Annotated in this window: 53 protein-coding genes and 1 tRNA gene (2 of these 54 cut by a window edge); 41 read left to right on the forward strand and 13 right to left on the reverse strand. The window is 70.7% G+C overall.

The features are described from left to right. Positions 1-456: the final stretch of a cystathionine gamma-synthase gene (locus QE412_RS15920; protein ID WP_307486115.1), read on the forward strand. The gene continues 705 nt to the left of window position 1, outside the view; the window shows 456 of its 1,161 coding nt (coding positions 706-1,161); the start codon falls outside the window, past its left edge; its stop codon occupies positions 454-456. Between the two features lie 113 nt (positions 457-569). Here the strand turns inward: QE412_RS15920 and QE412_RS15925 are convergent, their stop codons facing one another. Beyond that, complete coding sequence (locus tag QE412_RS15925) at positions 570-1,205, reverse strand: NADPH-dependent F420 reductase (protein ID WP_307486119.1); 636 nt, start codon at positions 1,203-1,205, stop codon at positions 570-572. Between the two features lie 282 nt (positions 1,206-1,487). Here QE412_RS15925 and QE412_RS15930 point away from each other — a divergent pair, with 282 nt between their 5' ends. Genes QE412_RS15930 through QE412_RS15945 form a run of 4 tightly spaced genes read left to right on the forward strand, consistent with a single transcriptional unit; the run spans position 1,488 to position 4,320 of the window. After that, a complete protein-coding gene (locus QE412_RS15930) occupies positions 1,488-2,285 on the forward strand; it encodes a sulfite exporter TauE/SafE family protein (protein WP_307486124.1) in 798 nt (265 codons plus the stop codon). A gap of 48 nt (positions 2,286-2,333) precedes the next feature. After that, entirely contained in the window at positions 2,334-2,783 is a 450-nt protein-coding gene (locus tag QE412_RS15935) for an FAS1-like dehydratase domain-containing protein (protein WP_307486127.1), read from the forward strand. Continuing rightward, the gene (locus tag QE412_RS15940; RefSeq protein WP_307486131.1) at positions 2,780-3,184 is read left to right on the forward strand and encodes a MaoC/PaaZ C-terminal domain-containing protein; all 405 of its coding nucleotides are present in this window, start codon (positions 2,780-2,782) and stop codon (positions 3,182-3,184) included. The genes QE412_RS15935 and QE412_RS15940 overlap by 4 nt, the downstream gene beginning before the upstream one ends. Then, positions 3,184-4,320 (forward strand): UDP-N-acetylmuramate dehydrogenase, encoded by a 1,137-nt coding sequence (locus QE412_RS15945; RefSeq protein WP_307486135.1) that lies wholly within the window; start codon positions 3,184-3,186, stop codon positions 4,318-4,320. Before QE412_RS15940 ends, QE412_RS15945 begins: the two co-directional genes overlap by 1 nt. A gap of 287 nt (positions 4,321-4,607) precedes the next feature. Here QE412_RS15945 and QE412_RS15950 read toward each other — a convergent pair whose 3' ends face one another. Continuing rightward, positions 4,608-5,741: a pyridoxal phosphate-dependent aminotransferase gene (locus QE412_RS15950; protein WP_373426555.1), complete on the reverse strand. Its 1,134-nt coding sequence runs from the start codon at positions 5,739-5,741 to the stop codon at positions 4,608-4,610. Positions 5,742-5,897: 156 nt separating this feature from the next. Here QE412_RS15950 and QE412_RS15955 point away from each other — a divergent pair, with 156 nt between their 5' ends. Beyond that, on the forward strand, positions 5,898-7,193 hold the full coding sequence (locus QE412_RS15955; protein WP_307486139.1) for a chloride channel protein: 1,296 nt from the start codon (positions 5,898-5,900) through the stop codon (positions 7,191-7,193). A gap of 59 nt (positions 7,194-7,252) precedes the next feature. Here QE412_RS15955 and aceB read toward each other — a convergent pair whose 3' ends face one another. Both aceB and aceA read right to left on the reverse strand, forming a co-directional pair. Next, positions 7,253-8,920 (reverse strand): malate synthase A, encoded by a 1,668-nt coding sequence (aceB, locus tag QE412_RS15960; RefSeq protein ID WP_307486141.1) that lies wholly within the window; start codon positions 8,918-8,920, stop codon positions 7,253-7,255. Between the two features lie 148 nt (positions 8,921-9,068). Further along, positions 9,069-10,367, reverse strand: coding sequence for an isocitrate lyase (gene aceA, locus QE412_RS15965; protein ID WP_307486144.1), 1,299 nt, complete (start codon positions 10,365-10,367; stop codon positions 9,069-9,071). Between the two features lie 128 nt (positions 10,368-10,495). Between aceA and QE412_RS15970 the strand changes: the two genes are divergently transcribed. Beyond that, positions 10,496-11,974: a helix-turn-helix transcriptional regulator gene (locus QE412_RS15970; protein ID WP_307486147.1), complete on the forward strand. Its 1,479-nt coding sequence runs from the start codon at positions 10,496-10,498 to the stop codon at positions 11,972-11,974. A gap of 9 nt (positions 11,975-11,983) precedes the next feature. On the opposite strand, the gene QE412_RS15975 is transcribed toward QE412_RS15970, so the two are convergent. Further along, positions 11,984-12,961 (reverse strand): helix-turn-helix domain-containing protein, encoded by a 978-nt coding sequence (locus QE412_RS15975; protein WP_307486152.1) that lies wholly within the window; start codon positions 12,959-12,961, stop codon positions 11,984-11,986. A 226-nt stretch (positions 12,962-13,187) separates the two neighbouring features. Between QE412_RS15975 and QE412_RS15980 the strand changes: the two genes are divergently transcribed. The 10 genes from QE412_RS15980 (at position 13,188) to QE412_RS16025 (ending at position 25,604) form a co-directional block, all read left to right on the forward strand. Continuing rightward, on the forward strand, positions 13,188-13,727 hold the full coding sequence (locus QE412_RS15980; protein ID WP_307486154.1) for a flavin reductase family protein: 540 nt from the start codon (positions 13,188-13,190) through the stop codon (positions 13,725-13,727). A 21-nt stretch (positions 13,728-13,748) separates the two neighbouring features. Then, positions 13,749-15,158: an LLM class flavin-dependent oxidoreductase gene (locus tag QE412_RS15985; RefSeq protein ID WP_307486157.1), complete on the forward strand. Its 1,410-nt coding sequence runs from the start codon at positions 13,749-13,751 to the stop codon at positions 15,156-15,158. 190 nt (positions 15,159-15,348) lie between these two features. Then, positions 15,349-16,689, forward strand: coding sequence for a purine-cytosine permease family protein (locus tag QE412_RS15990; protein ID WP_307486159.1), 1,341 nt, complete (start codon positions 15,349-15,351; stop codon positions 16,687-16,689). Between the two features lie 27 nt (positions 16,690-16,716). After that, the gene (locus QE412_RS15995; protein ID WP_307486162.1) at positions 16,717-18,270 is read left to right on the forward strand and encodes a hydantoinase/oxoprolinase family protein; all 1,554 of its coding nucleotides are present in this window, start codon (positions 16,717-16,719) and stop codon (positions 18,268-18,270) included. Beyond that, on the forward strand, positions 18,267-19,355 hold the full coding sequence (locus QE412_RS16000; protein ID WP_307486166.1) for a DUF917 domain-containing protein: 1,089 nt from the start codon (positions 18,267-18,269) through the stop codon (positions 19,353-19,355). Before QE412_RS15995 ends, QE412_RS16000 begins: the two co-directional genes overlap by 4 nt. Next, positions 19,352-20,479, forward strand: a complete 1,128-nt coding sequence (locus QE412_RS16005; RefSeq protein WP_307486168.1) for a DUF917 domain-containing protein — start codon at positions 19,352-19,354, stop codon at positions 20,477-20,479. Before QE412_RS16000 ends, QE412_RS16005 begins: the two co-directional genes overlap by 4 nt. Positions 20,480-20,481: 2 nt before the next feature. After that, the gene (locus tag QE412_RS16010) at positions 20,482-21,489 is read left to right on the forward strand and encodes an S-methyl thiohydantoin desulfurase domain-containing protein (protein ID WP_307486170.1); all 1,008 of its coding nucleotides are present in this window, start codon (positions 20,482-20,484) and stop codon (positions 21,487-21,489) included. A gap of 31 nt (positions 21,490-21,520) precedes the next feature. Next, on the forward strand, positions 21,521-23,029 hold the full coding sequence (locus QE412_RS16015; RefSeq protein WP_307486172.1) for a helix-turn-helix domain-containing protein: 1,509 nt from the start codon (positions 21,521-21,523) through the stop codon (positions 23,027-23,029). A gap of 291 nt (positions 23,030-23,320) precedes the next feature. Beyond that, positions 23,321-24,922 carry a glucoamylase family protein gene (locus QE412_RS16020; protein WP_307487266.1) on the forward strand — a complete coding sequence of 534 codons (1,602 nt, stop codon included), beginning with the start codon at positions 23,321-23,323 and terminating at the stop codon, positions 24,920-24,922. Positions 24,923-24,998: 76 nt separating this feature from the next. Then, positions 24,999-25,604 (forward strand): TetR/AcrR family transcriptional regulator, encoded by a 606-nt coding sequence (locus QE412_RS16025; protein ID WP_307486175.1) that lies wholly within the window; start codon positions 24,999-25,001, stop codon positions 25,602-25,604. Positions 25,605-25,870: 266 nt separating this feature from the next. Here QE412_RS16025 and QE412_RS16030 read toward each other — a convergent pair whose 3' ends face one another. Continuing rightward, complete coding sequence (locus QE412_RS16030; RefSeq protein ID WP_307486179.1) at positions 25,871-26,692, reverse strand: endonuclease domain-containing protein; 822 nt, start codon at positions 26,690-26,692, stop codon at positions 25,871-25,873. Positions 26,693-27,347: 655 nt separating this feature from the next. Between QE412_RS16030 and QE412_RS16035 the strand changes: the two genes are divergently transcribed. The 5 genes from QE412_RS16035 (at position 27,348) to QE412_RS16055 (ending at position 33,555) form a co-directional block, all read left to right on the forward strand. Then, positions 27,348-28,610, forward strand: coding sequence for an extracellular solute-binding protein (locus QE412_RS16035; protein ID WP_307486182.1), 1,263 nt, complete (start codon positions 27,348-27,350; stop codon positions 28,608-28,610). Between the two features lie 4 nt (positions 28,611-28,614). After that, positions 28,615-29,562, forward strand: coding sequence for a carbohydrate ABC transporter permease (locus tag QE412_RS16040; RefSeq protein ID WP_307486184.1), 948 nt, complete (start codon positions 28,615-28,617; stop codon positions 29,560-29,562). A gap of 11 nt (positions 29,563-29,573) precedes the next feature. After that, the gene (locus QE412_RS16045; RefSeq protein ID WP_307486189.1) at positions 29,574-30,473 is read left to right on the forward strand and encodes a carbohydrate ABC transporter permease; all 900 of its coding nucleotides are present in this window, start codon (positions 29,574-29,576) and stop codon (positions 30,471-30,473) included. Between the two features lie 86 nt (positions 30,474-30,559). Then, positions 30,560-32,419, forward strand: a complete 1,860-nt coding sequence (locus QE412_RS16050) for a glycoside hydrolase family 3 protein (RefSeq protein ID WP_307486191.1) — start codon at positions 30,560-30,562, stop codon at positions 32,417-32,419. Between the two features lie 8 nt (positions 32,420-32,427). Further along, complete coding sequence (locus tag QE412_RS16055; protein ID WP_307486195.1) at positions 32,428-33,555, forward strand: LacI family DNA-binding transcriptional regulator; 1,128 nt, start codon at positions 32,428-32,430, stop codon at positions 33,553-33,555. 288 nt (positions 33,556-33,843) lie between these two features. Here QE412_RS16055 and QE412_RS16060 read toward each other — a convergent pair whose 3' ends face one another. Next, positions 33,844-34,458, reverse strand: a complete 615-nt coding sequence (locus QE412_RS16060; RefSeq protein ID WP_307486198.1) for an amino acid deaminase — start codon at positions 34,456-34,458, stop codon at positions 33,844-33,846. A gap of 115 nt (positions 34,459-34,573) precedes the next feature. Between QE412_RS16060 and QE412_RS16065 the strand changes: the two genes are divergently transcribed. From QE412_RS16065 to QE412_RS16090, 6 genes are read left to right on the forward strand one after another with little or no spacing between them, the layout of a single operon-like run. Further along, positions 34,574-35,302, forward strand: a complete 729-nt coding sequence (locus QE412_RS16065; protein WP_307486201.1) for an HAD family hydrolase — start codon at positions 34,574-34,576, stop codon at positions 35,300-35,302. Positions 35,303-35,359: 57 nt separating this feature from the next. After that, positions 35,360-36,322 (forward strand): phosphate/phosphite/phosphonate ABC transporter substrate-binding protein, encoded by a 963-nt coding sequence (locus QE412_RS16070; protein ID WP_307487268.1) that lies wholly within the window; start codon positions 35,360-35,362, stop codon positions 36,320-36,322. Beyond that, positions 36,319-37,137 (forward strand): phosphonate ABC transporter ATP-binding protein, encoded by an 819-nt coding sequence (gene phnC, locus QE412_RS16075; RefSeq protein WP_307486204.1) that lies wholly within the window; start codon positions 36,319-36,321, stop codon positions 37,135-37,137. Before QE412_RS16070 ends, phnC begins: the two co-directional genes overlap by 4 nt. Next, complete coding sequence (gene phnE / locus QE412_RS16080) at positions 37,134-37,928, forward strand: phosphonate ABC transporter, permease protein PhnE (RefSeq protein WP_307486207.1); 795 nt, start codon at positions 37,134-37,136, stop codon at positions 37,926-37,928. Before phnC ends, phnE (QE412_RS16080) begins: the two co-directional genes overlap by 4 nt. After that, positions 37,925-38,749 carry a phosphonate ABC transporter, permease protein PhnE gene (gene phnE, locus QE412_RS16085; protein ID WP_307486211.1) on the forward strand — a complete coding sequence of 275 codons (825 nt, stop codon included), beginning with the start codon at positions 37,925-37,927 and terminating at the stop codon, positions 38,747-38,749. Before phnE (QE412_RS16080) ends, phnE (QE412_RS16085) begins: the two co-directional genes overlap by 4 nt. Next, complete coding sequence (locus tag QE412_RS16090) at positions 38,739-39,590, forward strand: MurR/RpiR family transcriptional regulator (protein ID WP_307486214.1); 852 nt, start codon at positions 38,739-38,741, stop codon at positions 39,588-39,590. Before phnE (QE412_RS16085) ends, QE412_RS16090 begins: the two co-directional genes overlap by 11 nt. Before the next feature lie 263 nt (positions 39,591-39,853). On the opposite strand, the gene QE412_RS16095 is transcribed toward QE412_RS16090, so the two are convergent. Further along, positions 39,854-41,383, reverse strand: coding sequence for a PucR family transcriptional regulator (locus QE412_RS16095; RefSeq protein WP_307486217.1), 1,530 nt, complete (start codon positions 41,381-41,383; stop codon positions 39,854-39,856). A 92-nt stretch (positions 41,384-41,475) separates the two neighbouring features. Here QE412_RS16095 and gabT point away from each other — a divergent pair, with 92 nt between their 5' ends. The 6 genes from gabT to nusG all read left to right on the forward strand — a co-directional run bounded on the left by gabT (position 41,476) and on the right by nusG (position 47,629). Next, positions 41,476-42,825 carry a 4-aminobutyrate--2-oxoglutarate transaminase gene (gabT, locus tag QE412_RS16100; protein ID WP_307486220.1) on the forward strand — a complete coding sequence of 450 codons (1,350 nt, stop codon included), beginning with the start codon at positions 41,476-41,478 and terminating at the stop codon, positions 42,823-42,825. An 86-nt stretch (positions 42,826-42,911) separates the two neighbouring features. Next, positions 42,912-44,372: a flavin monoamine oxidase family protein gene (locus QE412_RS16105; RefSeq protein WP_307486223.1), complete on the forward strand. Its 1,461-nt coding sequence runs from the start codon at positions 42,912-42,914 to the stop codon at positions 44,370-44,372. An 81-nt stretch (positions 44,373-44,453) separates the two neighbouring features. Further along, positions 44,454-45,815, forward strand: a complete 1,362-nt coding sequence (locus tag QE412_RS16110) for an NAD-dependent succinate-semialdehyde dehydrogenase (RefSeq protein WP_307486226.1) — start codon at positions 44,454-44,456, stop codon at positions 45,813-45,815. 227 nt (positions 45,816-46,042) lie between these two features. Then, positions 46,043-46,115 (forward strand) — tRNA-Trp (locus QE412_RS16115). Positions 46,116-46,162: 47 nt separating this feature from the next. Further along, positions 46,163-46,438 carry a preprotein translocase subunit SecE gene (gene secE, locus QE412_RS16120; RefSeq protein WP_307486228.1) on the forward strand — a complete coding sequence of 92 codons (276 nt, stop codon included), beginning with the start codon at positions 46,163-46,165 and terminating at the stop codon, positions 46,436-46,438. A gap of 60 nt (positions 46,439-46,498) precedes the next feature. Continuing rightward, positions 46,499-47,629, forward strand: coding sequence for a transcription termination/antitermination protein NusG (gene nusG / locus QE412_RS16125; RefSeq protein ID WP_307486230.1), 1,131 nt, complete (start codon positions 46,499-46,501; stop codon positions 47,627-47,629). 303 nt (positions 47,630-47,932) lie between these two features. Here the strand turns inward: nusG and QE412_RS16130 are convergent, their stop codons facing one another. Further along, positions 47,933-48,892, reverse strand: coding sequence for a hypothetical protein (locus QE412_RS16130; RefSeq protein WP_307486233.1), 960 nt, complete (start codon positions 48,890-48,892; stop codon positions 47,933-47,935). Positions 48,893-49,258: 366 nt separating this feature from the next. On the opposite strand from QE412_RS16130, the gene rplK reads away from it, so the two are divergent. The 6 genes from rplK to QE412_RS16160 all read left to right on the forward strand — a co-directional run bounded on the left by rplK (position 49,259) and on the right by QE412_RS16160 (position 53,984). Then, on the forward strand, positions 49,259-49,690 hold the full coding sequence (gene rplK / locus QE412_RS16135) for a 50S ribosomal protein L11 (protein ID WP_307450386.1): 432 nt from the start codon (positions 49,259-49,261) through the stop codon (positions 49,688-49,690). An 11-nt stretch (positions 49,691-49,701) separates the two neighbouring features. Continuing rightward, on the forward strand, positions 49,702-50,394 hold the full coding sequence (rplA, locus tag QE412_RS16140) for a 50S ribosomal protein L1 (RefSeq protein ID WP_136586815.1): 693 nt from the start codon (positions 49,702-49,704) through the stop codon (positions 50,392-50,394). Positions 50,395-50,571: 177 nt separating this feature from the next. After that, entirely contained in the window at positions 50,572-51,378 is an 807-nt protein-coding gene (locus tag QE412_RS16145) for an amino acid ABC transporter substrate-binding protein (RefSeq protein ID WP_307486241.1), read from the forward strand. Between the two features lie 102 nt (positions 51,379-51,480). Further along, positions 51,481-52,146 (forward strand): amino acid ABC transporter permease, encoded by a 666-nt coding sequence (locus QE412_RS16150; protein WP_307486244.1) that lies wholly within the window; start codon positions 51,481-51,483, stop codon positions 52,144-52,146. Next, positions 52,133-52,918: an amino acid ABC transporter ATP-binding protein gene (locus tag QE412_RS16155; RefSeq protein WP_307486247.1), complete on the forward strand. Its 786-nt coding sequence runs from the start codon at positions 52,133-52,135 to the stop codon at positions 52,916-52,918. The genes QE412_RS16150 and QE412_RS16155 overlap by 14 nt, the downstream gene beginning before the upstream one ends. A gap of 25 nt (positions 52,919-52,943) precedes the next feature. Continuing rightward, a complete protein-coding gene (locus QE412_RS16160; protein ID WP_307486252.1) occupies positions 52,944-53,984 on the forward strand; it encodes an NAD(P)H-dependent flavin oxidoreductase in 1,041 nt (346 codons plus the stop codon). Positions 53,985-54,021: 37 nt separating this feature from the next. On the opposite strand, the gene QE412_RS16165 is transcribed toward QE412_RS16160, so the two are convergent. Beyond that, positions 54,022-54,297 (reverse strand): acylphosphatase, encoded by a 276-nt coding sequence (locus QE412_RS16165; protein WP_307486256.1) that lies wholly within the window; start codon positions 54,295-54,297, stop codon positions 54,022-54,024. Between the two features lie 85 nt (positions 54,298-54,382). Continuing rightward, positions 54,383-55,048: a LysE/ArgO family amino acid transporter gene (locus tag QE412_RS16170; protein ID WP_307486259.1), complete on the reverse strand. Its 666-nt coding sequence runs from the start codon at positions 55,046-55,048 to the stop codon at positions 54,383-54,385. A gap of 69 nt (positions 55,049-55,117) precedes the next feature. On the opposite strand from QE412_RS16170, the gene QE412_RS16175 reads away from it, so the two are divergent. Further along, entirely contained in the window at positions 55,118-56,005 is an 888-nt protein-coding gene (locus QE412_RS16175) for a LysR family transcriptional regulator ArgP (protein WP_307486263.1), read from the forward strand. Between the two features lie 2 nt (positions 56,006-56,007). Here QE412_RS16175 and QE412_RS16180 read toward each other — a convergent pair whose 3' ends face one another. Beyond that, positions 56,008-57,027, reverse strand: a complete 1,020-nt coding sequence (locus QE412_RS16180; protein WP_307486266.1) for an NADP-dependent oxidoreductase — start codon at positions 57,025-57,027, stop codon at positions 56,008-56,010. 125 nt (positions 57,028-57,152) lie between these two features. Further along, positions 57,153-57,184, reverse strand: partial view of a MarR family winged helix-turn-helix transcriptional regulator gene (locus QE412_RS16185; RefSeq protein WP_373426556.1) — the 3' end only. 433 nt of this gene lie beyond the right edge of the window; only the last 32 of its 465 coding nucleotides appear in the window; its start codon lies off the right edge, out of view; its stop codon occupies positions 57,153-57,155.

Genomic DNA, 57,184 nt, shown 5'->3' on the forward strand with positions numbered 1-57,184 from the left:
GCCGGGGCGGTGTCGGGCCCGTTCGACGCGTACCTGACCACGCGCGGCATCAAGACCCTCGGCATCCGCATGGAACGCCACAGCGCGAACGCGCAGGCAATCGCCGAGTACCTCGCCGGGCACGACCGTGTCGCGAAGGTCTACTACCCGGGCCTCTCGACGCACCCCGGCCACGAGCTCGCCGCGTCGCAGATGAGCGGCTTCGGCGGCATCGTCTCGCTCGAGCTCGCCGACGGTGCCACCGCCCGCCGGTTCGCGGAGTCGACGCGCCTGTTCACCCTCGCGGAGTCGCTCGGCGGTGTCGAATCGCTCGTGAACTACCCGGATGCCATGACCCACGCGTCGGTGCGCGGCACCGAGCTCGCGGTGCCCGACACGATCGTGCGACTGTCGGTCGGTATCGAGTCGGTCGACGACCTCGTCGCCGACGTCGACCGGGCGCTCGCCGCGCTCTGACCCGGGCGCGCGCCGCGCTCTGACGGGCGCGCGCCGCGCCCTGACCCGGGGCGCCGCGTCCTGACCCGCGGCCACCGCCACTGCACGCGTTGGCTCGCGCCGCGCCGCCGCGGTCACCGCGCCGCGCGGGCGAGGTTGCGCTCGAGCTCGTCGCGGTTCTGGCGCACGACGTAGGCGGGCTGGTCGCGCTCGACGCGCCAGCTCTCCGACAGGGGGCCGATGTTGACCGTGTCGAACCCGAACTCGTCATAGATGCGCGTCACGAGGGCGGCGGCGGCGTCGGAGTCGCTGGAGGTAGCGAGCGCGCGACGGTTCTCGGTGCCGGCGGGGGAGCCGTCGGTGAGGATATCGGCGGCCATGATGTGATTGAACGCCTTCACGACGGTCGACTGCGGCAGGTGCTCCTGCAGCATCTGGGACGTGGTCGTCTGCTTGTCATCGAGGGCGATGATGTGGCCGTCGCGCTCGAAGTAGTAGTTGTTCGTGTCGAGCACGGTCTTGCCGGCCAGCGGCTCCACGGGCACGTCGCGGTAGGCCTTGAGCGGCACCGTCACGACGGCGATGTCCGCCGCCTCGGCCGCCTCGGCGGCGGTGGCTGCTCGCGCTCGATCTCCCACCGATGCGACGAGGGCAGTGAGGGTCTCGGGCCCGCGCGAGTTCGCGATCACGACGTCGTAGCCGTTCTTCGCGAAGCCCTTCGCGAGGGCCGAGCCGATGTGTCCTGCTCCGATGATTCCTACGGTTGTCATGCGAACCGGCAACCGTGTCGGGGACACGGACATTCCCGGTCGCCCCGCCGAGACATCACCGGCGTAAATAATTAGCAGCTTGAGATATTCATGTCAACCGCCCTTCCCGCGCGGCGCGCACGCCTTAACGTCTTACCTGTCGCACCCTCGCGCGAGTGGTCGCCGGCCGGTGTTCGGGTCACCGTCCTGCTGGACCTGTGAGGGCGACGGCCCCCGGTGGACGCGGCTTCGGACCACCGGGGGCCGCTTTCTTTCCCCGGCCCGAATGCGAGACTGGTCGTCGTGCACGTCACAACCCGCCCACCCCGCACCGCTCGCTTCTTTCTCGTGTGCGTGGCTGTCGGGCTGCTCGCGGGTCTGATGTCGGGCCTGTTCGGTGTCGGCGGCGGAACGGTGATCGTGCCGCTGCTGGTGCTCGTCCTCGGCTTCGACCAGCGTCTCGCCGCGGGGACCTCGCTCGCCGCGATCGTGCCGATCGCCTCGGTGGGCGTGATCACTTACGCCGTCGAGGGCCACGTCGCGTGGCTTCCCGCCCTGATCCTCGCCGCGGGCGCCGTCGGCGGTGCGCAGATCGGCACCTGGCTGCTGCCGAAGCTGTCGCAGACCGCCCTGCGCTGGTCTTTCGTCGCGTTCCTGCTCGTCGTGATCGTGAGCCTGTACTTCGTCATCCCCTCCCGTGACGCCGAGCTGGAACTCACCTGGATCACGGGACCGGGGCTCGCGGTGCTCGGTGTGGTCACCGGCATCCTGGCGGGTCTGCTGGGCGTGGGCGGGGGCATCATCGTGGTCCCGGCGTTGCTCTTGCTGTTCGGTGCGAGCGACCTGATCGCGAAGGGCACCTCGTTGCTCATGATGATCCCGACGGCTCTGTCGGGCACCGCGGGTAATTTGCGTCGTCGCAACGTCGACCTCGCGGGTGCGGCGTGCGTGGGCGTCGCCGCGTGCGCGACCACCGCGCTCGGCGCGCAGATCGCCATGGCCGTCGATCCGTTCGTGGCGAACGTGCTCTTCTCGGTCTTCCTCGTCTTCATCGCCGGGCAGATCGCGGTGAAAGCGGTGCGCGGCCGTCATCAGCGCTGACGCGGCCGACCGCCGGTCACGATCCGGACCCCGCCGTAGACTGGTCAGGTGCCCGTGAATCCTGATCTGGTCGGTCGTGCCTTCCCGCCGACCGTGCCCTACCTGGTCGGCCGCGAGAAGGTGCGCGAGTTCGCCCGCGCCGTCTTCGCCGACGCCCCGCAGCACTCCGACCCCGACGCCGCGCGCGCGCTCGGGTACGCCGACGTCGTCGCTCCGCCGACGTTCGCGATGGTGGTGCAGGACCTCACCCTGCAGCAGCTGCTCGGCGACCCCGACTCGGGCATCGAACTGTCGCGCCTGGTGCACGCGGAGCAGCGCTTCCGCTACACCCGCCCCATCGTCGCGGGCGACGAGCTCGTCGCGACCCTGTCGGTCACCGGCATCCGTTCGATGGGCGGCAACGCGATGATCACCAGCGAGGCCGAGATCGTGGATGCCGACGGCGCCCACGTCGTGACCACGACCAGTGTTCTGCTGGCGGGGGAGGCGGGTGCATGAGCGGGTTCATCGTGGGCGAGGTCATCGCCGAGCGCTCCGTGCATCTGACCCGCGAGTCGCTCGTGCGCTATGCGGGGGCATCCGGCGATTTCAACCCCATCCACTACCGCGACGACGTCGCCGCAGCCGTCGGTCTTCCGGGGGTGCTCGCGCACGGCATGCTCACGATGGGCATCGCGGTGGGTACGCTCGCGGATGCGCTGGGTGACTCCGGCCGCATCGCCGAGTACGGTGTCCGGTTCACGCGACCCGTCGTCGTCGACCCCGAGACCGGCGCCGACCTGCACGTGAGCGCGAAGGTGGGTGCGGTCGACGACGAGATAGCCCGCATCGACCTCACCGTCACGTTCGCCGAGACCACCGTGCTCGGCAAGGCGCAGGTGCGGGTGCGGCTGCCCTGATGCCCGAGGTCCCTCCGATCCCGCTCTCGCAGCTGACCACTCTGCGTACCGGTGGCACGCCCGCCCGCATCGTCGAGGCGCGCACCGCCGCCGAGCTCGTCGCCGCGCTCCGCGAGGTGTGGGCCGAGGGTGAGCCGTGGTTCGTGCTCGGCGGCGGATCGAACCTCTTCGCCGGCGACGAGCCCTTCGAGGGCACCGTCGTGCTCGTGCGCACCGCGGGGATCGAGGAGCTCCCGGGGTCGCGCCCCGGAACCGTACGCCTGCGCGTCCAGGCAGGTCACGACTGGGACGCTCTGGTGGCGGAGACCGTCGAGCGGGGGCTCGCCGGGATCGAGGCGATGTCGGGCATTCCGGGTACCGTCGGTGCCGCCCCCGTGCAGAACGTCGGCGCGTACGGCCAGGAGATCGTGCAGACCCTCGTCGAGGTGGAGCTGATCGACGAGTCGACGGGCGAGGTCTCGGTCGTTCCCGCGGTCGAACTCGGCCTGGGCTTTCGTACCTCAGTGCTCAAGCAGCATTACGGCTCGATCCCCGATCGTTCGGCGGTGATCCTCTCGGTCACCCTCGAGCTCGAGCGCATTGGCGACGGTGCCCGACCCATCGTGGGGGAGCAGTTGCGGGGGGCACTGGGCCTGGATGCCGATGAGGCGGTGTCGCTGCGCTGGATCCGCGATCACGTGCTGGCGACGCGCGCCCGCAAGGGGATGGTGCTCGACGCGCAGGACCCGGACACCTGGAGTGCCGGTTCGTTCTTCCAGAACGCCATCGTCTCGGAGGCGTTCGCCCGGACTCTGCCCGACGCGTGCCCGAAGTGGCCGATGGCGCCGGTGCTCGACCCGGTGACGGTGATCCCGCTCGCCGCGTTCGATGGCATCCTTCCGCCGCCCGTGGTGGAGCGGCACGAGGTCAAGGTCAGCGCCGCGTGGCTCATCGAGAACGCGGGATTGCGCCGCGGCTTCCGCTTGCCGCGCTCGCGCGCGGGGCTGTCGACCAAGCACACCCTCGCCCTGACCAACCGCGGCGAGGCGACGGCGGCCGAGATCGCCGAACTCGCCCGCTTCGTCCAGAGCCGGGTGCACGCGGAGTTCGGTCTGCTGCTGCAGCCCGAGCCGGTGCTGGTCAACGTCGAGTTGTAGCCCGCCCGCGCAGCGCGGCCGGTGTGCCGTCGGGCGGAGGCAGTGGTCGGACGTGCCGGGTGGGGATGCCGGTGGGTCGGTGTGTCGGTTCTGGTTTCCGTCTGACGGTTCGGCGGGGGAGGTCCTGCTGCAGGCCGGTGCCGTCGTTGTGGCAGTACCGTCCCGCGGGGTCTTCGTCGACACGCCGCCCTACGGGGGCACCGACGCGGCGTGTCGACCACGGACTCCGCAGGACGGTTACGCGGCGCCATGCCGCGGGCGGCGACCGACCCCGCCTCCTCCCGGCGTCAGGAGAACAGGCGCTGGAGGCGCTGCACGCCCTCGAGGAGCTGCTCGTCGCCGAGGGCGTAGGACAGGCGCAGGTAGCCGCTGGGGCCGAAGGCCTCGCCGGGGACCACGGCCACTTCGGCCTTCTCGAGGATGAGGTCGGCGAGCTCGAGCGAGGTGGTGGGCGTGACGCCGTCCCAGGAACGGTTCAGCAGTCCCTGCACGTCGGGGTAGACGTAGAACGCGCCGAGGGGGTTCGGCACCTCGACACCGTCGATCTTGGCCAGTTCCGACACGATCAGCTGACGGCGGCGGTCGAAGGCGAGACGGAACTGCTCCGCCTCGTCCTGCGGGCCGTTGAGGGCTGCGGCCGCGGCGATCTGAGCGACGTTGTTGACGTTGCTCGTCAGGTGCGACTGCAGGTTGCCGGCGAGCTTCATGGCATCCGCCGGTCCCACCATCCAGCCCACGCGCCACCCGGTCATGGCGTAGGTCTTCGCGACGCCGTTGACGAGGATCGTCTGCTCGGCGAGCTCGGGAACGGCCTCGACGATCGACACCGCGCGGGTGCCTTCGTAGGTGAGGTTCTGATAGATCTCGTCGGTGATGACCCAGATGCCGTGCTCGAGCGCCCAGCGGCCGATCTCGGCGGTCTCTTCGGGGGTGTAGACCGAGCCGGTCGGGTTCGAGGGCGAGACGAAGACGAGCACGGTCGTCTTGTCGGTGCGGGCGGCCTCGAGCTGCGCGACGGTGACCTTGTAGTCCTGGTCGGCACCGGCGAACACCTCGACGGGGGTACCGTCGGCGAGGGCGATCGCCTCGGGGTAAGTGGTCCAGTACGGCGCGGGCAGCAGAACCTCGTCGCCGGGGTTCACCACGGTCTGGAAGGCCTGGTACACCGACTGCTTGCCGCCGTTGGTGACGATGACCTGCGACGGCGCCACCTCGAGGCGCGGAGTCGCGCAGCGTCTTGGCCGCGATCGCTTCGCGCAGCACCGGGAGCCCTGCGGCGGGGGTGTAGCGGTAGTTCTTGGGGTTCTGCAGCGCCTCGGCGGCGGCATCCACGATGAACGAGGGTGTGGCGAAGTCGGGCTCGCCCGCGGCGTAGGAGATGACCGGTCGGCCGGCGGCCTGGAGGGCCTTCGCCTTGGCATCGACCTTCAGGGTCGCGGACTCGGCGATGGCGGACAGCTTGCGGGAGAGCGGGGCGCGGGAAGTCACGGGGAAAGCCTACTGTTTGCGCCCTCGCGCGGAGAGGGTGTGACGCCGCGCGGTCTGGGGCGGGCGCACGGCTCCGATAGCGTGGCGGGGTGACAGCAGAACCCCTCGCACCCCCGCGTACCCACCGTCGTGCGATCGGATTCCTGCTCAAACTGGGCGTGGCCAGCATCATCGTCGGCATCGCGACCGGTCTCGCGGTGCTGCTGCTGGTCTGGATCGTGCACTCGATCGAGCACCTGATCTGGGGCCACGAAGAGGGTCCGTTCCTCGACGGACTCCCGATGCCGTCGCCGTGGTGGCTGCCGATCGTCACGGTGGGGGGTGCGGGTGTCATCGCCGCCGTCGGGTGGTACCTGATCCGCCGTTTCGGCCGTAAGCTCGCCACCGTCGAGCAGGGCGTCGACGGCGCGCACATGCCCTGGTGGGAGACGCTCGTCGACACGGTGCTGCAGGTGACCTCGGTCGCCCTCGGCGCCTCGATCGGCAAAGAGGTCGCGCCGCGCGAGCTCTCCGCGATGGCGGGCTCGAAGATCGTGCGCTGGTTCGGCCTCAACGCCCGGTGGTGCCGCATCCTCATCGCCTCCGCCGCCGGCGCGGGTCTCGCCGCGGTCTACAACGTGCCGCTGGGCGGCGCGCTGTTCGCGATCGAGATCCTGCTCGCCCAGTTCAGCGTGGGTGCTGCGGTCGTCGCCCTGTCGGTCAGCGCGATCGCCACCTTCGTCGCGCGTCCGCTGGTGGGGGAGGAGTCGCTGTACCAGGTGGCATCCCTCGAGGTGAACGCCTCGCTCGTGGTCGCCGCCCTGCTGATCGGTCCGCTCATGGGCTGGGGGGCGACGAGCTTCGCGACCGTGACGAAGGCGCTCGGCCGGTTCCGCCCGACGGGCTGGAAGCTGCTCGTCGTTCTGCCCCTGACCTTCACCGCGGTCGGTGTGCTGGGGGCGTTCTTCCCGCTCATCCTCGGCAACGGCCGTGCTCTGGCCACCGCGGGCTTCGACCTCTCGCAGCCGGCGCTACTGCTGCTCCTGCTCGCGCTGCTGAAGTACGTCGCCACCACCGTCTCGCTCGGGTCGGGTGCCATCGGCGGCACCCTGCAGCCCTCGGTCGCGATCGGCGCGGCGCTCGGCGCCGCCGCCGCGGCGGGATGGGCGTTCATCTGGCCGGGCGCCGATGCCACAGCCCTCGCCATCGTCGCGGCGGCGGCGTTCCTGGCATCCAACATGCGCGCCCCGTTCACGGCGATCGCCCTGGTGATCGAGTTCACCGACACCGGGTTCACGCTGCTGCTGCCGATCTTCCTGGCCGTGGCCGGGTCGCTCGCGGCCTCGCGGCTGTCGTCGCGCGCGGGCCTGCGGAAGTTCGCGCCGATCGACCCGGGCCGGGAGTAGGCCGCCGAGTCGCGTGACGAGGGGCCGGGGCTCGTGGCCCCGACCCCTCGGCATCCGGCTCAGTCCAGGTATTTCGCGTACGCCGGAAGCGTCAGGAACGCCGGGAACTCCGGGCGCAGCGCCACCTCGCGGAACACCTCGGCGGCGTCGTCGAAGCGGTCGCCGTCGGACCGCGGTGCCTCGGCGAGCACGCCCTTCACGAGTCCCTCGACGAAGGCGCGGGTGATGGCATCCCCCTCCGCCGTGACGCGGTCCTGGTGGATCCACTGCCAGATCTGCGAGCGCGAGATCTCGGCGGTCGCGGCATCTTCCATGAGGTCGTCGATCGCCACGGCGCCGAGGCCCCGCAGCCACGCCTCGAGGTAGCGGATCGCCACAGACACGTTGCCGCGCACGCCGGCCCTGGTGATGGGCAGGCCGATCCGCAGATCGAGCAGGTCGGCGGGGTCGATCGACACCTCGTCGCGCGTGCGCCCGAGCTGGTTCGGCTCGTCGCCCAGCACCGCGTCGAACTCCGCGCGCGCCACCGGGATGAGATCGGGGTGGGCAACCCAGGTGCCGTCGAAGCCGTCTCCGGCCTCGCGCCGCTTGTCGGCGGCGACCTTCTCGAACGCCGCTGCGGTCACCTCGGGCTTGCGGCGGTTGGGGATGAACGCGCTCATGCCGCCGATCGCGTACGCGCCCCGCTTGTGGCAGGTCTGCACGAGCAGCTCGGTGTAGGCCCGCATGAACGGCACCGTCATCGTGACCTCGCTGCGGTCCGGCAGCACGAATCGCGCCCCGCGACCGCGGTAGGTCTTGATGATCGAGAAGATGTAGTCCCAGCGGCCGGCGTTCAGGCCCGCGCAGTGGTCGCGCAGGGCGAAGAGGATCTCCTCCATCTCGAACGCCGCGGGCAGCGTCTCGATGAGCACCGTCGCGCGGATCGTGCCGTGCGCGAGGCCCAGCCGCTCCTCGGTGAACGAGAAGACGTCATCCCACAGGCGCGCCTCCTCGGCCGACTCGATCTTCGCCAGGTAGAAGTACGGCCCCCGGCCCGCCGCGATCAGCGCGTGCGCGTTGTGGAACACGTACAGCCCGTAATCGACGAGGGATCCGGATGCCGGCAGCTCACGGCCGGAGCGATCGACGAACGTCACGTGCTTCTCGGGCAGGTGCCAGCCGCGCGGGCGCATCACGATCGTCGGCGTCCGCTCGGCGGTGACCTCGTAGCGCTTGCCCTCGGCGTTCGTGAACGACAGCTGCCCGCGGATCGCGTCGAACAGCGAGAGCTGCCCGCCGATGACGTTCCGCCAGGTCGGGCTCGTGGCATCCTCCTGATCGGCCAGCCACACCCGCGCACCGGAGTTCAGTGCGTTGATGGTCATCTTCGGGTCGGTGGGGCCGGTGATCTCGACGCGGCGGTCCTCCAGGCCCGGGCCAGCGCCGGCCACGCGCCACGACGGGTCGTCGCGGATGTGCGCGGTGTCGGCGCGGAAGTGCGGGTCGTCGCCCGTGCCGATCTCGAAGCGCCGGCGCTCGCGTGCGGCGAGCCGGTCGTGCCGGCGCCGGGCGAAGCGGTCGTGCAGCTCCGTGAGGAACGCGATCGCCGCGGGCGTGAGGATCTCGGCATCCCGGCCTTCGAGGGGGCGTTCGAGGCGCAGGTGGGGGACGGATGCCGCGGCCTGCGGCGTCGCGCCGGCCGGTGTCGTGGTGGTCGGGGGCGGGGGAGAGGTGATGAGGGTCATGGCCGTGACTTTCCGTATTTTCGGCGCCCCCCGTCCTGCATGTTGAGTGTCCAGAACACGCCGTACGACACGAGGCCGAAACGGCGTGTCCTGGACACTCAACGGAAGGGGGGCGAGGGGGGGGAGGGGGGAGAGAGGGGGGAGGGGGTTAGTGGAACTGGGCGGTCTCCGTCGAACCCGCGAGAGCCAGGGTGGCGCTGTCGGGGTTGAGCGCGGTCGAGACGACGTCGAAGTAGCCGGTGCCCGCCTCGCGCTGGTGGCGCGTGGCGGTGTAGCCGTTGGCTTCGGCGGCGAACTCGGCCTCCTGCAGCTCGACGTACGCGCTCATGGCGCGTTCGGCGTAGCCGCGGGCGAGGTCGAACATCGAGTGGTTGACGGCGTGGAAGCCGGCCAGGGTGATGAACTGGAACGCGTAGCCCATCGCCGCCAGCTCCGCCTGGAACGTCGCGATCTGGGCGTCGTCGAGGTGGCGCTTCCAGTTGAAGCTGGGCGAGCAGTTGTACGCGAGCTTCTTGCCCGGGAAACGGGCGTGGATCGCCTCGGCGAAACGGCGCGCGAGCTCGATGTCGGGCTCGCCCGTCTCGACCCACAGCAGGTCGGCGTAGGGCGCGAAGGCCAGGCCGCGGGCGATGACGGCAGGAAGGCCCGGACGCACCCGGTAGAACCCCTCCGTCGTGCGCTCGCCGGTGAGGAACTCCCGGTCGCGCTCGTCGACGTCGCTGGTCAGCAGGTCGGCGGCCAGGGCGTCGGTGCGCGCGATGATCACCGTCGGCACCCCGGCGACGTCGGCCGCCAGGCGCGAGGCGTTGAGCGTGCGGATGTGCTGCTGGATCGGCACGAGCACCTTGCCGCCGAGGTGGCCGCACTTCTTCTCGCTCGCGAGCTGGTCCTCCCAGTGGATGCCGGCGGCCCCCGCCTGGATGAGCGACTGCGCGAGCTCGTAGGCGTTGAGCGGACCGCCGAAGCCGGCCTCGGCGTCGGCGACGATCGGCGCGAGCCAGTCCTGAGTCACTTCTCCCTCGGCTCGTTCGATCTGGTCCTGGCGCAGCAGGGCGTTGTTGATGCGGCGGACGACGGCGGGCACCGAGTTGGCCGGGTACAGGCTCTGGTCGGGGTAGGTCTGTCCCGCGAGGTTGCCGTCGGCGGCGACCTGCCAGCCGCTGAGGTAGATGGCCTTGAGCCCGGCGCGCACCTGCTGCACGGCCTGGCCGCCGGTGTACGCGCCGAGCGCACGGACGTACTCCTCGGTGTGGATGAGGTTCCAGAGGTTCTCGGCCCCGCGGCGGGCGAGCGTCGCCTCTTCGCGGACGGTGCCCCGGAGGCGGACGACATCGTCGGCCGAGAACGTGCGCTCGATGCCGTCCCACCGGGGGTCGGCGTCCCACGAGGCACGGAGCTCGGCGGCGGTTTCGGTCTGGTCGCCGGGACGCAGCGGGTTGATCGTCATGAGCTTCTCCTTCGGATGCCGGGGCGTCGGTGCCCCGTGACGACCACTGTGCGCGAAGATCGACGCCCTGAAACCGCATCCGCGTTGTGAAGATTGCCCGATCTTCTGCGGCTGTGAGACTCTGGCGTATGGACACCGGCGTCTCGATTTCTTCGGCATCCCTTCCGCTCGACGATGAAGAGGTGGACACCCTCACCATCGGCCGACGCATCCGTCAGCTGCGCACCGCGCGCGGCCTGACCCTCGACGACCTCGCCACCGCGGTCGGCCGCGCTCCGAGTCAGATGTCGATGATCGAGAACGGTCGCCGAGAGGCCAAGCTCACCCTCCTCCAGGCGATCGCCCGCGCGCTGGAGTGCAGGCTCGACCAGATCCTGGATGCCGAGCCCCTCGACGCCCGCGCCACCCTCGAGCTGTCGGTCGAACGCGCGATGCGCGGGCAGACGTTCCAGGCCCTGGGAATCGCGCCGTTCCGGGTCGGGCGCGCGGTGCCGGATGAGGCGCTCGCCGCGATGCTCGCGCTGCAGGCCGAGATCGAACGCCTGCGGGAGGAGCGGTCGGCAACACCCGAGGAGGCGCGACGCGCGAACGTCGCCCTACGCCGCCTGATGCGCACGCAGGACAACCACTTCCCGGAGCTCGAGCGCGTGGCATCCGAGATTCGGGAAGCGATCGCGCACCCCGGCGGCCCGCTCACGCAGCGCGGGGCGAGCGACATCGCCGCGCACCTCGGCTTCTCGCTGCACTACGTGCCCGACCTGCCGTCGTCGACGCGCAGCATCGCGGATGCCAAGAACGGTCGGCTGTACCTCTCGACGAAGGTCGCGAAGGGCGACCCGCGCGCGGCGGTGCTGCAGGCGCTGTCGAGCCGAATCCTCGGACACGGCGAGCCGACGAGCTACGACGAGTTCCTTCGCCAGCGCGTGGAGACGAACTACCTCACCGGGGCACTGCTCATGCCTGAGGCGCACGTCGTCACGGCCCTGCGCGAGGCGAAGGAACGGCGCACGATCAGCATCGAAGACCTCCGCGACGCCTATTCGGTGTCGTACGAGACCGCCGCGCACCGCTTCACCAACCTCGCGACCGTGCACCTCGGCATCCCGGTGCACTTCCTGAAGGTGCACGAGTCGGGGACGATCACGAAGGCGTACGAGAACGACGACGTGAACTTCCCCACCGACCGGCTGGGCTCGATCGAGGGGCAGATGTGCTGCCGGCGGTGGACGAGCCGTGTGGTGTTCGACGAGGACGACCTGTTCAACCCGTATTACCAGTACACCGACACCGGGAACGGCACGTACTGGTGCACGGCGCGCGTGGAGCAGTCGAGCGAGGGCGCGCACTCGGTGAGCGTGGGGGTGCGCTTCGACGACACGCGGTGGTTCCGCGGGCGGGACACGCCGAACCGCGGGGTGTCGCGGCACTCGGTCGAGACGTGCTGCCGGCGTGCGCCCGCGGAGCTCGAGAACGCATGGCGCGGACAGGCGTGGCCGAACGTGCGCACGCCGCGGACACTGCTCGCGACCCTGCCGACCGGGGCGTTTCCGGGGGTGGACACGACGGAGATGTACGAGTTCCTGCAGGCGCACGCGCCGGGGGAGTGACGCCGCCCGTCAGTCCCACCCCACGCTGCTCACCCGGTATTCGGACGGGAGAGTCCCATACTGCTTGCGAAACGCCCGGTTCAGGTGCGACAGATCGCTGAAGCCCCATCGCTTGGCGAGGTCGCCGAGAGTGCCGGGGATGCCGGCGCGCAGGTCTGACGCGCACGCCTCCAGGCGCTTGAGCATGACCATGCGCGCGTAGCTCTGCTCTCCCTCCTCATAGAGAGCGTGAAGTTTGCGGAGGGAGATCGCGAATCTCTGGGCCGTCGCGGCGGCGGACAGGTCGCCGTCGCGCAGATTCCGCTGGACGTGCCGCTCGATCTCCGCGCGGAGTGCGCCATCGACCTGCGCGCGATCCCACGATGCGGTGCGGCGCGCGACGTTGTCGAGAGCCGCGACGACGACCGCGTGGACGGCGGTCTCGGCCGCGAGCGATGCCGTCGGGTCGAGACGCTCGGCGTTGCGCCACACACCGAGCATGGTGGACAGCGCGACCGCGGACGCTCCCGTGCGCTCCCCCGTCTGCAGCGTCGCCGTCACGCTCCCGGGATCGTGCAGTTGGCCGAGCACACGAGTGCGGGGCAGGCGATAGGACAACACGCGCCACCGCCGATGTCCGGGATCTTCGATGTAGTGCTGGCGGTACTCCCGCGTGGTGTCGACCACCGAGAATCCGCCCGCCGGGATCGCCGCCCGACGACCGTCCTGCTCCACGACGCAGCGTCCCTCGAGCACGACGTTGACGAAGAGGAAGTGCTCGTCCGTGCGACCGATCTCGGAGCGTCCGTGCGTGATGACCTGGGTGCGCGAGGCGATCTCCGCCCCGTTCGACTCGGCGAGCCGGGCCGAGCGGACCCAACCCGACGGTTCATCGCCGCGACGGCCATCCAGTTCTGCGGAGAGCGGTGTGAACGCCTGGCACAGCACTTCGCGCCAGAAGGGGAATCGTTCCTTGGCCGGAAGGGCGTCCAGGCTCCAGTACGCCATGTGTCCTCCTACGAACGTGGTCGGGGCCTCCAGATTCGCGCGCTCTTCCTCCCGGGGAATTACCCGTCGATTTCTCTCACGTAACGAAGCACGCACGCGTGTGGCGGGCGTCTGGGATGAGCGTGCACGAGCGGCAGAACCAATGCGCACCATCGGCTTTCCGCGTCGGTTCGGGGTGGGTGTGCGACGTAGCTTCCCCTCATCCATCGAGCCCAGGGAGCGAAACATGAACCCCTCACCCCCGCCGATCACGCAGGATTCGGCGCCCGTGCCCGTCGTCGATGCGGTCGACTTCCGCGACGGCATGCGAAAACTCGCGTCGGGGATAGCCCTCGTCACCACCAGCGGCGACACGGGCCCGGCCGGTCTGGCCGTCACGGCGGTGAGCTCGGTCAGCTTCGAGCCTCCCTCGCTGCTGATCTGCGTCAACCGGACTGCCTCTGCCCACGACGCGATCCTGGCGACGGGCGGCTTCGTCGTCAACGTCCTCGCGGGTGAGCACATCGGCATCCTGGAGTCGTTCTCGCAGAGCGCCCGCCGTCACGAGCGATTCGCCCACCCCGACTGGACGACCGCCGACTCCGGGATGCCCGTGCTGCGTTCGGCGCTCGCGGCGTTCGAATGCCGGATCACCGAGCGCGTCGGATACGGCACTCACTCGATCATCATCGGCGACGTCGTGGCCGCGCGCTCCGACGACGGCACCGCCGACCCCCTCATCTACCTCGACCGCCACACCCGATCCCTCGCCGAACACTCGGCCTGACAGCACCACGAAGGAAACCTCATGAGCCGTCCTCGACTGATCCTCAACGCCTTCACGATGAACGTCGTCTCGCACGTCTACCACGGTCTGTGGCGTCATCCGGAGAACACCCAACTGCACCTCAACGACCTCGAGACATGGATAGAGCTGGCCCGCATCGCGGAGGAGGGGAAGTTCGACGCGCTGTTCTTCGCAGATGTCGTCGGCATCGACCCCGCTTACAACGGCAGCTGGGACACCTATATCCGGGAGGGGTTGCAGATTCCCTGCAACGATCCCGCCGCCCTGTGCGCCGCGCTCATCTCGGTCACCGAGAACCTGGGGTTGACCTTCACCAGCTCCATCCTCAGCGAGCACCCCTTCAGCTTCGCGCGCAAGGTGTCGACCATGGACCAGCTGAGCAAGGGGCGCATCGGCTGGAACATCGTCACGAGCGTCTCGCACAACGCCGCCCAGAACTACGGTCTCGACGAGATCGTCGCCCACGACCGACGCTACGAGTGGGCCGAGGAGTACATGGACGTGGTCTACAAGCTGTGGGAGGGCTCGTGGGACGAAGGGGCGGTGCTCGCCGATCGTGAAGCCGGTGTCTACGCCGACAAGGACAAGATCCACCGCATCTACCACCAGGGCGAGTCCTATCGCGTCATGGGACCGCATCTGGTCGCGCCGTCGCGGCAGCGCACGCCCGTGCTCTATCAGGCGGGGGCGTCGGGTCGCGGGCGGGAGTTCGCGGCGAAGCACGCGGAGGGGACGTTCGTGGTGTTCCCCAGCATCGACGGGGCGCGGCGCGGCATCGCGGAACAGCGTGCGATCGCCGTCCGCAACGGACGTCGAGCCGACGACCTCAAGTTCATCCAGGGCATGTCCTTCGTGATCGGCAGCACCGAGGAAGAGGCGCAGCGCAAGGCCGCCGAGATCGACGAGTGGGTCAGTTATGAGGGTCTCGCCGCGCACATCAGCCGGGACATGGGAATCGACCTGGCACAGTTCGACCCGGAGATGCCGATCGAGCAGACCGATGTCGTCGGGGTCCAGGGGTTCGCGCGCGTCTTCGAAGACGCCAACCCCGGCAAGAAGGCACGGGTGGCCGATGTCGCCGGCGCCCTGTCGTACAACCTGCGGATGGTGGGCACGCCCGAATCGATCGCCGACCGCCTGGAGCAATGGCAAGACGCCGGGGTCGACGGGCTCAACATCATCGCGCAGCACCTCCCGGGTTCCTACCGCGACTTCGTCGAGCACGTCATCCCGGTCCTGCAGGAGCGCGGACTCGCGCAGCGGGAATACGCACCCGGGACCTTGCGCGAACGCCTCTTCCCCGGTTCGGGCGGTCGTCTGGCCGAGCGGCACCCCGCCGCGCAGTATCGCGGGGCGTTCCAGGCGGAGGATGTGCTGAGCGCGAGCGGGACGGGCGCCGCCTGGCGCTGACCCCGCACATCGCGGAGGGGTGGTCCGCACCACCCCTCCGCCGCGCGGACCGGGAATCTCGCACCGGCGAGAGTGGGCGAAGTGCACATTGGCGATGCACATCAGGGCGAATCGCACATGTCGTCCGACGGATGCCGGGAATAACGTGTGCAGCACCCGCACCGTCCCTCTTCCGCAAAAGGACACTTCCATGGCACGTATGGCACACGCCGACGACTTCGCCCTCAGCCGCGTGACACCCGACGCCCAGAAGCACTGGTTCGGCATCGCCGTCCAGCGCTTCGGCCAGGTCTCGGCCCTGTCGCAGTTCCTCCTCGGCGCCACCCTCGGGTACGCGATGACCTTCAGCGAGGCCTTCCTCGCGCTGCTGCTCGGCTCGATCATCCTCGAAGTGATCATGTGCATCGTCGGCATCATCGGGCAGAAGGAGGGACTGAACACGGCGCTCCTGGCCCGCTGGACCGGCTTCGGCGAGATCGGTGCCTCGCTCGTGGGCCTGGCGATCGGCATCAGCCTCATCGGCTGGTTCGGCATCCAGTCGGCCATCTCGGCCGAGTCGCTCGACTCGCTGCTGCCGGGAATCATGCCGATGTGGGCGTGGAGCCTGCTGTTCGGCCTCGCCGTGACCGCGATCGTCGCCGTCGGCTTCGTCGGCATGCAGTGGCTCGCCAACATCACCGTGCCGCTGTTCCTCGTGCTCGTGGGCTGGTCGATCATCACCGAACTCAGCAACCACTCCCTCGGTGACCTCATCACCTCGCCCGCCCCCGGACCCACCATGAGCGTGTGGCAGGGCACGGCGATCGTCGCCGGCGGCCTGATCGTCGGCGCGATCATCACCGCCGACATGACCCGCTTCAATCGCTCCAAGGCCGACGTCGTCAAGCAGACGGTCGTGGGCGTCTCGCTCGGCGAATTCGTCATCGGCCTGTCGGGCGTGCTGCTGGCCCACGCGGCGCAGACGGGCAACATCGTCGCGATCGTGACGTCGTCGGTGGGCCTGGTGGGCCTCATCATCGTCATCACGGGCACCCTGAAGATCAACGACTGGAACCTGTACTCCTCGACGCTGGGCCTGGTGAACTTCATCTCCACCGCGTTCGGCAAGAACCTGCACCGCGTCACGACGACCATCGTGCTCGGCGTCGTCGGCTCGATCCTCGCCGCGGCCGGCATCCTGTCGCAGTTCACCGGATTCCTCATCATCCTCGGCGTCGTCTTCCCGCCCATCGCCGGCATCATGGTCGCGGAATACTTCTTCGTGCGCCGCTGGCGTGGCGAGCTCGACGCCTCGCGCGCCGAGGGACGCCTGCCGAGCACCGCCCCGCGCCTGGTGCCCGTGACCCTCGTGGTCTGGCTCGTCTCGGCCCTCGTGGGCTACTTCGTCACCTGGGGGATCCCGGCGATCTCCTCGCTCGTGCTCTCGATCGTGCTGTACACCGTCGCCGGAAAGCTCGGCTGGGTGCGCGGTGTCGGCGAGGCGACGACCGCGCAGGCTCCCGTGCGCGACGCCGCCCCCGTGGCATCCTGACCCCCCCGAACGAAAGAAGCTCCACCCATGCACATCGGCATCGACGTCGGCGGGACCAACACCGACGCAGTGCTCATGGACGGCAAGGTCACCCTCGCCGGCGTGAAGAAGTCCACCAGTCCGGATGTCACCACCGGCATCGTCGACGCGATCGCGGCCCTGCGCACCGAACGCGACTTCGCCGGCTCCGACATCGACGCGGTCATGATCGGCACCACCCACTTCATCAACGCTCTCGTGCAGGCCCAGCGCCTCGCGCCGACCGCCGCGGTGCGGCTGGGGCTTCCCGCCACGAAGGCCCTCCCGCCGCTCGTGGACTGGCCCGGGGTGCTGACCGAGGCCATCCAGGCGCGCAGCTACCTCGCGCATGGCGGCTACGAGTTCGACGGGCGGCCGATTTCGCCTCTCGACGAGGACGAGCTGCGCGGGATCGCCGCCGACATGAAGGCCCACGGCGTGCGCTCGGTGGCGATCTCGTCGGTGTTCTCGCCGGTCAACCACGACCTCGAGGTGCGTGCGGCCGAGATCCTCGGCGACGTGCTCGGACCCGACGTGGCGATCTCGCTCTCGCACGAGATCGGCCGGATCGGCTTGCTCGAGCGCGAGAACGCCACGATCATCAACGCAGCGCTCCGCGAACTCGCGTCCGAGATCGTCGACGGCCTGACCGCGGCCGTGCGTGCGCAAGGGATCGAGGCGCCCATCTTCCTCAGCCAGAACGACGGCACACTGATGGACGAGGACTACGTGCGCCTCTACCCCGTCGCCACCTTCGCGTCGGGCCCGACGAACTCCATGCGCGGGGCCGCCCTCACCAGCGGCCTGCAGACCTGCGCCGTCGTCGACATCGGGGGCACGACGGCCGACATCGGTCTGCTCAACGCCGGATTCCCGCGCGAGACGGCGAACGAGGTCAAGGTCGCCGGCATCCGCACCAATTTCCGGATGCCGGATGTGCTGTCGATCGGCATCGGCGGCGGCTCGATCGTCGATGAGCAGACCGCGGAGGTCGGGCCCGCATCGGTGGGCTACCGTCTGACCGAGGAGGCGCTGGTGTTCGGCGGCTCCACCCTCACCGCGACCGACATCGCCGTGGCGGCCGGGCGCGCGAACGTGGGCGACCCCTCTCGCGTCGCGCACCTCGACCCCGCCTTCGTCGAGCGCGTGCTGGCGCGCATCGCCGATCGTGTGGCCGAGGCCGTCGACCGCATGCGCACCTCGCCCGAGCCGATCCCGGTGGTCGCCGTCGGCGGTGGCAGCATCCTCCTCCCCGAGGAGCTGCCCCTGTTCGGCGCCGTGCACCGCCCGCGCAACTACGCCGTCGCCAACGCCATCGGCGCCTCGATCGCCCAGGTGGGCGGCGAGATCGACAAGGTCTACGCGATCGAGGCGGGTCGGCGCGACGAGGGCATCGCCGCGATCCGCGCGGAGGCCGTCGACAAGGCCATCGCCGCGGGCGCGCGTCCGTCGTCGGTGTCCATCGTCGACTTCGACGAGGTGCCGATCCCGTACCTTCCCGGAAACGCCACGCGCGTGCGCGTGAAGGCCGTCGGAGATCTCGACATGGGCGTGCGGGCGTGAGCTGGCAGCTCACCCCGTCGCTCGTCGGCGACCTCGCCCGCGGTGCCGCCGTGCTCGGTACCGGGGGCGGGGGAGACCCGTACATCGGGGCGCTCCTGGCGCGTCAGGCGCTCGCCGCGCACGGTCCCGTCACGGTCGTGGGCCTCGACGAACTGCCCGATGACGCCCTCGTGCTCACCGTCGCGATGATGGGCGCGCCGACCGTCATGGTCGAGAAGCTCCCGAGCCTTGACGAGGTCGTCGCCCCGGTGCACGCGCTCGGTGCCTCGCTGGGGCGCCCGGTCACCCACATCGCGTGCGCCGAGGCGGGAGGCGTGAACTCCACCATCCCCATCGCCGCGGCGGCCGCCCTCGGCCTGCCCCTTCTGGATGCCGACGGCATGGGTCGCGCCTTCCCCGAGCTGCAGATGGTTCTGCCGACCCTCTACGGCGTCACCGCGTCACCCCTCGCCTTCGCCGACGAGAAGGGCAACACCGCGGTGCTGTCGACCATCGACAACACCTGGACCGAGCGCATCGCCCGCGTCGCGTGCGTCGAGATGGGCTGCTCGGTCATGCTCGCCGGCTTCGCCATGTCGGGTGCGACGGCGCGCGAGGCCCTCGTCCCGGCGTCACTGTCGGCGTGCCTGTCGATCGGTCGCGGCATCGTCGATGCGCGTGAGGCCAAGACCGACCCGGTCGCCGCGGTCGTCGACGCCCTCGGCGGGCGCGAGGTGTTCGAGGGCAAGGTCGTCGACGTCGAGCGGGGAACGACCGCCGGCTTCGCCCGCGGCAACGCCCGCATCGAGGGCCCGGGCGACACGCTGACGCTGTCGTTCCAGAACGAGCACCTCATCGCGCGCACGACCGCCGGCATCCTGGTCACCACGCCCGATCTCATCATCGTGGTGGATGCCGAGAGCGCCGAGCCCATCACCACCGAGGGGCTGCGCTACGGCCAGCGCGTCCGCGTCATCGCCGCCCCCAGCGACGAGCGCTGGCACGCACCCGAGGCCCTCGCCATGGTCGGTCCCGGCTACTTCGGCTACGACCTGCCCTCACACCGCTTCGACGGAACCATCGAGAACTCGGAGACCGCCGCATGAGCTGGACCCTGACCGCCGCCGACCTGCCCGACCTGGCCCGTGGAGCGACGCTGCTCGGCACCGGCGGAGGCGGCGACCCCTACATCGGTCAGAAGCTCGTCGAGCGCGTGCTCGGCGCGGGGAGCATCACGGTGCTCGACCCCGACGAGATCGCCGACGACATGTTCGTCATCCCGACGGCGCAGATGGGCGCGCCGACCGTGATGATCGAGAAGATCCCGGCCGGTACCGAGCCCACCCTGGCGCTGCGGACCCTCGAGAAGCACCTCGGCCGCACCGCCGACGCGACGATGCCGATCGAGTGCGGCGGCATCAACTCGATGATCCCGCTGCTCGTCGCCGCCGAGACGGGGCTGCCCGTGGTGGATGCCGACGGCATGGGCCGAGCGTTCCCGGAACTGTCGATGGAGACCTTCGCCGTCTACGGCGTGCACGGCTCGCCCCTCGCTCTCGCGGGCGAGCGCGGTGAGACGGCGATCATCGACACCGGCGACGACGACCGGCAGATGGAATGGCTCGCCCGCGGCGTCACGATCCGCCTCGGCGGGGTGGCGCACATCGCCGAGTACGCCATGACCGGAGCCGACGTCAGGCGCACCGCGATCCCGCGGACCCTGTCGATGGCCCTGGCGCTGGGGCGTGGCATCCGCGAGGCCCGTGAGCAGCATCGCTCGCCGTTCGAGGCCATCGCCGACGTGCTGTCGACGACGCTGTACCCGCACGTGCGGGAGCTGTTCGTCGGCAAGGTCACCGACGTCGAGCGGCGCACCACCGACGGGTTCGCCAAGGGGCGCGCGACCATCTCGGCCCTCGACCCCGCCGATGACGCGACCCTCGAGGTGGCCTTCCAGAACGAGAACCTCACCGCCCGCCGTGACGGCGAGCTCGTGGCGATCGTGCCCGACCTCATCTGCATCACCGACATCGAGTCGGCAGAGCCCATCACCACCGAGGGCTTGCGGTACGGCCAGCGCGTGCGCGTGCTGGGCATCTCCACGCCCGACATCATGCGCACCCCTGGCGCGCTCGCCGCGTTCGGTCCGTCGGCGTTCGGTCTCGCCGACGCGTTCGAGCCGGTCGAGCAGTTGCGGGGCGCCGAGGTGCGGCGGCTCATTACCCTGTGAGCATGAGAACCCTCGGGCCCGAGCGCCTGCCGGCGCTGGCCCGGGGGTTCGCGCTGCTCGGCGCGGGCGGCGGGGGTACCACGACGCTGCTCGAGCTCATGGCGGGCGAGGTGCTCGACGGACCGGTCGCGTTGCACGACGTCGACGACCTCGATCCGTCGACCCCGTGCGTCGCCGTGGGCTTCGCCGGGTCCACGTACCTCCTGGGCGAACGGGTGCCCGGGGATGACGCCTTCGCCCCGCTTCTGGCCGCGGCCGAACGATGGACGGGCGTCGCGGCGGCGGCCGTGTGCGCCATGGAGGGGGCGGGTCTGAACGGTCTGGCGCCGTTCCTCCTCGCCCGCGAGCACACCCTCGTCGACGCCGACCTCATGGGGCGCGCCCTTCCCGGCATCGACCAGCTCTCGCTCGTCGTGGACGCCGTGCCCGGGGTCGTGCTCGTCGCCGACACCGGCGGGGGCGTCATGGTCGTGGAGTCGTCGCGGGCGGCCGATGTCGAGAGCCTCGTGCGCGCGAGCATCATCCGTGCCGGGGGAGCGGGCGCCGTGCTCGTAGCCGGTTTCACCGTCGGCGACCTCGCCGACCACGGCATCCGGGGCACGTTCGCCCGCGCCCTCGCGCTCGGCGACGCCGACGTGTTCGGCGACGACCTCCCCGGGGCGCGCGCCCTCGGCGCGGGGCGCGTGAGCGCGGTGGATGCCGTGCCGGACGATGCCTTCGCGCGGTCGGTCGAGGTGACCGGCGACGACGGGGCGCTGCTGCGCCTGGTCGCGCGCTCGGAGTTCCTCGCCGTCACCCGCGACGGGCAGACGATCGCCGCATCGCCCGACATCCTCGTCGCGATCGACTCCGTGTCGGGCGACGTGCTGCAGGTCGACGCCGTGACCCTCGCCCGGCACGTGCGGGTGCTGGCGCTGTCGGCACCGCCGTGGTGGACGGACGCGCTCGAACGCCTGGCGCACGTGGTACCGGCCGCGTACGGCTTGCGCGATCTGGAGGTGGAGTCGTGACGGCCTCGATCCGCGATCCCCGGGGGCTCTCGTGACGCCCCTGGAGCTGCGCGCGCTGCTCGCGCACCCCGCGAACGGTCGGGCGCGGGTACTCGTCGAGGTCGCGGGCGTCGATGCCTTCGCCGGGGTGATCGTCGCCGCGCGCGAGGCGACGCTGCCCGCGCGCGGAGATCGCGAGCTCGCCGCGCTGACCGAGCCTCCACCCTCGGCGCCGTGGCAGCAGGACGCCCTCGTGCGGCGGGTGCGCGATCGCGGCTTCCGCGGCCTCGCCCTGCCGGGGGCCGATGCGCTGGGTGCCGGAAGCCGCGGCCTCGCCGCCCGGCTCGGACTCACCCTGCTGGCCGTCGACGATCCGATGGCCCTGGCCCGCGCCGGGTGGGAGCTGGTGCAGGGGCGCGACGCTCTGACGCTCGGGTACGTGCGGCGCGTGGCGCAGTCGATCGAGTACTCCGCCGCGCATCTGGCCGATCTGCTCCGTCATCTCTCGGCCAGCGTCGGTCACGGCGTGGCCCTCATCGACGCCGAGGGAGTGTTGCTGCAGGCCGGCGGCGACCTGCCCGAGGCGGTTCGCGCGGCGATCGACTTCGGGCTCTGGCAGGATGCGGTCTCGGTCGCGGAGGGAGCGGCAGCGTCCGTGCGCGTCGACAGTCCGAGCCGCGCCGGGCTGCGGTTGGCCGTCTTCGGTACGGGGTTGAGCGCCGCGCAGTTGTCGGCGCTGGCGGTCGCCGCCGAGGTGGCGATGCCGGCGGTCGCCGCCCGTATCCTCATCGACGAGGTGGCCGACGTGAGCGATGTCGCCGTGGCATCCGGTCTGCTGCGCGAGTTCCTCGAAGCCCGCGACGCCCGCGACCCCGATGTCGAGCAGCGCATGAGCGAGCGCGGCTGGCGCATGGGCGGGTACCACCTCGCGTTCCGCATCGCCGGGCGACGCCGCCTCGAGACGCTCGAACTGTTGCGCTTCGTGCGCCGGAGCCTGGCCGCCTTGCCCGTCGATTCGCAGGCCGTCACCAGCGGCCGCGGGGTGACCGGTTGGCTCAGCTTCGCAGAGCCGCCCACACCCGCCCGTCTCGACGAACACGTGGCCGCGGTGCGCGCCCTGCACGACCACGCGCGCCGGTCGTTCGACGTCGCGACCGGTGTGGGCTCGCTCGACAGCGGCGCGAGCGGGCTGCTGCGCAGCATCGACGGCGCGGTCGACGGCGTGCGCATCGCCACGGGACGCGCCGCGACCGGATGGTTCGTGCGGCTCGACGCCCTCGGCGTCGAGCAGGTGCTGCTGTCGTGGGCGGGATCCGACACGTTCGTCCCCGCCGCTGAGTCGTTGCTCGCGCCCCTCGCTTCGCACGGACCGGAACTGCTCGAGACGCTGACGGCCTACCTCGACCACGAGTCGGGCGTCTCGGCGACGGCGACCGCCCTGGGCCTGCACCGCAACACCGTGGCGATGCGCATCGCCCGCGCGCAGGAACTGCTCGGCGTCGACCTCACCGACACCGACGCCCGCCTCGCCCTGCACCTCGCCTGCCGCGCGCTGCGTTGACGGTGCCGGACGACTCCGGCGGCTCCAGCCTCCCGGGCCGGAGTGCGGGTGTATCGTCGTGCGGCTGCGGGGCCGTGGGGTGTGTCGTCGTGCGGAGGAGGGTTGTGGCGCGCCGTTCGGGGGTGCCGATGGCGCGGCGTGTCGTGGATGAACTCCGCATGGCGGTCGGCGCGGCGCCGACCCGCGTCGCGCGGAGCGTCGGAGACGGGTTGCGTAAAAACCTATCGCGTGTAAGGTTTCTGCTCAGTGAGCTCCGTCCCCCCGGAGCGCTTTCGATGAGGAGAGCACGTCATAAAGCACACTTTCGCGGCATCCACCGCGGTCGTCGGACTCGTCCTGGGCGGTCTCGCCGCGGCATCCCCCGCCGTCGCCGCACCGCCCGAGAAACCCGGCCCTCCCGGGCATGCCGGTCCGCCCGCCCACGCCGGACCCGGCGCACGCGACCTCGAACGCTACGCCGCCGCCACCTGGGCCTCGCTCGCGGCGATGGCCCATGAGAACACCGGCCTGCCCGACGACAACATCGGCGGCGCGCTGGAGGAGTCCACGGCATCCGGATACACCTCGCCGACCAACATCGGCGGGTACCTCTGGTCGACGGTGACAGCGCGCGACCTCGGCATCATCGACGCCGACGAGGCGCGCGAGCGCCTGACCGCCACGGTCTCCACGCTCGAGACGATGGAGCGCAACGATGCCAGCGGCATGTACTACAACTGGTATGCGCCCGACACCGGCGCGAAGCTCGAGATCTTCCCGACCTCGGGCGAGGTCATCCACCCGTTCCTCAGCACCGTCGACAACGGGTGGCTCGCGGCGGGGCTGCGGATCGTCCGCGAGGCCGAACCGACCCTCGCCGAGCGGGCCGACACGCTCTACCGGTCGATGGACTTCTCGGCGTTCTTCGACGCGGCTGGTGCGGCGGGTCTTCCGGCCGGCACGAACCGCGGCGGCTTCTGGGAGGCCCCTCCCGGCGACGGCTGTGCGGTCGAGGCGCCGATGTACAACGGCAGCGGCGAGGCCGCGTTCTACACCTGCCACCATTACGACACGACCGTGAGCGAGAGCCGCATCGCGACCTACCTCGGCATCTCGGAGGGGGCGATCCCGGCGACGGGGCTGTACGGCACCCACCGCACCATGCCCGCGGGCTGCGACTGGGCGTGGCAGGAGCAGCTGCCGACCGGCGAGACGCGCACCTACGACGGCGTCGACGTGTACGAGGGCGTGTATTCCTCCGACGGCATGTCGTTCGCGCCGAGCTGGGGCGGCAGCATGTTCGAGGCGCTCATGCCCGACCTGCTGATTCCCGAGAGCGAGTGGGGTCCGCGCTCGTGGGGCGTGAACCACCCGATCACGGTCGAGGTGCAGAAGAGGCACGGCCTGAAGGACGCCGGGTACGGCTTCTGGGGCTTCTCGCCCGCCAGCAACCCGTTCGGCGGATACGCCGAGTACGGCGTCGACGTCGCCGGCATCCGGTCCGACGGGTACACCTCGGATGCCGAGAAGACCGACGTCGACATCGACCGCCCGGGCTGCACCGAGGGGACGAACCCCGACCCGACGTTCGGCGACGGGGTCGTTACCCCGCACGCGGCGTTCCTCGCCCTGCCGTACGACCGCGCCGGCGTGCTGAAGAACCTGCGGGGCCTGGAGAAGAAGCTCGGCGCCTACGGGCCCGGCGGGTTCTACGACGCCGTCGCGGTGAAGAGCGGCACGGTTGCGGAGCGTTACCTGTCGCTCGACCAGTCGATGATCATGGCCGCGATCGGCAACGCGCTGACCGGCGACTCGCTGAAGGACTACATGGTCGATGACAGGATGGAGCAGAACCTCCGGCCCGCCATCGAGCAGCAGGTCTTCGGCTCGTCATGGGGCGATCGGCGTCCCTGACGGCTCGACCGCTCGATGCCCGGTGCCTCGCGGGGGTGCCGGGCATCGACGTGTTCGGACGGGGGAGAGGATGCCGATGACCGACGCACCCGCGCAGCGCGCGCGTCGCGGCAGCTACGCCAAGGGGCAGCAGACCCGCCAGCGCATCGTCGACGAGGCGGTCGTGGTGTTCGGACGCTCCGGCGTCACGGCGGGGTCGCTTCGCGAGGTCGCCGCCCGCGTCGGTCTCACGCCCGCCGGCCTCCTGCACCACTTCGCGTCGAAGGAGGAGCTGTTCGCCGAGGTGCTGCGCCAGCGCGACGAGCGCGTGCGTGCGGCGGCGGGTGATCCGCACGAGCACACGCTCGTCGAGCAGATGAAGAAGGTCGTCGCCCACAACGCCACGACCCGCGGCCTCACCTCGCTCTACAGCCTGGTCGTCGCGGAGGCCGGCGACCCCGCGCACCCCTCGCACGACGCTTTCGCGGACCGGTATCGCCAGAGCGCCGCGACGGCCGCCGACCTGCTCCGCGCCGGACAGGCCGCGGGCGAGGTGCGCGCCGACGTCGATCCCGAGCGGGCCGCGAGGCTCCTCAGCGCCGTGATGGACGGCCTGCAGCAGCAGTGGCTCCTCGACGAGACGGTCGATATGCCCGCGCTCTTCGCGGAGTTCGTGCGGGGGTATCTGCAGCCTCCGGCCTGAGTTCCGGCATCCGTCCGTCGACGTGAGGTCGCGCTGTGAAGCCGTCCTGCGGAGGTGGGGTCGTGATACCGGTGTCGCTGGGGCGGAGACGGGGGTGTGGGCCTCGGGGTCCGCGGGACGGCGGTGCGTGTGCGGGGCGGCGGTGTGTTCTCGGGGCCAGGGGTGTGGCATCTGTGTGCGGGGTGCCGGGTGGGGGCCGTCGTGCGGACGTGAACGTTGCAACGGGGGCCTCGGGCAGCGGTTCGGCGCCCGGTCCCGGCAGGGGATCAGCGCCGGTGAATGCCCCGCTCGACGTGCGCGCCGATCGCGCGCTCGACCGTCTCCCAGTCGTGCACGACCAGCGCGTAGTCGAATCGGAGGGTGACGAAGCCTTGCGCCGCGGCCCGCGCGTCGCGAAGCAGGTCACGGTGCCGGTGCTCCGCGCTCCTATGGTTCTCGACGCCGTCGACCTCGACGATCAGAGCGTCGCCGATGAGGAGGTCAACTCGGCCCACCGTGTCGATCCGAACCTGCGTGCGCACGGTCAGGTCGAGATGGCGCAACCGCCATCGCACGAGAGACTCCAGCCCGCTCTCGGCGTCGCGCCGCGCGAGAGCGATCGCCTCGCGAGCGAGAGGTGACGTGTTCTTCGCGAGCCAGTCCAGACCCGACCGACCGATCTTGCGTGCGTGGAGGGCGGACTCCAGGGCCACGAAGAATTCCTCAACGCCGCGACAGAAGAAAATCTGTCGCAGGATGCCGCGGATCGTGGCGAGGCGGAACCTGTTGCGCTCCTCGTGGTCCCAGTGCTCGACGCACACGCACCCGTCGTGCGGGTGTCCGTGCCCGTGCGGCCGCAGAGCGATGTGGAGGGGATCCGTCGGCGACAGGACCCAGAGTCCGACGTGCCGGGCGGCGCTGACGCAGGCGAGCGCTCCGCCATGCAGGGCCGCGCTCCGACGCGGCTCGCACGTCTCGGCATCCGCATACACCCCTCGCCGAAGGCGGACGAACGATCCGTTGCCGACCGCGCGGTCGATGTCGTGCCGACGGAACCCGGCCTCGAGGAGGTCGAGCCGTCGATGGATTCCGTCGGCTGGTGTGCACACGCCCTCATGATCGTCATCGGCGACGCGCCGCATGCCCCGATTCGGACGATCTGTGGATGCCGACGGCATCCGGTGATCAGGGGAGGAGGAGTGCCGGATGCCATTCCCCGGCCGTCCTGCGGAGTCCGGTGAGCGGTGGTTCTGTGGCCGTCTGTCGTCCTGCGGACTTCGGTGCTGAGACCCCGGCCGTCCTGCGGAGTCTGATGGGCGGTGGTTCTGTGGCCGTCTGCCGTCCCGCGGACCTCGGCGCCGAGACCCCGTGCCGTCCTGCGGAGTCTGATGGGCGGTGGTTCTGTGGCCGTCTGCCGTCCCGCGGACCTCGGCGCCGAGACCCCGGTCGCGGCGGTGAATTCGGCAGGAAAGGTGGGCCATCTCCGCAGGACGGCGGTGGGGCACGAGGGACGGTCGGCGGGCTGTGGCGGGACTCCGCAGGATGGCGGTGGGGGCGCGAGGGACGGTCGGCGGGCTGTGGCGGGACTCCGCAGGACGGCAGTGGGGCACGAGGGTCGATCAACGGACGAGGGAGAGAACTCCGCAGGACGGCGGGAACGACGGCGGCGGGAATGGGTTGCGGGGCAAAGGTTATGCGCTTAAACTCGGCCACGACGTGCAGACGTGCACCCGACGACGGGTGCCAGGTTCGAGGAGGAACACCATGAGAATCACCCGATGGAGCGCCGTGGCCGTTGTCGCCGCGGCGGCGATCGCTTTGACCGGCTGCGGCCGCACCTCCGACACCGGTTCCGGTGCCGCCGAGGCGAGCACGATCGGCGACGCGAAGGCCGAGGGCACGCTCACGATGTGGGCGATGGGCGCCGAGGGCGAGGCGCTGCCCGAGTTCGTGAAGCAGTTCGAAGAGGCCAACCCCGGCGTCACCGTCGAGGTCACGCCCGTGCCCTGGGATGCCGCGTACAGCAAGTTCCAGACGGCGATCGCCGGCGGCAACACCCCCGACCTCGCCATGGTCGGCTCGACGTGGATGGCTGACTTCGGTGACGCGCTGCAGACCGTGCCCATCGACCTCTCGACCGACGGCATCTTCCCCGGCGCGATCGACTCCACGATGATCGACGACCGTGCGACCGGCGTGCCCTGGTACGTCGACACCCGCGTGCTGTACTACCGCACCGACATCGCGGCCCAGGCCGGATGGACCACGGCGCCCGCCACCTGGGACGACCTGAAGCAGATGGCGGCCGACATGCAGGCCAAGGGCGGTGCCGACTACGGCATCCGCTTCCCCGCCGGCAACGACTCGTTCCAGGGCAACCTGTGGATGCCGTGGTCCAACGGTGCCGAGCTCGAGAACGGTTCGGAGTGGACCTTGGACACCCCCGAGACCGCCGAGGCGTTCGACTACTACCAGAGCTTCTACACCGACGGCATCGCCAACCCGGCCGCCGACCGCTCGGCGGGGGCCCAGGAGGCGGACTTCGTCTCGGGCGCGACCCCGATGCTCATCGACGGCCCCTTCCTCATCGGACAGCTCGAGGAGCTCGGCGGCGCCGGCTTCAGCGACAAGTTCACCACCGCGGTGCTGCCGACGAAGGAGTCGTCGACCTCCTTCAGTGGTGGCGCGAACCTCGCCGTGTTCGACAACTCGAAGAACGCGACCAGCGCGTGGAAGCTCGTGCAGTGGCTCACCCAGCCCGACACGCAGGCCGCCTGGTACGCCGCGACCGGCGACCTCCCTGCCGTCCAGGATGCCTGGAAGGACGACGCCCTCGCCTCGTCGCCCACCCTCGCCGCCTTCGGCACGCAGCTCGAGACCGCCAAGTCGGTGCCCGCCGTCACGACGTGGGTGCAGGTGGCCGCGGCCGGTGACGCGATGCTCGAGAAGATCCGTCTGGGCCAGCAGTCGCCCGCCGACGGTCTGAAGGAGCTCCAGGCCACCGCCGACCAGCTGGGCCTGGGCTGAGATCATGACGCAAGCAGTCGTGGGCGCGACCGGGCGGGCTCCGGCCCCCGGTCGCGCCCGCGCCGGCGGGGGATCGAGCCGCCGCCGGCGCCAGGGATGGGTCGCGTGGGGCTTCGCCCTGCCGTTCGTCGCGGTCTTCGCGATCTTCATGGTCGTGCCGATCGTGGGCTCGTTCGCGATGTCGTTCACCGATTTCACGGCGCGCGACATCCGCTCGCCGTTCTCGGTGAACTTCGTCGGGCTCGAGCAGTACGCCGGGGTGCTGGGCGACCCCGTCTTCCTCACCTCGTTGGGCGTGACCGCGACGTTCGTCGTGGTCGGCATCCCGGTCACCATGGCGCTCGCCCTGGCCCTCGCCCTCGCCCTCAACGCGAGCAAGGGGCGCATCGTCTCGGTGCTCCGCGTGGGCTTCTACGCCCCGGTCGTGACGAGCATCGTCGCGGTCGCGGTGGTGTGGCGCTACATCCTCCAGCCGGAGGGCCTGCTCAACTCCGCGCTCGCGATCATCGGCATCCAGGGTCCGGACTGGCTCAACGACACCCGGACCGCGCTGCCGTCGCTCATCGCCATGGCGGTGTGGCGCAACGTCGGCACGCTCATGGTGATCTTCCTCGCCGGGCTCCAGGCCATTCCCACCGACGTGAAGGAAGCCGCCCTCATGGACGGCGCCTCGTCGTGGCGGCGTCTGACCTCGGTCACCCTGCCGCTGCTGCGCCCCACGTTGCTGCTGGGCGCGGTGCTCATCTCGGTCGGGTTCCTGCAGTTCTTCGAGGAAGCCTTCGTGATGACCCAGGGCGGCCCGCTCAACTCCACCCTCTCGGTGGCGTATTACACGTTCAAGCAGTTCGGCTTCGGGCAGTACGGCACGGCCTCGGCCGCGAGCTACCTGCTGTTCCTCGCGATCGCGCTGCTCAGCCTGGTGCAGTTCCGCGTGCTGCGCTCGAAGGATTGAGGGAGGATGCCATGACACTCACGTCACCCGCGGCTCCGGCCGTCGCCGCCGAGACCGTCGAGCCGCCGCGCCGTCGCCGCCGCTCCGAGAACCGGCTCACCCCCGGCCGCGCCCTGACCTACACGATCCTCGTCGTCGGCGTCATCGTCTGGATCCTGCCCTTCGCATGGATGCTGCTGGGCTCGGTCAAGACGCAACGCGAGATCCTGCAGCGCCCGCCGACGTGGTGGCCGCAGGAGTTCACCTGGGAGAACTTCGGCGCCTGGTTCGGGCAGCTGAACTTCGGCCAGTTCTTCGGCAACAGCATCGTCGTGGCCCTGTTCACCGTCCTCGGCAACCTCGTGTTCTGCTCGATGGTCGGCTACGCGCTGGCGAAGATGGACTTCCCCGGCAAGAAGGCGCTGTTCCTCGTCGTGATGGTGACGCTCATGGTCCCCGGCGTCGTCACCTTCGTGCCGCTGTTCGTGATGGTCTCCTCGCTCGGTCTCGTCGACACCTACGCGGCGCTGATCCTGCCGTTCGTCACGACCCCGCTCGGCGTCTTCCTCATGCGGCAGTTCATGCTCGGCATCCCGGATCCGCTGCTCGAGGCCGCGCGCATCGACGGCGCCGGGGAGCTGCGGATCTTCGCCCGGATCGTCATGCCGCTGTGCGGACCGCCGCTGGCGACCCTCGGCATTTTGACCTTCCTCGCCTCGTGGAACAACTTCCTCTGGCCGCTCGTGGCGGCGCAGACCGAGGCGAAGTACACCCTGCCGGTCGCGCTGTCGCTGTACTCGACGGGCCAGAACGCCACGGATTACGGCCTGTTGCTGGCCGGTTCCGTCCTCGTCATCGCGCCCATCATCCTGCTGTTCGTCTTCTTGCAGCGCTACTTCATCCAGGGCATCGCCTCGACCGGCCTGAAGTGAGGTGTCGGGGTGGGTCCGCGCCCACCCCGCCTCCGCCCCTCTGAGCTCCCGCCCGTCCGCAGACCGGCGGACCCGAAAGGACCCCCATGACCTCCGCGAGCTTCCTCACCGCCCCCGACGGCACGCGCTTCCGCGACCTCAACGGCAACGGCGTGATGGACCCGTACGAGAACCCCACCCTCAGTGTCGACGAGCGCACCGACGACCTCGTCGCGCGGCTCAGCCTCGAGGAGAAGTGCGGTCTGATGTTCCAGACCGTGATCGAGGTCGGCGACGACGGCGAGGTGCTCGAGGCGCCCGGCAGGATCTCCAAGTCGCCCACGACGACCGTGGTCGTGCACAAGAACATGAACCACTTCAACGTGCACGCGATCCGCACCGCCCGCCAGGCGGCGACCTGGAACAACAACCTGCAGGCGCTCGCCGAGGCGACGCCGCACGGCATCCCGGTCACCATCAGCACCGATCCGCGTCACGCGTTCGTCGAGAACACCGGTGTGGCCTTCTCGGCCGGGCCCTTCTCGCAGTGGCCCGAGGGGCTGGGGCTCGCGGCCCTCGACGACGTCGACACCGTGCGCGAGTTCGCCGAGGTCGCGCGCCGCGAGTACGTCGCCGTCGGCATCCGGGCAGCGCTGCACCCGCAGATCGACCTCGCCACCGAGCCGCGCTGGGGGCGGCAGGCCCAGACGCTGGGTCAGGATGCCGAGCGGGTCACCGCCTTCACCGCCGCCTACCTGCAGGGCTTCCAGGGCGACGAGCTCGGACCGGACAGCGTGGCATGCACGACCAAGCACTTCCCGGGCGGCGGTCCGCAGCAGGGCGGCGAGGACGCGCACTTCCCGTACGGCCGCGAGCAGGTGTACCCCGGCGGCATGTTCGACTACCACCTCGAGCCGTTCCGCGAGGCGATCCGCCGCGGCACCGCCGCGATGATGCCGTACTACGGGATGCCGGTGGGCCTCGAGGTCGGCGGCGAACGGATCGAAGAGGTCGGCTTCGGCTACAACCGTCAGATCGTCACGGGGCTGCTGCGCGAGAAGCTCGGCTACGACGGTGTCGTGGTCACCGACTGGGAGCTCGTCAACGACAACCACGTCGGCGACCAGGTGCTGCCCGCGCGCGCCTGGGGCGTCGAGCACCTCACCGCGGTCGAGCGCATGGAGAAGATCCTGGATGCCGGCAGCGACCAATTCGGCGGGGAGGAGTGCGTCGACATGCTCATCGACCTCGTCCGCTCGGGCCGGGTGTCCGAGGAGCGCATCGACGCCTCCGTCCGGCGTCTGCTGCGGGTGAAGTTCCAGCTCGGGCTGTTCGACGACCCGTACGTCGACGTCGACGAGGCCGAGCGCATCGTCGGCAACGCCGAGTTCCGCGCCCTGGGGGAGCGGGCGCAGGCGCGTTCGCTGACCGTGCTCGTGAACGAGGGGTCCATCCTTCCCCTGCGGCCGGTCGACGCCGTCTACGTCGAGGGCTTCCGCCCCGACGACGTCGCCGAGCTCGGCCGTGTCGTCACCGACCCCGCCGAGGCCGACCTTGCGATCGTGCGCATCGGCGCCCCGTTCGATCCGCGCGACGACCTCTTCCTCGAGGCGTGGTTCCACCAGGGTTCGCTGGAGTTCGCGCCGGGGCTGGTGTACCGCCTGAACCAGATCGCGGCATCCTGCCCGCTCGTGATCGTGGTGAACCTCGATCGCCCCGCGATCCTCACCCCGTTCGTCGGTCACGCCGCGGCGATCGTCGCCGACTACGGCAGCTCCGCGGCCGCCGTGCTCGACGCGCTGACCGGCCGGGTCGCGCCGCGCGGACGCCTGCCGATCGAGATCCCCCGGTCGATGGATGCCGTGCGATCCTCGCGCGAGGATGTACCGTCGGACACCGGTGACCCGATCTTCCCCGTGCACCACGGGCTGGAGCTGGTGGAGCCGGCTGTGCTGCAGAGGGGATAGGGACGCGGATGGCGGAGGGGCAGGCGACGCGTCGACCGACCGTGTACGACGTCGCGCACGAGGCCAACGTCTCGATCGCCTCGGTGTCGTTCGCGTTCCGCCGCCCCGACAAGCTCAGTGACGCCACGCGTCAACGCGTGCTCGACGCGGCGCGGCGGCTGGGGTACGCCCCCAGCGCCGCCGCCCGCGGTCTCGCCCACGGGCGCACCGGCACGCTCGGCCTGCACGCCTTCGACCTGCTGCTGGAGCGCGCCGACCCGCTGGCCCAGCCGCTGAGCGGCATGCACTCGCCGCCGCTCGACACCGGGGGAGTGATCCCCTGGGACCAGACCGACGACGACGTGCTCTCCGACCCGCGGGCCTTCCCCCTGTACGTCGACGAGGTGCAGCGCGGGTTCGAGCTGGAGTGCTGGGCTCTCGGGCGGCCGGTGATGCTGAGCAGCGGATCGGATGCCGACGTGTCGGTCGCCGACACGGTGGGACGCGTCGACGGGCTGGCGATCTTCCCCTCGCCGCAGACCGCACCGACCCTCGCCCGGCACTCGCTGAACATCCCGATCGTGCTCTTCAGCGCCGCCCCCGCCGACGACAGCCACCACCGGGTGCGCGTCGACAATGCCCGCGGCATGCGGGCGCTGGTGGGTCACCTCGTCGACGAGCACGCCGCGACCGACCTCGCGTTCGTCGGGCGCCTCGAGGCCACGGATGCCGTCGAGCGACGCGACGCGCTGATCGCCGAGCTCGAGGCCCGTGGCATCCGTCCCCGTCTCGACGTGGTCGACGCGACCGTCCGCGGGGCCGACGACCTCGTGCCGCAGCTGCGCGCCCTGATCGCCGAGGATCGGATGCCGCAGGCCTTCGTCTGCGCGACCGACCAGAACGCCTTCACCCTGCTCGACGTGCTCGCTTCCGAGGGTGTGCGCGTGCCCGCGGACGTGATCGTCACCGGGTTCGACGGCACCCTCGGCTCGCGCCTGACCACCCCGCCGCTGACGACCGTGCGACAGCCGATGGAGGCCATGGGCCGTGCCGCCGCGCGGATCCTCGCCGGCACGGCCGGTGCTCCGCCCGCGGGCGGCGCGTTCGACGTCGTGTTCGAGCCGCGGGTGCAGGTGCGGGCGAGCTGCGGCTGCTGACCGGTCGGGGCGGTGTCGGCCGCGGGCGGTGCCGTTGTGCCGTCGTGCCGTTGCGCCGCGGTGTCGTCGTGCCGGAGTGCCTGCCTCGTGCCGTTGTGCGGAGTTCGTGGGTGATACGCCGGTTGGGGATGCCGTGGACTCGGTGTGTCGGTTCGGGAGTCCGCGGGAGGGTCGGTGTGGGTGGGTCGTGCCGTTGTGCGGAGTTGGTGGGTGACACGCCGGCTGGGGATGCCGTGGACCCGGCGTGGGAGATCGGAACTCCGCCCGACGGCCCGCGGTGACGGCGACTCACATGGCGTTCCACCGCAGCCGCGGCGCCCCGAGGTCGGCGCGGAGGGCGGCGGGGTCGGCGACAGGGAAGAGGGTGACGATCCGATCGTCGACGGCGTAGGCGAGCGCGGCGGAACCGTCGGGGTGCCGCTCACCGATGGCGATGCGGGCCGAGCGGCCGTCGACCGTCTCGACGAGGGCATCGGCGCGAGAGAGGACCGATCTGGCCGCCGCTGTCGCTCGAACGAGCAGCGTCTCGGCGGTGCCCCACGGCTGGAGGCCTCCGGCGGGCAGGCCGCACGCGCGCTCGAGCTCGCCCGACAGCCAACGCTCGCGTTTGAGGCCGTACGGCGTGGGCGTGGTCGACAGCAGGTATCCGTACACGTGCAGCAGTCCGGCATTGCCGACGGGCCATCGCGCCGACAGCCCCGTGCGTCGGTGCAGTTCCTCGAAGAGCGGTCGTGCCACGACCGCCGCGCCGACGTTCTCGTCGATCACGGTCGAAAGCCCCCACGTCGCGAAACGGCCGGCGTCGCGATCGTCGGCGAGGGCGGCGGCGAGCCACGGCAGGGAGTCGATGGCGGCCGACGGGTCGGAGGCGGCGAGGGCCGATGCGGCATCGAGAGAGGTCACCGCCCCACGCTACGACGGCGCGGCCGCATCGTTTACACGGTGTTTACCGGGTGTGGACGCAACGTCCACATATAAGGCGCATCATGGACGCAACGTCCACACGACAGGAGGCTCCGTGCCACGCCCCGTCCTCATCTTCGACTTCGACGGTACCGTCGCCCTCGGCGACGGCCCCCTGCTGGCCTACGCCCGCGCCGTCGCCGCCCACACGGCATCCCCCGATACGTTCGTCGCGGCGGTCGCCGCGCAGCTCGCCGCCCCCACGGCCGACGTCATCGACGGCTACGACGTGGTGCGCCGCGCGGCCGAGGCCGAGGCGATTCCCGCTGACGCCCTGTCCGCCGCTTATCGCGAGAGCCGCGCGCACCTGGGCACACCGGCGGCGCCGATCGCGACCGCCGCCGGCCTCATCGGGTTCCTGCAGGGCGTGGATGCCGAACGCTTGCTCGTCACGAACGCCCCGGCGACGCGTCTCGACGAGGCGCTCACCGCGCTCGGCCTGGCGGGGCTGTTCGACCGGATCGTCACCGACGCCGCCAAGCCCGTCGGACTCGAACTGCTCCTCGACACTCTCGGCGAGGGTGTTCGCGTCCTGGCGATCGGCGACGTGTGGCGCAACGATCTCGCCCCCGCCCACGCGCGCGGTCACGCCACCGCCCTGGTCGCCGGCTACCCCGACCCCGCAGCCCGCCCCACCTTCCGCGCCGACACTCTCGACGACCTGTTCCCCGCGCTGGGCGACTGGGTCGCCGCCGCGGGTGACCGCTCTGCTCACGACCCCGCCCTCCGTCACTCCGCTCGCGTCGACGCATCCCCCGCCGAACACTTCCCTTTCTCCGCCTGAACCCACCCGACCCGCAGAAGGAATCATGAACACTCGTCGCATCCGCCTCGCCGCCGCATCCGCCTCGCCGCCGCGTTCGCCGCGGCCGCTCTCGCCTCCGTCACCCTCGCGGGTTGCTCCGGCTCCGCCGGTGCATCCGACGCCGCGCCCGCCGCCGACCCCAGCTCACTCGTGCTGGCCCTCGTCCCCTCGCAGGACCAGGCGAACCTCGTCGACACCGCGAAGCCGCTCACCGACATGCTCACCGAGAAGCTCGGCATCCCGGTCACCGGTGTCGTGTCGAAGGACTACCAGGCCGCCGTCGAAGCCATGGGTGCCGGGCAGGCGCAGATCGGCTTCCTCCCCTCGTTGCAGCTCTGGCAGGCCAACGACCGCTACGGCGCCTCGGTGGTGCTGCAGACCGAGCGCAACGGCAACATCACCTACCCCGGGCAATTCATGACGAACGACCCGGACAAGTACTGCCACACCCCGGTCGTCGAGCGCGACGGCATGAGCTTCTGCAACGGCGCCGACGCACTGAAGGGCCCTGCCGGACTCGACTCGATCACCAAGATCGCCGGGGCCAAGGTGGCCGTGCTCGGACCCGGCTCGCCCGCCGGGTACATCTACCCGATGCTCGCGCTGAAGGAGGCCGGCGTGAACATCGACGACGGCTTCCAGAAGGTGCCCGTCACCGCCAACGACGCCTCGGTGCTCGCGGTCTACAACGGTGACGCCGAGGTCGGCTTCAGCTTCTGGGACGCGCGCACGCTCGTGAAGAAGGACAAGCCTGACGTGGGCCAGAAGGTCGTCGTGTTCGCGCTCACGAACGAGATCCCCAACGACGGCGTCGCCGTGTCGAAGGACCTCTCGCCCGAGTTGCAGAAGAAGATCTCGTCGGCGCTCGAGGAGTACTCGACCACCGACGAGGGCTCCGCGGCGCTCAAGGCCGTCTACTCGATCACCAAGCTCGCCCCGGCCGACCCGTCCTCGCTCGACGTCGTCGCCCGGGCCGCGCAGGAGCTCGGACTCCAGTGACCACCGGTCCTGCGACCCAGGGCGTCGAGGTTCAGACCTCGGCGCCCTGGGGCATCCGTCTCGACGGTGTCTCGGTGCGCTACCCCAACGGCACGGTGGGGCTGCGCGAGGTGAGCGTCGACATCGCCCCCGGCGACCTCGTCGCCGTGGTCGGGCTCTCGGGCTCGGGCAAGTCCACGCTCATCCGCACGATCAACGGGCTCGTGCCGCCGACCTCGGGCACCGTCGAGGTCGGCGGGCGCCGGGTCGACGGCGTCTCGGGACGCCGTCTGCGCGAGACGCGGGGCCAGATCGGCATGGTCTTCCAGAGCTTCAACCTCGCCGGTCGCACGAGCGTGCTCAACAACGTGCTCGTCGGGCGCCTCGCGCACACGCCGCTCTGGCGCACACTGCTCGGCGCCTACCGCCACGAGGACCGGCAGCTCGCCTTCGAGGCGCTCGACCGCGTGGGCATGCTGCCCAAGGTGTGGGACCGCGCGTCGGCGCTGTCGGGCGGTCAGCAGCAGCGGGTGGCGATTGCCCGCGCGCTCACGCAGCAGCCGCGGATCGTCCTCGCCGACGAGCCGGTCGCCAGCCTCGACCCGCCCACCGCGCGCGGCGTCATGAACGACCTGCGACGCATCAACGAAGACCTCGGCATCACGGTGCTCGTGAACCTGCACCTGCTCGATCTCGCGCGCGAGTACGGCACGCGCATGATCGGCATGCGCGCCGGAGAGATCGTCTACGACGGGCCCGCGGCATCCGCCACCGACGCCGACTTCGCCGAGATCTACGGGCGCTCGGTGACCGCCGCCGACAGGCTCGAGCGATGACCTCGCTCACCGTGCCCGCTCGCCCGAAAGGGCGGTGGATGCCGTGGACCGCCGCCGCGGTGATCGTCGCCGTCACGATCGTCATGTGCCTGCCGGGGATCGGCGTCGGCCTCGACATCGCCGCGATCGCCCGCAACTGGCAGCAGGGTGCCGTGCGCATCGTCGAGCTGCTGGCCCCGGACTGGTCGTTCTTCCCGCGCACGGTCGGCCCCCTGCTCGAGACGCTGCAGATGGCGGTGATCGGCACGGCCGTCGGTGCCGCGATCTCGCTGCCGCTGAGCTTCTGGGCAGCGCGTCCGACGAACCCCGTGGGGTGGACGCGTGCGGTGCTGCGCGGCATCCTGAACATCGTCCGCGCCGTGCCCGAACTCGTCTACGCGGCGGTGCTCGTGGCGATGGTCGGCGTCGGCGCCCTTCCGGGCATCATCGCGCTCGTGCTGTTCAACGTCGGCATCGTGGTCAAGCTCGTGTCCGAGACGATCGACGCGTCCGACGCCGGTCCGCTGGAGGCGGGGCGCGCGGCAGGCGGCACGCAGACGCGTATCAACCGTGCGATCGCCCTGCCCGACACGTGGCCCGCGTTCATCTCGCAGACGCTCTACGTGTTCGAGCTGAACGTGCGCGCCTCCACGGTGCTCGGACTCGTCGGCGCGGGCGGGATCGGTCTGCTGATCGACGCCGTGCGCACCTTCTACCGCTACGACCAGCTGTCGCTCATCATCGTCGAGATCCTCGTGATCGTGGTCGTGCTCGACACCGTCAGCGACGCGATCCGCCGGAGGCTCGTATGACCGCCCTCGCCCCCGCGCGCGCCGCCGCGCTCGTCGTGCCCCCGCGCCGCCGGAACCCCGTTCGCGTGATCGCCGGCGTCGTGCTCACGGCGATCGTCGTGGCCGCCTTCTGGTCGGCCGACATCGGGTGGTCCCGGCTCGGCGACCTGCCCGCCGAGATCGTGCGCTACCTCGGCCTGATGTTCGCCGCGCCGAACTGGTCGAAGCTGCCCGAGGCGCTCTGGCAGACCTGGCGCAGCGTCGAGATGGCGTGGATCGGCACCGTTCTCGGCATCCTGATCGCGACCCCGCTGTCGCTCGTCGCGGCGCGCGGCTTCGGTCCGGCCCCGGTACGGGTGGCGCTGCGTCTCGTGTTCTCGCTCGTGCGCGCCGTACCCGAGCTGGTGTTCGCGATCATCATCCTCTCGGTCACGGGGCTCACCCCGCTCACCGGTGCGCTCGCGCTGGCGGTCGGGGGAGTGGGCACGCTCGGCAAGTGGGGTTACGAGGCCGTCGAGAACGTCGCCCCCGGCCCCATCGAGGCCGCCCGCGCCGCTGGCGGGTCGACGGCGCAGGTGCTGCGCTGGGGCGTCTGGCCGCAGACGACCCCGACGTTCCTGTCGTTCTGGCTGTACCGCTTCGAGATCAACGTGCGCGCCTCGGCCGTTCTCGGCCTGATCGGCGTCGGGGGCATCGGCGACATGCTCACCTCGTACACCCAGTACCGTGAGTGGTCGACGGTCGGCATGTTGCTGATCGTCGTCGTCGCCGTCACCGTCGCGATCGACGCGGTGTCGGGGCGCATCCGCCGCCGCATCATGGAGGGTCACCGTGTCCGCTGAGGTGCCCGTCACCGCTCGCATCGCGGCCGTGCGCAACTCGCTGCAGCCCAGCGAGCGCCGCGTCGCCGACCTCATCGTCGACGACCCGGACGCCGTCATCGAGCTGACCGCGCAGCAGATCGCCGACCGGGTGGGGGTGGGCCGGGCCACGGTCGTGCGTGCCTGCCAGACCTTCGGCTACCGCGGGTATCCGCAGCTGCGTGTCGCGCTCGCGGCGGAGCGGGGGCGCCGCGCGGCACCGGCGCCGACCGCCGAGGACGGCCCGCTCGGCGGCATCCGTTCCGCCATCGACCGCATCGCCGACGATCTGCGCGCGGCCACCAGCCTGCTCGATGCCGGTGTGGTCGCGCAGGTCGTGGATGCCGTCGTCGGGGCGCGACGGCTGTTGGTGGTGGCGAGCGGTCTCTCGGCGCCGGTGGCCACCGATCTCGCGATGCGCCTGACCGCGGTGGGGCGCTCGGCCGAGACCGTGGGCGACCCGATCGGCCAGCAGATCGCCGCCCGGCACCTCGCGCCCGACGACGTCTGCATCGTGATCAGCGGGTCGGGGGCGAACGAGGCGAGCCTGCGGGCTGCGGCGGCTGCGCGTGCGGCCGGCGCGCGCGTGATCGCCCTGACCTCGTTCGTCGCATCGCCCCTGACCGAACGCGCTGACCTCACCCTCGCGCTCGCGTCGGGCGGCACGTTCCGCGACGAGCTCGAACACACCTCGCGCATCGCCCACGCGGTCTTCGCCGAGGCGTTCGTCGATGCCGTGGCCCATGCCCGCTCCGGCGACGCCGCCCGCGCCCGCGCCCGGGTGCTCGAGATCCTCTCCGACAACCTCGGCGACGCCGGCTGACCCTCCCCTTCGGTTTCGGTTTCGGTTTCGGTTTCGGTTTCGGCTTCGACGCCCGGTGCCGGCCCGGCATCCCCCGTGCCGTCGTGCGGAGTTCGTTCACGACACGCCGGTTCCGGCCGTCGGTGCCCGGTGTGTCGGGGCCGATCTCCGCAGGACGGCACGCCCCGCGGCCCCCCGCCCCGGCCGTGATCCCGGCCGGCTCTCACCTTCCCGGCCTTCCAGAACGGCCACGCCCACCGACGGTCAACGAGCGGCGCCCGGCCCTACCCCGCCAGCCGCAGCGCGGCCCACAGCTCGGCGCGGGCGGCGAACGACGACAGATCCCGCTCGATGACGCGCTCGGCCTGGGCGATGCGGGCGCGCACGGTGTGGCGGTGGATGCCGAGCGCCTGCGCCGTCGCCTCGTGGGAGCAGTCGTGGGCGAGCCACGCGTCGAGCGTCTCGACGAGCGCCGACCCCTGCTCGACGTCGTACCGACGCAGCGGGGCCAGCGCGCCGTCGGCGACGGCCCGGGCGGCCTCCGAGCCGAGCGACGCGATGAGACCGGCTCGCGCGGTGTCGGCGAAGTCGGCCACGCCGGGCTCAGCGGTTCGCTCGCGCGCGGTGCGGGCTTGCGCCAGCGCACCCGAGAAGCCGTCGTACCCGGTCGGGGTGGAGCAGCCGATCACCGTCTCGAAGCGGTCGGCGATCTCATCGAGCAGCTCGCGTGCCCCGGTGGGCACGATCAGCACCAGGCCGTCGTCACCCCGCCCGAAGAACAGTTCGCCGCGTCGTTCGTGCGCGCGCAACTCGAGCCACTCGTTGAGCGCGGTCGAACGGGTTGCTGCGGCGGGGGTGAGCCCCACGAGCACGGGGGCCGCGGGCAGCGGACCGAACAGGTCGCGGCCGGCGCGGCGGGCGAGGGACGGATCGTCGGTGAGGAGCGTCTGCACGAGGCCGGCCCGGAACGTGCCGATCGCACGCCCGAGGCCATCCTGTTGCTCCAGGGCCAGGGCGGCCATCGCCACGACCGCGGTCACGACGTTGCGGGCCTCGTGATCGAGGTCGTCCGCGGCGACCGCGAGGGCCCCGCGCAGGTGGCCGCCGCGGCCGAGGGTCTGCAGGGTGACCGAGGTGTCGGCGACGCGCAACGACGCGGCGGCCCGGGTGCCGCGGCGCAGCACCATGGTCACCTCGGCGCCGACGCCTTCGCGGGTCGCGGTGTCGAGCCCGCCCGCGGGGTGTTCGACCCGCAGTGCCCCCGCCGCGTCGAACAGCCCCACCCAGCAGTCGAGCTGCTTCGACAACTCGGAGAGGGTGGCCGACAGCCCGTCGGGTCGCAGGGCCGCGAGTGACACGGCCCGCTGGGCGGCGAGCGACCAGCTGCGGCGGGCGTAGGCGTCGGCGGCGAGTGCTTCGGCTCCGGCGCGGGCCACCGCGATGAAGGGCGTGCGGTAGGGCACCTCGAACAGGGGCATCCCGGCCGCGAGGCATGCGGCCGTGAGGCCGGCGGGGATGCCGTCGCGCACGACCTCCGTGCCGAAGCCCAACGCGCGCACTCCTCGCGCCGCCAGACGGCCGACGTACGCGGTGTAGTCGTCGTCGGTGGCGAACTGTGTCCCTGTCGTCAACAGCACGAGCCCGTCGCTGAGGAACGGGGTCGGGTCGGAGAGGTCGCTGGAGTGCACCCAACGCACGGGACGGTCGACGCTTCCGGCGGGTAACGCCGCCTCGTCGACGACGAGGCGCAGCCGGAGGTCGCGGCGTGCGAGCAGAGCGCGCAGACTCGGCGGCGAGACGGCGGCGTCGACCATGATGACTCCTGTACGAGACGTATACGACGGTGCTTGCGACTGTACAGGGGGGAGAGTGCGGGGCGTGATGCGGCGTCCGTAGCATCGCGGCCATGAGCCTCGACACCCTCCCCACCGTCGGCGGTCCCTCGCTCGCCCAGGAGCGCCGCCTCGTCACCGCCATCCCCGGCCCGCGCTCGCAGGAACTGCTCGACCGCAAGGCCGCGGCCGTGGCATCCGGTGTCGGCCACACCGTGCCGATCCACGCCGTCGCGGCCGGCGGCGGCGTGGTCGTCGACGCCGACGGCAACTCGCTCATCGACCTCGGTTCGGGCATCGCCGTGACCAGCGTCGGCAACGCGCACCCCGCGGTCGTGAAGGCCGTGCAGGATCAGGTCGCCGCTTTCACGCACACGTGCTTCATGGTCTCTCCGTACGACTCGTACGTCGCGGTCGCCGAGGCGCTGAACCGCCTCACCCCGGGTGATCACGTGAAAAAGAGCGCGCTGTTCAACTCCGGCGCCGAGGCGGTCGAGAACGCCGTGAAGATCGCGCGCAAGCACACCGGCCGCCAGGCTGTCGTCGCCTTCGATCACGCCTATCACGGCCGCACGAACCTGACGATGGCGCTGACGGCGAAGAACATGCCGTACAAGAGCGGGTTCGGCCCGTTCGCCGCCGAGGTCTACCGTGCCCCGCTGTCGTACCCCTTCCGCGACGGCCTGTCGGGCCCCGACGCCGCCGCGAAGGCCATCTCGCTCATCGAGAAGCAGGTCGGTGCCGAGAACCTCGCCGCCGTCATCATCGAGCCGATCCAGGGCGAGGGCGGCTTCATCGTCCCCGCCGACGGCTTCCTCAACGCGATCGTCGACTGGTGCCGCGCCAACGGCGTCGTCTTCATCGCCGACGAGGTGCAGTCCGGCTTCGCCCGCACCGGCGCGATGTTCGCCTCCGAGCTGTTCGGCATCGTCCCCGACCTCGTCACCACCGCCAAGGGCATCGCGGGCGGCCTGCCGCTGGCCGCGGTCACCGGCCGCGCCGAGATCATGGATGCCACTCACACGGGCGGTCTGGGCGGCACCTACGGCGGCAACCCGATCGCGTGCGCCGCGGCTCTGGCATCCATCGACGCGTTCGAGAACGAGGGCTTCGTCGAACGTGCCCGCGCGATCGGCGACCTGCTGAAGGGACGGCTCCACGACCTCCAGGCGGCGGACCCGCGCATCGGAGACGTTCGCGGTCACGGCGCGATGATCGCTGCCGAGTTCGTCGACCCCACCACCGGCGCCCCCGACGCCGCTCTCACCGCCGCGGTGGCCAAGGCCGCGATCGCCGAGGGTGTGATCGTGCTCACCTGCGGCACGTACGGCAACGTCATCCGGTTCCTGCCGCCGCTGTCGATCGGCGACGAGCTGCTGAACGAGGGCCTCGACGTCATCGAGGCTGCCCTCGCCCGCAGCTGACGAGCGCCGGCGGCGGAGGCGTCGACCCGAACTCCGCCGCCGCCGGGGCCACCCCCACGACCTGCACGACAAGTAAGGATGCTTTCATGGACGAGATCACCCGCGACGTGGTCGTCATCGGAGCCGGTGCCGCCGGTCTGACCGCCGCCAACGACCTGCGCAAGGCCGGCCTGTCGGTCGTCGTGCTCGAGGCACGCGACCGCGTGGGCGGGCGCCTGTGGACCGACGTCGTCGACGGGGCCCTGCTCGAGCTCGGCGGGCAATGGGTCTCACCCGACCAGCAGGCGCTCATCGACACCGTCGCCGAGCTGGGCCTGGAGACCTACAGCCGCTACCGTGAGGGTGACAGCGTCTACGTCGGCCCGCACGGCGTGGCGAAGCGTTTCACGGGCGAGATGTTCCCGGTGGCACCCGAGACCGAGAAAGCCATCGACGAGATCACCGCGCGCCTGGATGCCATGGTCGCCGAGATCGACCCCGACAAGCCGTGGGAGCACCCGAACGCCGCCGAGTGGGACAGGATCTCGTGGGACGCGTGGCTGCGAGAGCAGACCGACGACGACGAAGCGGTGCGCAACCTCGCCTTCGCGACCGGATCGGCGATGCTGACCAAGCCCACGCACACGTTCTCGCTGCTGCAGTCGCTGCTCATGGCGGCATCCGCGGGGTCGTACTCGCACCTCGTCGACGCCGACTTCATCCTCGACAAGCGCGTGGTCGGGGGCCTCCAGCAGGTGCCCGAGCTGCTCGCCGAGCGCCTGGGCGACGACGTCGTGCTGAACCAGCCGGTGCGACGTATCGTCTGGGGCGCCGATCCCGCGCCGGGGGATCGCGCCACCGCGTCGACGACGGGCCGCCGGGTCGACGACCTGCGCGAACTGACCGCGCGCGTCGAGGCCGCGGCATCCTCACCCGCGGGCGTCACCGTCATCGCCGACGGCGTGACCGTCCGCGCCCGTTTCGCGATCCTCGCCCTGGCGCCCGTGCTGTACCCTCGCATCTCGTTCGAGCCGCCGCTGCCGCGCCTGCAGCACCAGATGCACCAGCACATCTCGATGGGCTTCGTCATCAAGGTGCACGCCGTGTACGAGACGCCGTTCTGGCGCGAGCAGGGTCTGTCCGGCACCGCGTTCAGCCCGTACGAGCTGTGCCACGAGGCGTACGACAACACCAACCACGGTGACGAGCGCGGCACCCTCGTGGGCTTCGTGTCCGACCAGAACGCCGACGACCTGTTCCGTCTCGGCGCCGAGGAGCGCAAGCAGCGCATCCTCGAATCGCTCTCGCACTACTACGGACCCGAGGCGAAGAACCCGATCGTCTACTACGAGAGCGACTGGGGCACCGAGGAGTGGACCCGCGGCGCGTACGCGGCGAGCTTCGACCTCGGCGGCCTGCACCGCTACGGGGCCGACCTGCGCGAGCCCTTCGGGCCGATCCACCTCGCGTGCAGCGACATGGCCGGCGCCGGATATCAGCACGTCGACGGAGCCATCCGTCAGGGGCACCGCGCTGCGCAGGAGATCCTCGAGCGAACGCGCGGATGAGTTCCGCAGGCATCGCCGCGCCGCTCGGCATCCCCGCTCGCCGATCATGACCACCGACATCGACAGAGAAACGGAAAGCACATGAGCGATTACGCCGTCGTCAACCCGGCCACGGGAGAGACCCTCGCCGAATACGACACCCTGTCCGACGCCGGAGTGGATGCCGCGGTCGCGGCCGCGCACGACGGATACCGCGTCTGGTCGCGCACCGTCCCGGCCGAGCGTGCCGCAGCGATCCGCCGCGTCGCCGAACTGCACCGCGAGCGCCGCGACGAGCTCGCCGCGATCATCGTGCGCGAGATGGGCAAGCCGCTCGAGGCGGCGCTGGGCGAGGTGGACTTCGCCGCCGACATCACGGAGTTCTACGCCGACAACATCGACAAGATCACCGGCGACACCCCGCTCGACATCCTCGGTGAGGGCACCGCGGTGATCCGCCGCTCGCCGCTGGGCGTGCTGCTGGGCATCATGCCGTGGAACTTCCCCTACTACCAGGTCGCCCGTTTCGCGGCGCCGAACCTCGCGGTGGGCAACACGATCCTGCTGAAGCACGCTCCGCAGTGCCCCGAGTCGGCCGAGGCCCTGCAGGCGATGTACCGCGACGCGGGGTTCCCGGAGGGCGCCTACGTCAACATTCGCGTCACCAACGACCAGGCCGCGACGATCATCGCCGACCCCCGGGTGCAGGGTGTGTCGGTGACCGGTTCCGAGCGAGCCGGTGCCGCGGTCGCCGCCCTCGCCGGCCAGCACCTCAAGAAGGTCGCGCTCGAGCTCGGCGGCTCCGACCCGTTCATCCTGCTCTCCACCGACGACCTGGACGCCGCGGTGCAGGCCGCGGTCGACGCGCGCCTCGACAACAACGGCCAGTCCTGCAACGCCGCCAAGCGCTTCATCGTGATCGACGATCTGTACGACGCCTTCGTCGAGAAGTTCTCGGCCGCGCTCGGCGAGGCGAAGGTGGGCGACCCGTTCGCCGACGACACCGTGCTGGGTCCGCTGTCGTCGCTGGCGGCCGCCGAGCGCCTCGACGAGCAGGTGCAGCGTGCCGTCGCCCAGGGCGCTACCGTCGTGGTCGGCGGCACGCGCGACGGCGCCTTCTACCCCGGCACCGTGCTCACGGGCGTCACCAGCGACATGGATGCCTACGGCGAGGAGTTCTTCGGCCCCGTCGGCACCGTCTACCGCGTATCGAGCGAGGACGAAGCGGTCGAGCTGGCGAACGACACCGGGTACGGCCTGGGCTCGTACGTCTTCACGACGGATGCCGAGCAGGCCCAGCGCATCGCCGACAAGATCGAGGCCGGCATGGTCTACGTCAACGTCGTGCTCGCCGATTCGCCCGAGCTGCCGTTCGGGGGCGTGAAGCGCAGTGGCACCTCGCGGGAGATGGGACTTCTCGCTGCCGACGAGTTCGTGAACAAGAAGCTCGTCCGCACGGCGTGAACCTCCCGCGTCCCCCGGCCCGGTGCGCCGTGCCGGGGGACGCCCGCACGGCCCCGGCCATGTCGTGTGTGCCGGTCCGGTTCGCCAGGCCGGGGGACATGACATAGACTGGGGAGTGCAGTCGAAATCTGCATTCTTTCGCTGTGCCATCGGGTACGCGGCATCCCTCCCCGAGAGATTCCAGGCGCAAGCATGTCGATCTCGATTCCTGGATCCTCCGGGATCTTAGGGCGGTAGCTCAATTGGCAGAGCAGCGGTCTCCAAAACCGCAGGTTGCAGGTTCGATTCCTGTCCGCCCTGCGCACAGCGCACGCTGGCACAGACAGACAACAGACCTAGGTGGTTCGATGACGCAGGACGAGGCGAAGGGCGAGGTCGTCGCAGACCGCGGCGCGCCCCGCGAGAAGAAGCTCAACTTCTTCGCGCGGATTGCCCTCTTCATTCGTCAGGTCTTCGCGGAACTGCGTAAGGTCGTCACCCCGACGCGGCAGGAGCTGGTCAAGTTCACCGCCGTCGTCCTCGGGTTCGTCGTCGTCATGATGGCGATCGTCTACGGCCTCGACGTGCTGTTCGTGTGGATCACCACCACCGTCTTCGGCGTCCCCGGTACCGCCGGCGCCTGACCGGCGTCGCGGCGGTCGCGCGGCGCCAAGAGCGGCCGCCTCTGAACGGAAGAGATCACAGTGTCTGAAAGATATGTCGACGACGCCGACTGGGCGACCGCGGCCGAGCAGTCGAGCGAAGACGACGAGGCCCAAGAGGGCAACGTTCTCGCTTCGCAGGAGCACGCCTCCGACTCGGCGGAGCACAACGCCGTCCACATCGTCGACGACGAGACCGACACCGATGACGCCGACCTGGCCGACATCGACATCACCGACCCGGAGGCGGACGCGATCGTGAACGACGCTCTCGAGATCGACGAGACCAGCGAGGCCGAGGCCGCCGCAGAGGTCTTGAACGACGCCCTTGCCGAGGAGCAGGCCGAAGAGGCGGCCGAGGCCGCCGACGAGGTCACCCCCTACGACGGCCCCGACGTCAACGGTGACCCCGACGAGCCCGTGCTCGACGAGGAGTTCATCGACGACGTCTCGGCCGCGGCCAGCGTGGTCGACGAGGTCGAGGCCTCGGAGTCGCCCGCCGATGCCGCTGAGGCTCCCGTCGACCTCGACGCCGCCGACGACGAAGACCTCGACCCGTACGAGGCGTTCCGCGCCGAGCTGCGGTCGCTGCCCGGCAAGTGGTACGTCATCCACTCGTACGCCGGTTTCGAGCGCAAGGTGAAGGCCAACATCGAGCAGCGCAAGTCGACGCTCGAGGTCGAGGACGACATCTACCAGGTCGAGGTCCCCATGGAGGACGTCGTCGAGATCAAGAACGGCCAGCGCAAGATGGTCACGCGCGTGCGCATCCCCGGCTACGTGCTGGTGCGCATGGACCTCAACGAAGACACCTGGTCGGTCGTTCGCCACACCCCCGGTGTCACGGGCTTCGTCGGCAACGCTCACAACCCGACGCCGCTGCGCTTCGAAGAGGCCTTCAACATGCTGAAGAGCCTCGTCGAGGTCAAGGAGGCCGCACCCTCCAAGGCCGGCGCGGCCAAGGGTGCCCCGGCTGCCGCCCGCGTCATCCCCGCCGAGGTCGACTTCGAGGCCGGCGAGACGATCACGATCAAGGAGGGCTCGTTCGCGGGTCTTCCCGGAACGATCAGCGAGATCAAGCCCGAGAGCGGCAAGCTCACGGTGCTCGTGTCGCTCTTCGAGCGCGAGACCCCGGTCGAGCTGTCGTTCGATCAGGTCACCAAGATGATCTGACGTCCCGCGTCTTCGCGAACGCCCCGCCCGGTTCCGCCGGCGGGGCGTTCGCCGTTCCCGCTGGCGCTCCGCCGCCAGCACGCATAAACGCGATTCGCGCACATAAACGCGCTGCCCTCGCGTTTATACGCGTGAAGGGCGTTTATGCGTGACCTCGCTGCTCGGGCGACGACCGCGCACGTCGGCGCGGCTCCGGGATGCCATGCCCCGCCGCCGCTCTGCCGTGTCCGCGCCCACGTCGCGCGGTGCATTCCGCCGCGGCACAGCTCCCGCCACGGGGTGCTCCGCCCCCGGCATCCCGTGTCACTTCGAGCGGGTGTTCCGCCCGACGCAAGCCAGGGCGGCTGCCTCGGGGCGACGGACGGGTTGCAGCCCGGCCAAGAGCAGGGCCCTGCGCAGTTCGTTGACGCCGAGCGCTCCCGCGTAGTCCCATCGGGCGATACGCCACCCCTGCCGTCGGAGCGCGTCTTCGCGGCGTTTCTCGGCGCGAACGGCCTCGGCCGCCGCGGCAGCATCGGTGCCGCTGTACTTCATCCACCCGTCGATCTCCCCGATGACCCTCCGCTCCGGCCAGCAGAAGTCCGACCGGTAGACGCGTCCATCGATGCGGTGCTCTGTCTGCAAGGAAGGTGTGGGGAATCCACACCATTCGATGACCGCTCGACTGATCGATTCCCCTGGCGACTCTGCCAGCGGCGTCGCGCGCGACAGGACCCACTGCGCGCGTCTCACCCCGAAAGTGTTCTGTTGTGCGGCGGCGCGATCGAGCAGCATCCGATGATCCAAGCCGAACGACCGGACCGCCGCGTCGGCGACCGCGACGCCCAGCGCGGGAGGAAGTGCCCGGGCGAGGTCGATGACGACGTCCTCGACGGCGGTCATGCGGATGCCGGCGAAAGAACAGGTCGCTCGCGTGTCTGCGCTCGTGTGCACGGTGACGTCGCCGTAGGTCACCGACCGCGAGCGACGTCCATCGAAGATGTGGATCGCGCGGGGATGCCCGAAGACGGGCAACCCGAGCAGCGAGGCGGCGGACTCGTGGGAGAACACCGCATCCGGTCTGGCCGAAGCGAAGGCGTGGACGCGAACGAGGTAGCGGCCCCAGGGTGGCAGCTCCTCCCATGCGGTGCGGACCGTGTACACCCCGGCACGCACGCGCAGCAGCGCTTCGTCGCGCCAGAACGGCGGTCCGGATCGAGGCGCGTGCGACGCGCGCATCAGCGGTGCCGGCGAGGCGAGCAACGATCGGGGAGCGACGTCCATTCGGCGAGCGTGCCAGTTTCGCGGGCGACCCGTGTTCGGGCTGTGGATAACCCCGGGTACTCGCACGCATAAACGCTGTTCGCGCGCATAAACGCGATGCCCACGCGTTTATGCGCGCGAACAGCGTTTATGCGTGCAGGGCGAGGCGCGCAGGCCCCGCGCCCCGCCCCCGCGCCCGCCCCGCGCCCCGCCCCCGCGCCCGCCCCGCGCCCCGCCCCCGCCCCCCGACTCCCGGATGCCGAAGATCTCGGTATCGCGTACAATGGCAAGGTTGCGTGCGTCAGTGCGCGACGACCGCTGCCCGGAACCGCCGGGTGTGCGGGAGAGAGGGAGCCGCGAGGCTCCCGCTCGAGAGAGGAAAAGGATATGGCACCCAAGAAAAAGGTGACCGGCCTGATCAAGCTCCAGATCAAGGCCGGCGCGGCCAACCCCGCGCCGCCGATCGGTCCGGCGCTCGGTCAGCACGGCGTCAACATCATGGAGTTCTGCAAGGCGTACAACGCGGCGACCGAGGCCCAGCGCGGCAACGTCATCCCCGTCGAGATCACCGTCTACGAGGACCGCAGCTTCACGTTCATCCTGAAGACGCCCCCTGCCGCCGAGCTCATCAAGAAGGCCGCCGGCCTGGCGAAGGGCTCGCCCACGCCGCACACCACCAAGGTCGGCAAGCTGACCAAGGAGCAGGTCCGCGAGATCGCCACCACGAAGCAGCCCGACCTGAACGCGAACGACCTCGAGGCCGCCTCGAAGATCATCGCCGGCACCGCCCGTTCCATGGGCATCACGGTCGAGGACTGAGGGAGATAACAATGGCTACCAAGTCCAAGGCATTCCGCGCCGCTGCTGAGAAGATCGCGGCCGACACGTTCTACACCCCCGCCGAGGCCGTCGCCCTGGCGAAGGAGACCGGCTCGAAGAAGTTCGACTCGACCGTCGAGGTCGCGCTGAAGCTCTCGGTCGACCCCCGTAAGGCCGACCAGATGGTCCGCGGCACGGTCATCCTGCCCCACGGCACGGGTAAGACCGCGCGCGTCATCGTCTTCGCCAACGGCCCCGCAGCCGAGGCGGCTCTCGCCGCCGGCGCCGACGAGGTCGGTGGCACCGAGCTCATCGAGAAGGTCGCCGGCGGCTACACCGCGTTCGACGCGGCCGTCGCCACGCCCGAGCTCATGGGCCAGGTCGGTCGCCTCGGTAAGGTCCTCGGACCCCGCGGCCTCATGCCGAACCCCAAGACCGGCACCGTGACCCCCAACCCGGCCAAGGCCGTCGAGGAGATCAAGGGCGGAAAGATCGAGTTCCGCGTCGACAAGCACGCCAACGTGCACTTCGTCGTCGGCAAGGCGTCGTTCTCGGCCGAGCAGCTCGACGAGAACCTGAAGGCCGCGCTCGAGGAGATCGTCCGCCTCAAGCCGTCGAGCTCGAAGGGCCGTTACATCCAGAAGGGCGCCGTCTCGACCACCTTCGGTCCCGGCATCCCGCTGGACGTCAACGCCATCGTCTGACATCCACGTCACCCGGAAGCCCCGCCGCGCCCCGCGCCGGCGGGGCTTCCTCGTGTCGCCCCCGCGCACGCACGCTCGTGCAACCGGCGTCAACCGGGAAGGAACCGGCGTGCCGTCGTGTTCAGATCAAGAGCGCATCTCGTGCCATCCCCCCTCACCCCCCTGCAAGGAACAGCTATGCCCCGTCGCCGTTTGACCGTCCTCGCCGCCACCCTGGGCCTGAGCGCCCTCGCCCTGACCGCCTGCAGCGGTGGTGCGACCTCCGGTGCCTCCTCCGACGCGGGAGCCGAGTACGACCTCGTCTCGGACGGCACGCTGACCGTCGCCACCGAGGGCACCTACCGCCCCTTCTCGTACCACGAGGGCGCGGGGGAGCTCACCGGCTTCGACGTCGAGATCGCCAAAGCCGTCGCCGGCAAACTCGGCCTCGAGGTGCGCTTCCAAGAGACGCAGTGGGACGCCATCTTCGCGGGCCTGGATGCCGGTCGCTTCGACGTCATCGCCAACCAGGTGTCGATCAACCCCGAGCGCCAGGAGAAGTACACCTTCAGCGCGCCGTACACCGTCTCGCGTGGCGTCATCGTCACGAACGATGACGACAGCTCCATCTCGAGCTTCGCCGACCTGTCGGGCAAGACCACCGCTCAGTCGCTCACGAGCAACTGGTACGAGCTGGCCACCCAGAGCGGCGCGCAGGTCGAGGCCGTCGAGGGCTGGGCGCAGGCCGTGGCGCTGCTGAAGCAGGGACGCGTGGATGCCACGATCAACGACCAGCTCACCTACCTCGACTACGAGAAGACGAACAGCCCGACCGGTCTGAAGATCGCCGCCGAGACCGACGACACCTCCGAGAGCGCCTTCGCATTCAAGAAGGGTCAGGACAAGCTCGCCGAGGCCGTCGACGGCGCCCTCGAGGAGCTCCGTGCCGACGGGACGCTCACGACGATCAGCGAGAAGTACTTCGGCGCCGACGTCACGCGGTAAGCGCCGGTTGTAAACCCCCGCCGGCCGCCCGCGTCCCCTCTTTAGCGTGGGGACGCGGGCGACCCACGACCGCCCGCACACCCGGAGTGAGAAAAGAGGCCCATGAACGACGTCTGGACCCTGATGCTCGACTCGTTCTGGCCGATGCTGCTGGCAGGGCTCACGGGCACGATCCCGCTGTCGCTGGCCTCGTTCGCGATCGGGCTCGTGATCGCCCTCGGGATGGCGCTGCTGCGGCTGTCGCGCAACGTGGTGCTCTCGGGTTTCGCCCGCTTCTACATCTCGGTGATCCGCGGCACGCCGCTGCTCGTGCAGCTCTTCGTGATCTTCTACGGTCTGCCCGCCGTGGGCGTGGTGATCGACCCCTTCCCCGCGGCGATCATCGCGTTTTCGTTGAACGTGGGCGGGTACGCCGCCGAGGTCATCCGCGCCGCGATCCTCTCGGTGCCGCGCGGGCAGTGGGAGGCCGCCCACACCGTGGGTCTCTCGTACCGCAAGACGCTGACCCGCATCATCCTGCCGCAGGCCGCCCGGGTATCGGTGCCGCCGCTGTCGAACACGTTCATCTCGCTCGTGAAGGACAGCTCCCTGGCATCCCTCATCCTCGTGTCGGAGCTGTTCCGGCAGGCGCAGAACATCGCTGCGTTCTCGTACGAGTTCATGGCGGTGTACCTGGAGGCGGCACTCATCTACTGGCTGTTCTGCCTGGTGCTGTCGTTCGCGCAGAACGCCCTCGAGAAGAGGTTGGATCGCCATGTCGCACACTGATGCCCCGCTGCTGGAGGTCACCGGCCTCGAGAAGAGTTTCGGCGCGAATCGCGTGCTCGACGGCGTCGACCTCTCGGTCCGCCGCGGCGACGTGCTCGTGCTGATCGGCCCCTCGGGCTCGGGCAAGACGACCGTTCTGCGGTGCCTGAACGGCCTGGAGACCCCGGATGCCGGTGTGGTGGCGTTCCACGGGGGCCCGACCGTCGACTTCTCGGCGAAGGTATCGAAAGCCGATCGCACCGCGCTGCGGGACCGCTCGGCGATGGTCTTCCAGCACCACAACCTCTTCCCCCACCTCACGGTGATCCAGAACGTCATCGAGGGGCCCGTCCAGGCGCACGGCGTGCCCAAGGTCGAGGCCGTCGCGCGCGCCGAGAAGCTGCTCGCCCGCGTGGGGCTGGCTGAGAAACGCGACGCGTACCCGTCCGAGTTGTCGGGTGGTCAGCAACAGCGCGTCGGCATCGTGCGTGCCCTCGCCCTGCAGCCGCAGCTGCTGTTGTTCGACGAGCCCACCAGCGCCCTCGACCCGGAGCTGGTCGGTGAGGTGCTGACGGTGCTGCGCGAACTCGCGAACGAGGGATGGACGATGGTCATCGTCACCCACGAGCTCGGCTTCGCCCGCCAGGTCGCCGATGAGGTGCTCTTCTTCGACGAGGGCGTGATCGTCGAGCGTGGCGCGCCCGCGCAGCTGTTCACGCGTCCCGAGAAGGAGCGGACCCGCCGTTTCCTCGACCGGCTGTTGCGCCCCCTCGACGGTCCCGACCCCGCCTGACACCGGGGTCCGGTAGCGTCGGAGCATGCGCCTCGAGAAGCTGCTCGGCATCGACGTACCCCTCGTGCTCGGCCCCTTCGGCGGCCTGTCGTCGATCGAGTTGACGGCGGCGGTGAGCGAGGGCGGCGGTCTCGGCTCGTTCGGTCTGTACGGCTATGCGCCGGACCGGATCCGCGACACGATCGCAGTGCTGCGCGCCGCCACTTCGCGACCCGTCGCGGTGAACCTGTGGCTGCCGCGCGGCGACGAGGTGACGCCGGGCGACCTCGATCTCGCACCGTTCCTGCGGGCCGCGGCACCGTTGTACGCCGCGGCCGGTGCTACCGCACCGACGACTCCGGCTGCCTTCCTGCCGTCGCTCGACGACCAGCTCGAGGCCGTCTTCGCCGCCCGCCCCGACGTGCTGAGCGTCGTCTACGGCGTTCCGGATGCCGACACCCTCGTTCGTGCGAAAGCTGTCGGCATCCGCGTGATCGGCACCGCCACCTCGGTCGCCGAAGCGGTCGCGCTGGAGGCCGCGGGAGTGGACGCCGTCGTGGCGACGGGAGCGGACGCCGGTGGGCACCGCGTGTCGTTCCTCGCCGACCCCGCCCAGTCGTTGGTGGGGACGTTCTCACTGGTGCCGCAGGTCGTGGACGCCGTAGACGTCCCGGTCATCGCCGCCGGCGGCATCGCCGACAGACGGGGTGTCGCGGCCGCCCTGGCCCTCGGCGCGGACGGCGTGCAAGTGGGGACGGCGTTCCTGCGGACGCGGCAGTCCGCGGCGACGGAGGGGCATCGCGCGGCGATCGCCGCAGCGGCCGACACCGACACCGTGCTGACGCGTGCCATGAGCGGGCGACTGGCCCGTGGCATCCCGAATCGCGCGATGCGCGAGCTCGAGGCGTCGGGCATGATCGCGCCGTTCCCCGCGCAGAACTGGCTGACCGGAGTGTTCCGCGCGGCGGCGGCCGCGGCGGGCGACGCCGATCTCGTGTCGTTGTGGGCGGGGCAGGCCGCGGGGCTGGCGCGGCTCGACGATGCGGCCGATGTCCTGGCCGAGCTGCGGGCGGGCCTGCCGGCGTAGCGCTCGTAGATCGCCGCCAGCCGCCGTCGCGGCGGCCTCAAGCGGTCGCGCGGATCTCGAAGGCCTCCGGCGCCGTTTCAGCGGTGCCGGCGACATCGACACCGGTGACCTGAGCCGGCGGTGGCCCGGTGCGCGCCCACGCGACCAGGGCGTCGAGGGTGGCCTGATCGCCGGCGATGAGTGCCTCCACCGAACCGTCGCGGCGGTTTCGCACCCACCCCCGAGCGCCGAGACGCTCCGCTTCGTTGCGCAGGGCGAAGCGGAAGCCGACGCCCTGCACCCGGCCGCGCACCGTGATCGTCATCGTCGGCATGGGGACATTCTCGCCCCTGCGCACGCATGGCCGCACCGCCCTCGCCGAGCCGCTCTCGACGCCGGGACGACGACGCCGGGACGATTCAGTGCGGCAGCACGAGCGACAGGGCGATCGCGAACATCACCACGGCGATGAGCGCGTCGAGCACGCGCCACGCGCGCGGGGTATCCAACCACCGGCCCAGGAATCGCGCACCGAAACCGAGCGCCGAGAACCACACCAGGCTCGCGAGGCACGCACCCAGCGCGAAGGCCCAGCGGCCCTCGCCATGCGTCGACGCGATCGATCCGAGCAAGAACACGGTGTCGAGGTACACGTGCGGGTTGAGCCATGTCAGGGCCAGGCAGGTGAGCAGGGTGGCGGCGAGCGACGTCCGCGCCGGGCGGGTCTGCACGGTCGTGCCACCGGCATCCGGGCTCGAGGGGGATGCCGGGGTGTCGACGTCGACGCGAAGGGTCGCGCCGCTCGGGCGCACGGCACGGCGCGCGGCGAGCAGGCCGTATCCGATCAGGAACGCCGCTCCCGCCCACCGTACGACGACGATCAGCCACGGGATGGCCTGCAGCACGATCCCGACGCCCGAGACGCCGAGCACGATCAGCACCGCGTCGGAGAGCGCGCAGACGGCCACGACGGCGACGAGGTGTTCTCGTCGGATGCCCTGGCGCAGAACGAACAGGTTCTGCGCGCCGATGGCGACGATGAGCGAGAAACCGAGGCCGAGTCCGGCGAGCAGGGGAGTGAGCACGTCCCGACGCTAAACGCGTCTTCGACAGAAGAACAGCTCATGATTCTGTATCAGCATTAGTTTTGCTTCATGTCGATTCCCCTCGATCTCGCCCGCACACTCGCCGTCGTCGTCGAGGAGGGGACTCTGGAGGCCGCCGCCCGGCGCTTGCACGTGACGCCGTCCGCGGTGAGCCAACGCGTGCGTGCCCTCGAGGACCAGCTCGGCCGTGTGGTGCTCGTGCGCTCGAAGCCGGTGCGCACCACCGAGGCCGGCGACGCCGTCGTGCGTCTCGCGCGGCAGCTCGCCCTGCTCGAACACGACGCGCTCGCCGCGATCGGGGGCGAGGGCGGCGTCGTGGCATCCGTCCCCCTCGCGGTGAATGCCGATTCGCTCGGCACGTGGTTCCTTCCGCCGCTGGCCCGAGTCGCCGCGCGCCGACCGGTCGTCTTCGACCTGCACCGCGACGACCAGGACTTCACCGCGGGACTGCTCGAGACGGGAACCGTCATGGCGGCGGTCACCTCGCGGCAGACGCCGGTGGCGGGATGCCGTGTGCGCAGGCTCGGCGTCCTGCGCTACGAGGCCGTCGCGACGACGCCGTTCGTCGCCCGGTGGTTCGCCGAAGGTGTGGACGCAGACGCTCTTTCTCGGGCGCCCGTGGTCGACTTCGACCGACGCGACGACCTGCAGACGCAGTGGCTGGCGCGCCGGGGGGTGCCGGCGGGAGCCCCTCCGCGGCACCGGGTTCCGGCATCCCAGGACTTCGCGACGGCCGTCGAACTGGGATTGGGGTGGGGTCTGCTGCCGCGTTTCCCATCGGCGTCCGGACTGGCGGCGGGGTCCCTCGTGCGCCTCGGGGACGACCCCCTCGACGTGCCGTTGTTCTGGCAGCAGTGGAACCTCACCTCGGCGCTGCTCGACGATGTCGCCGACGAGGTGGTCGCCGAGGGGCGGCGCGTGCTGGCGACCGGATGAGCTCAGTCGTCGCTGACGTGCAAAACGATCTTTCCGCGGGTGTGGCCGCGCTCGATCTCGGCGTGGGCCGTGGCGGCCTCGTCGAGATCGAAGACCCGGTCGATGAAGACGCGCACGGCTCCGGAGTCGAGCAGGCGGCCGATCGTTGCCAGGGCGGCACCGTCGGGGATCGTCTTGTAGTCGGTCGAGCGGATGCCGCGTGCCGCGGCGGCTTCGCGGAAGCCCGGCCAGGCACCTGTGGGCACCTCGATGAGCATTCCACCCGGGCGGATGACGTCGAGCGAACGCGTGCCGGTGTCGTGGGAGACGTTGCCGATGAGGTCGATCACGACATCGACGTCGGAGACGACGTCTTCGAAGCGCGTGGAGGTGTAGTCCACGACCTCGGCGGCCCCCAGCTCCCGCAGCCACTCGAGGTTGTGGGCTGATCCGGTCGCGATCACGTGGGCGCCGAAGTAGGCGGCGAACTGCACGGCGAAATGCCCGACGCCGCCGCTGCCGGCATGCACGAGGATCCGCTGGCCCTGATGAGCGCGTGCCGTCTCGACCACCAGACCCCACGCCGTGAGCGCGGCCACGGGAACGCCCGCTGCCTCGACGTGCGAGAGGGAGGAGGGCTTGCGCGCGAGCGACAGCGTGGGAACGACGACGTACTCGGCGTAGGCGCCCGGGGTGCGGGGGAATGCCGCCATACCGTAGACCTCGGTTCCGACGGGGAACGGGTGCGCGTCGAAAGGTGCGCGCACCACGACGCCGCTGACGTCGAGACCGAGCACGGCGGGCCAGGAGTCGATGGCGCCGGACATGCCGCGTCCGGCGCGCGTCTTCGCATCGATCGGGTTGACGCCGGCGGCGGCGACGCGAATGAGGACCTCGCTGAGCACCGGTGTGGGAACCGCGACCTCGCTCACGTGCAGCGCGTCGGCAGTGCCCGGGCCGTCGAACACCGCCGCACGCATCGTCTCGGGCACCGCGGGCGGGGCTTCGAGGGTGGTCTCGGGACGCGTCGATCGGAATCTCATTCGGCGCTCTCTCTCGCGTGCGGTCGCATCCGCGGCGGCTCCGCCCCGGTTGGACAAGTCAAGCGCGCCATTGTCTCCAGGGTGTTACACCGGGGTCACCGTGTCGCGAAGGCTCGCGGCGGCTCTCAGTCGTGAGCGGGCGACTCGCCCACGGCCA

This window comes from Microbacterium trichothecenolyticum (assembly GCF_030818955.1).
In the GTDB taxonomy this organism is placed as follows: Bacteria; Actinomycetota; Actinomycetes; order Actinomycetales; family Microbacteriaceae; genus Microbacterium; species Microbacterium trichothecenolyticum_B.

Coding starts and splice junctions, on each gene's coding strand:
- QE412_RS15925 (WP_307486119.1), bottom strand. CDS start 1,205: ATGACAACCGTAGGAATCATCGGAGCAGGACACATCGGCTCGGCCCTC.
- QE412_RS15940 (WP_307486131.1), top strand. CDS start 2,780: ATGAGCGGGTTCATCGTGGGCGAGGTCATCGCCGAGCGCTCCGTGCAT.
- QE412_RS15945 (WP_307486135.1), top strand. CDS start 3,184: ATGCCCGAGGTCCCTCCGATCCCGCTCTCGCAGCTGACCACTCTGCGT.
- QE412_RS15950 (WP_373426555.1), bottom strand. CDS start 5,741: ATGCCAAGGCGAAGGCCCTCCAGGCCGCCGGCCGACCGGTCATCTCCT.
- aceB (WP_307486141.1), bottom strand. CDS start 8,920: ATGACCCTCATCACCTCTCCCCCGCCCCCGACCACCACGACACCGGCC.
- aceA (WP_307486144.1), bottom strand. CDS start 10,367: ATGACGATCAACCCGCTGCGTCCCGGCGACCAGACCGAAACCGCCGCC.
- QE412_RS15970 (WP_307486147.1), top strand. CDS start 10,496: ATGGACACCGGCGTCTCGATTTCTTCGGCATCCCTTCCGCTCGACGAT.
- QE412_RS15975 (WP_307486152.1), bottom strand. CDS start 12,961: ATGGCGTACTGGAGCCTGGACGCCCTTCCGGCCAAGGAACGATTCCCC.
- QE412_RS15980 (WP_307486154.1), top strand. CDS start 13,188: ATGAACCCCTCACCCCCGCCGATCACGCAGGATTCGGCGCCCGTGCCC.
- QE412_RS15985 (WP_307486157.1), top strand. CDS start 13,749: ATGAGCCGTCCTCGACTGATCCTCAACGCCTTCACGATGAACGTCGTC.
- QE412_RS15990 (WP_307486159.1), top strand. CDS start 15,349: ATGGCACGTATGGCACACGCCGACGACTTCGCCCTCAGCCGCGTGACA.
- QE412_RS15995 (WP_307486162.1), top strand. CDS start 16,717: ATGCACATCGGCATCGACGTCGGCGGGACCAACACCGACGCAGTGCTC.
- QE412_RS16005 (WP_307486168.1), top strand. CDS start 19,352: ATGAGCTGGACCCTGACCGCCGCCGACCTGCCCGACCTGGCCCGTGGA.
- QE412_RS16010 (WP_307486170.1), top strand. CDS start 20,482: ATGAGAACCCTCGGGCCCGAGCGCCTGCCGGCGCTGGCCCGGGGGTTC.
- QE412_RS16025 (WP_307486175.1), top strand. CDS start 24,999: ATGACCGACGCACCCGCGCAGCGCGCGCGTCGCGGCAGCTACGCCAAG.
- QE412_RS16035 (WP_307486182.1), top strand. CDS start 27,348: ATGAGAATCACCCGATGGAGCGCCGTGGCCGTTGTCGCCGCGGCGGCG.
- QE412_RS16040 (WP_307486184.1), top strand. CDS start 28,615: ATGACGCAAGCAGTCGTGGGCGCGACCGGGCGGGCTCCGGCCCCCGGT.
- QE412_RS16045 (WP_307486189.1), top strand. CDS start 29,574: ATGACACTCACGTCACCCGCGGCTCCGGCCGTCGCCGCCGAGACCGTC.
- QE412_RS16050 (WP_307486191.1), top strand. CDS start 30,560: ATGACCTCCGCGAGCTTCCTCACCGCCCCCGACGGCACGCGCTTCCGC.
- QE412_RS16055 (WP_307486195.1), top strand. CDS start 32,428: ATGGCGGAGGGGCAGGCGACGCGTCGACCGACCGTGTACGACGTCGCG.
- phnE (WP_307486207.1), top strand. CDS start 37,134: ATGACCTCGCTCACCGTGCCCGCTCGCCCGAAAGGGCGGTGGATGCCG.
- phnE (WP_307486211.1), top strand. CDS start 37,925: ATGACCGCCCTCGCCCCCGCGCGCGCCGCCGCGCTCGTCGTGCCCCCG.
- QE412_RS16095 (WP_307486217.1), bottom strand. CDS start 41,383: ATGGTCGACGCCGCCGTCTCGCCGCCGAGTCTGCGCGCTCTGCTCGCA.
- gabT (WP_307486220.1), top strand. CDS start 41,476: ATGAGCCTCGACACCCTCCCCACCGTCGGCGGTCCCTCGCTCGCCCAG.
- QE412_RS16105 (WP_307486223.1), top strand. CDS start 42,912: ATGGACGAGATCACCCGCGACGTGGTCGTCATCGGAGCCGGTGCCGCC.
- QE412_RS16110 (WP_307486226.1), top strand. CDS start 44,454: ATGAGCGATTACGCCGTCGTCAACCCGGCCACGGGAGAGACCCTCGCC.
- secE (WP_307486228.1), top strand. CDS start 46,163: ATGACGCAGGACGAGGCGAAGGGCGAGGTCGTCGCAGACCGCGGCGCG.
- QE412_RS16130 (WP_307486233.1), bottom strand. CDS start 48,892: ATGGACGTCGCTCCCCGATCGTTGCTCGCCTCGCCGGCACCGCTGATG.
- rplK (WP_307450386.1), top strand. CDS start 49,259: ATGGCACCCAAGAAAAAGGTGACCGGCCTGATCAAGCTCCAGATCAAG.
- rplA (WP_136586815.1), top strand. CDS start 49,702: ATGGCTACCAAGTCCAAGGCATTCCGCGCCGCTGCTGAGAAGATCGCG.
- QE412_RS16145 (WP_307486241.1), top strand. CDS start 50,572: ATGCCCCGTCGCCGTTTGACCGTCCTCGCCGCCACCCTGGGCCTGAGC.
- QE412_RS16150 (WP_307486244.1), top strand. CDS start 51,481: ATGAACGACGTCTGGACCCTGATGCTCGACTCGTTCTGGCCGATGCTG.
- QE412_RS16155 (WP_307486247.1), top strand. CDS start 52,133: ATGTCGCACACTGATGCCCCGCTGCTGGAGGTCACCGGCCTCGAGAAG.
- QE412_RS16160 (WP_307486252.1), top strand. CDS start 52,944: ATGCGCCTCGAGAAGCTGCTCGGCATCGACGTACCCCTCGTGCTCGGC.
- QE412_RS16165 (WP_307486256.1), bottom strand. CDS start 54,297: ATGCCGACGATGACGATCACGGTGCGCGGCCGGGTGCAGGGCGTCGGC.
- QE412_RS16175 (WP_307486263.1), top strand. CDS start 55,118: ATGTCGATTCCCCTCGATCTCGCCCGCACACTCGCCGTCGTCGTCGAG.
- QE412_RS16180 (WP_307486266.1), bottom strand. CDS start 57,027: ATGAGATTCCGATCGACGCGTCCCGAGACCACCCTCGAAGCCCCGCCC.